This window comes from Peribacillus sp. NPDC046944 (assembly GCF_050272735.1).
GTDB lineage: Bacteria > Bacillota > Bacilli > Bacillales > DSM-1321 > Peribacillus.
This window is the reverse complement of the sequence record NZ_JBNNML010000003.1, coordinates 403,700-461,370: the sequence shown is the minus strand read 5'-3', so window position 1 is coordinate 461,370 and position 57,671 is coordinate 403,700. Positions and strand designations below refer to the sequence as shown.

The 57,671-nt window shown below is 42.0% G+C and carries 56 protein-coding genes and 2 other annotated features (2 of these 58 running past the window's edge); of the genes, 47 read left to right on the top strand and 9 right to left on the bottom strand.

The annotated features are described in order from the left end of the window. Positions 1-756, bottom strand: the 5' portion of a protein-coding gene (gene ytvI / locus ACQKIC_RS07885; RefSeq protein WP_427590628.1) for a sporulation integral membrane protein YtvI. The gene continues 387 nt to the left of window position 1, outside the view; only the first 756 of its 1,143 coding nucleotides appear in the window; it begins with the start codon at positions 754-756; its stop codon lies beyond the left edge, outside the window. A gap of 188 nt (positions 757-944) precedes the next feature. On the opposite strand from ytvI, the gene ACQKIC_RS07880 reads away from it, so the two are divergent. The 25 genes from ACQKIC_RS07880 (at position 945) to ACQKIC_RS07760 (ending at position 26,613) form a co-directional block, all read left to right on the top strand. Beyond that, on the top strand, positions 945-1,406 hold the full coding sequence (locus tag ACQKIC_RS07880; protein WP_402874391.1) for a DUF441 domain-containing protein: 462 nt from the start codon (positions 945-947) through the stop codon (positions 1,404-1,406). A 543-nt stretch (positions 1,407-1,949) separates the two neighbouring features. After that, a complete protein-coding gene (gene citZ / locus ACQKIC_RS07875) occupies positions 1,950-3,065 on the top strand; it encodes a citrate synthase (RefSeq protein WP_402874394.1) in 1,116 nt (371 codons plus the stop codon). A 155-nt stretch (positions 3,066-3,220) separates the two neighbouring features. Next, the gene (icd, locus tag ACQKIC_RS07870; RefSeq protein WP_402874397.1) at positions 3,221-4,489 is read left to right on the top strand and encodes an NADP-dependent isocitrate dehydrogenase; all 1,269 of its coding nucleotides are present in this window, start codon (positions 3,221-3,223) and stop codon (positions 4,487-4,489) included. A 123-nt stretch (positions 4,490-4,612) separates the two neighbouring features. Further along, positions 4,613-5,548: a malate dehydrogenase gene (mdh, locus tag ACQKIC_RS07865; protein ID WP_427590627.1), complete on the top strand. Its 936-nt coding sequence runs from the start codon at positions 4,613-4,615 to the stop codon at positions 5,546-5,548. 252 nt (positions 5,549-5,800) lie between these two features. Continuing rightward, positions 5,801-6,517 (top strand): response regulator transcription factor, encoded by a 717-nt coding sequence (locus tag ACQKIC_RS07860; protein ID WP_402874401.1) that lies wholly within the window; start codon positions 5,801-5,803, stop codon positions 6,515-6,517. Further along, the gene (gene pnpS, locus ACQKIC_RS07855; protein ID WP_427590625.1) at positions 6,514-8,292 is read left to right on the top strand and encodes a two-component system histidine kinase PnpS; all 1,779 of its coding nucleotides are present in this window, start codon (positions 6,514-6,516) and stop codon (positions 8,290-8,292) included. Before ACQKIC_RS07860 ends, pnpS begins: the two co-directional genes overlap by 4 nt. Positions 8,293-8,524: 232 nt before the next feature. Continuing rightward, a complete protein-coding gene (hflK, locus tag ACQKIC_RS07850; RefSeq protein ID WP_427590979.1) occupies positions 8,525-9,538 on the top strand; it encodes an FtsH protease activity modulator HflK in 1,014 nt (337 codons plus the stop codon). Further along, on the top strand, positions 9,535-10,464 hold the full coding sequence (hflC, locus tag ACQKIC_RS07845; RefSeq protein ID WP_407408203.1) for a protease modulator HflC: 930 nt from the start codon (positions 9,535-9,537) through the stop codon (positions 10,462-10,464). Before hflK ends, hflC begins: the two co-directional genes overlap by 4 nt. A gap of 128 nt (positions 10,465-10,592) precedes the next feature. Further along, positions 10,593-13,220, top strand: coding sequence for a DNA polymerase I (gene polA / locus ACQKIC_RS07840; RefSeq protein ID WP_427590624.1), 2,628 nt, complete (start codon positions 10,593-10,595; stop codon positions 13,218-13,220). Between the two features lie 19 nt (positions 13,221-13,239). Next, positions 13,240-14,070: a DNA-formamidopyrimidine glycosylase gene (mutM, locus tag ACQKIC_RS07835; RefSeq protein ID WP_402874411.1), complete on the top strand. Its 831-nt coding sequence runs from the start codon at positions 13,240-13,242 to the stop codon at positions 14,068-14,070. 77 nt (positions 14,071-14,147) lie between these two features. Further along, positions 14,148-14,780 carry a sporulation membrane protein YtaF gene (gene ytaF, locus ACQKIC_RS07830; RefSeq protein ID WP_402874414.1) on the top strand — a complete coding sequence of 211 codons (633 nt, stop codon included), beginning with the start codon at positions 14,148-14,150 and terminating at the stop codon, positions 14,778-14,780. A 24-nt stretch (positions 14,781-14,804) separates the two neighbouring features. Further along, the gene (gene coaE, locus ACQKIC_RS07825) at positions 14,805-15,404 is read left to right on the top strand and encodes a dephospho-CoA kinase (protein WP_427590622.1); all 600 of its coding nucleotides are present in this window, start codon (positions 14,805-14,807) and stop codon (positions 15,402-15,404) included. 157 nt (positions 15,405-15,561) lie between these two features. Further along, positions 15,562-16,599, top strand: coding sequence for a glyceraldehyde-3-phosphate dehydrogenase (locus ACQKIC_RS07820; RefSeq protein WP_427590621.1), 1,038 nt, complete (start codon positions 15,562-15,564; stop codon positions 16,597-16,599). A 316-nt stretch (positions 16,600-16,915) separates the two neighbouring features. Further along, entirely contained in the window at positions 16,916-17,296 is a 381-nt protein-coding gene (gene speD, locus ACQKIC_RS07815) for an adenosylmethionine decarboxylase (protein WP_402874640.1), read from the top strand. Positions 17,297-17,535: 239 nt separating this feature from the next. Beyond that, positions 17,536-17,997: a transcriptional regulator NrdR gene (nrdR, locus tag ACQKIC_RS07810; RefSeq protein ID WP_402874421.1), complete on the top strand. Its 462-nt coding sequence runs from the start codon at positions 17,536-17,538 to the stop codon at positions 17,995-17,997. 64 nt (positions 17,998-18,061) lie between these two features. Then, complete coding sequence (locus ACQKIC_RS07805) at positions 18,062-19,474, top strand: replication initiation and membrane attachment family protein (RefSeq protein ID WP_427668592.1); 1,413 nt, start codon at positions 18,062-18,064, stop codon at positions 19,472-19,474. Further along, positions 19,461-20,399: a primosomal protein DnaI gene (dnaI, locus tag ACQKIC_RS07800; RefSeq protein ID WP_427590620.1), complete on the top strand. Its 939-nt coding sequence runs from the start codon at positions 19,461-19,463 to the stop codon at positions 20,397-20,399. The genes ACQKIC_RS07805 and dnaI overlap by 14 nt, the downstream gene beginning before the upstream one ends. A gap of 123 nt (positions 20,400-20,522) precedes the next feature. Then, positions 20,523-21,359: a sporulation protein YtxC gene (gene ytxC / locus ACQKIC_RS07795; RefSeq protein ID WP_427590619.1), complete on the top strand. Its 837-nt coding sequence runs from the start codon at positions 20,523-20,525 to the stop codon at positions 21,357-21,359. A 438-nt stretch (positions 21,360-21,797) separates the two neighbouring features. Then, positions 21,798-23,729 (top strand): threonine--tRNA ligase, encoded by a 1,932-nt coding sequence (gene thrS / locus ACQKIC_RS07790; RefSeq protein ID WP_402874433.1) that lies wholly within the window; start codon positions 21,798-21,800, stop codon positions 23,727-23,729. A gap of 81 nt (positions 23,730-23,810) precedes the next feature. Beyond that, positions 23,811-23,987, top strand: coding sequence for a hypothetical protein (locus tag ACQKIC_RS07785; RefSeq protein ID WP_402874436.1), 177 nt, complete (start codon positions 23,811-23,813; stop codon positions 23,985-23,987). A 284-nt stretch (positions 23,988-24,271) separates the two neighbouring features. Continuing rightward, positions 24,272-24,408: a sequence feature (ribosomal protein L20 leader region), on the top strand. Between the two features lie 98 nt (positions 24,409-24,506). Continuing rightward, entirely contained in the window at positions 24,507-25,007 is a 501-nt protein-coding gene (gene infC, locus ACQKIC_RS07780) for a translation initiation factor IF-3 (RefSeq protein WP_402874439.1), read from the top strand. 34 nt (positions 25,008-25,041) lie between these two features. After that, positions 25,042-25,242 carry a 50S ribosomal protein L35 gene (gene rpmI / locus ACQKIC_RS07775; RefSeq protein ID WP_034309070.1) on the top strand — a complete coding sequence of 67 codons (201 nt, stop codon included), beginning with the start codon at positions 25,042-25,044 and terminating at the stop codon, positions 25,240-25,242. Positions 25,243-25,277: 35 nt separating this feature from the next. Continuing rightward, the gene (gene rplT, locus ACQKIC_RS07770) at positions 25,278-25,637 is read left to right on the top strand and encodes a 50S ribosomal protein L20 (RefSeq protein WP_402874442.1); all 360 of its coding nucleotides are present in this window, start codon (positions 25,278-25,280) and stop codon (positions 25,635-25,637) included. 67 nt (positions 25,638-25,704) lie between these two features. After that, positions 25,705-25,977: a DUF1294 domain-containing protein gene (locus tag ACQKIC_RS07765; protein WP_427590618.1), complete on the top strand. Its 273-nt coding sequence runs from the start codon at positions 25,705-25,707 to the stop codon at positions 25,975-25,977. 63 nt (positions 25,978-26,040) lie between these two features. Further along, positions 26,041-26,613: a TVP38/TMEM64 family protein gene (locus ACQKIC_RS07760; protein ID WP_402874448.1), complete on the top strand. Its 573-nt coding sequence runs from the start codon at positions 26,041-26,043 to the stop codon at positions 26,611-26,613. Between the two features lie 37 nt (positions 26,614-26,650). Here the strand turns inward: ACQKIC_RS07760 and ACQKIC_RS07755 are convergent, their stop codons facing one another. Then, positions 26,651-27,031, bottom strand: coding sequence for a sigma-w pathway protein ysdB (locus ACQKIC_RS07755; RefSeq protein ID WP_402874451.1), 381 nt, complete (start codon positions 27,029-27,031; stop codon positions 26,651-26,653). 106 nt (positions 27,032-27,137) lie between these two features. On the opposite strand from ACQKIC_RS07755, the gene ACQKIC_RS07750 reads away from it, so the two are divergent. Together ACQKIC_RS07750 and ACQKIC_RS07745 are read left to right on the top strand one after the other, a co-directional pair. After that, positions 27,138-27,626: a dUTP diphosphatase gene (locus ACQKIC_RS07750; RefSeq protein ID WP_402874643.1), complete on the top strand. Its 489-nt coding sequence runs from the start codon at positions 27,138-27,140 to the stop codon at positions 27,624-27,626. 63 nt (positions 27,627-27,689) lie between these two features. Then, positions 27,690-28,775, top strand: coding sequence for a M42 family metallopeptidase (locus ACQKIC_RS07745; protein ID WP_402874454.1), 1,086 nt, complete (start codon positions 27,690-27,692; stop codon positions 28,773-28,775). Positions 28,776-28,829: 54 nt separating this feature from the next. On the opposite strand, the gene ACQKIC_RS07740 is transcribed toward ACQKIC_RS07745, so the two are convergent. The 4 genes from ACQKIC_RS07740 to ACQKIC_RS07725 all read right to left on the bottom strand — a co-directional run bounded on the left by ACQKIC_RS07740 (position 28,830) and on the right by ACQKIC_RS07725 (position 32,595). After that, a complete protein-coding gene (locus tag ACQKIC_RS07740) occupies positions 28,830-29,531 on the bottom strand; it encodes a LutC/YkgG family protein (RefSeq protein ID WP_427590617.1) in 702 nt (233 codons plus the stop codon). After that, positions 29,528-30,958 carry a LutB/LldF family L-lactate oxidation iron-sulfur protein gene (locus tag ACQKIC_RS07735; protein ID WP_402874459.1) on the bottom strand — a complete coding sequence of 477 codons (1,431 nt, stop codon included), beginning with the start codon at positions 30,956-30,958 and terminating at the stop codon, positions 29,528-29,530. Before ACQKIC_RS07735 ends, ACQKIC_RS07740 begins: the two co-directional genes overlap by 4 nt. Before the next feature lie 21 nt (positions 30,959-30,979). Further along, positions 30,980-31,696, bottom strand: a complete 717-nt coding sequence (locus tag ACQKIC_RS07730; protein ID WP_402874462.1) for a (Fe-S)-binding protein — start codon at positions 31,694-31,696, stop codon at positions 30,980-30,982. 167 nt (positions 31,697-31,863) lie between these two features. After that, positions 31,864-32,595, bottom strand: a complete 732-nt coding sequence (locus ACQKIC_RS07725; protein WP_427590616.1) for a FadR/GntR family transcriptional regulator — start codon at positions 32,593-32,595, stop codon at positions 31,864-31,866. 261 nt (positions 32,596-32,856) lie between these two features. Here ACQKIC_RS07725 and ACQKIC_RS07720 point away from each other — a divergent pair, with 261 nt between their 5' ends. The 3 genes from ACQKIC_RS07720 to ACQKIC_RS07710 all read left to right on the top strand — a co-directional run bounded on the left by ACQKIC_RS07720 (position 32,857) and on the right by ACQKIC_RS07710 (position 36,976). Next, positions 32,857-34,548, top strand: coding sequence for an L-lactate permease (locus tag ACQKIC_RS07720; protein WP_427590615.1), 1,692 nt, complete (start codon positions 32,857-32,859; stop codon positions 34,546-34,548). Between the two features lie 374 nt (positions 34,549-34,922). Then, positions 34,923-36,002, top strand: a complete 1,080-nt coding sequence (locus ACQKIC_RS07715; protein WP_427590614.1) for a YsnF/AvaK domain-containing protein — start codon at positions 34,923-34,925, stop codon at positions 36,000-36,002. A gap of 170 nt (positions 36,003-36,172) precedes the next feature. Beyond that, positions 36,173-36,976, top strand: coding sequence for a general stress protein (locus ACQKIC_RS07710; RefSeq protein WP_427590613.1), 804 nt, complete (start codon positions 36,173-36,175; stop codon positions 36,974-36,976). A 29-nt stretch (positions 36,977-37,005) separates the two neighbouring features. Here ACQKIC_RS07710 and sspI read toward each other — a convergent pair whose 3' ends face one another. Then, positions 37,006-37,215: a small acid-soluble spore protein SspI gene (sspI, locus tag ACQKIC_RS07705; RefSeq protein WP_427590612.1), complete on the bottom strand. Its 210-nt coding sequence runs from the start codon at positions 37,213-37,215 to the stop codon at positions 37,006-37,008. A 123-nt stretch (positions 37,216-37,338) separates the two neighbouring features. Here sspI and ACQKIC_RS07700 point away from each other — a divergent pair, with 123 nt between their 5' ends. The 3 genes from ACQKIC_RS07700 (at position 37,339) to pheT (ending at position 41,928) form a co-directional block, all read left to right on the top strand. Beyond that, entirely contained in the window at positions 37,339-38,097 is a 759-nt protein-coding gene (locus ACQKIC_RS07700) for a TrmH family RNA methyltransferase (protein WP_427590611.1), read from the top strand. Between the two features lie 44 nt (positions 38,098-38,141). After that, positions 38,142-38,384 (top strand) — a binding site (T-box leader). A gap of 60 nt (positions 38,385-38,444) precedes the next feature. After that, complete coding sequence (gene pheS / locus ACQKIC_RS07695; RefSeq protein WP_427590978.1) at positions 38,445-39,485, top strand: phenylalanine--tRNA ligase subunit alpha; 1,041 nt, start codon at positions 38,445-38,447, stop codon at positions 39,483-39,485. A 28-nt stretch (positions 39,486-39,513) separates the two neighbouring features. Beyond that, a complete protein-coding gene (gene pheT / locus ACQKIC_RS07690) occupies positions 39,514-41,928 on the top strand; it encodes a phenylalanine--tRNA ligase subunit beta (protein ID WP_427590610.1) in 2,415 nt (804 codons plus the stop codon). Positions 41,929-42,085: 157 nt separating this feature from the next. Here pheT and ACQKIC_RS07685 read toward each other — a convergent pair whose 3' ends face one another. Both ACQKIC_RS07685 and rnhC read right to left on the bottom strand, forming a co-directional pair. Next, the gene (locus ACQKIC_RS07685; RefSeq protein WP_427590609.1) at positions 42,086-42,289 is read right to left on the bottom strand and encodes a TOBE domain-containing protein; all 204 of its coding nucleotides are present in this window, start codon (positions 42,287-42,289) and stop codon (positions 42,086-42,088) included. A gap of 116 nt (positions 42,290-42,405) precedes the next feature. Then, complete coding sequence (gene rnhC / locus ACQKIC_RS07680; RefSeq protein WP_427590608.1) at positions 42,406-43,365, bottom strand: ribonuclease HIII; 960 nt, start codon at positions 43,363-43,365, stop codon at positions 42,406-42,408. Between the two features lie 173 nt (positions 43,366-43,538). Here rnhC and zapA point away from each other — a divergent pair, with 173 nt between their 5' ends. From zapA to ACQKIC_RS07610, 14 genes are all read left to right on the top strand, one after another. Beyond that, complete coding sequence (gene zapA / locus ACQKIC_RS07675; RefSeq protein ID WP_402874495.1) at positions 43,539-43,799, top strand: cell division protein ZapA; 261 nt, start codon at positions 43,539-43,541, stop codon at positions 43,797-43,799. A gap of 4 nt (positions 43,800-43,803) precedes the next feature. Continuing rightward, a complete protein-coding gene (locus ACQKIC_RS07670; protein WP_427590606.1) occupies positions 43,804-44,337 on the top strand; it encodes a CvpA family protein in 534 nt (177 codons plus the stop codon). A gap of 213 nt (positions 44,338-44,550) precedes the next feature. Further along, a complete protein-coding gene (gene polX / locus ACQKIC_RS07665) occupies positions 44,551-46,269 on the top strand; it encodes a DNA polymerase/3'-5' exonuclease PolX (RefSeq protein ID WP_427590605.1) in 1,719 nt (572 codons plus the stop codon). Between the two features lie 32 nt (positions 46,270-46,301). Then, the gene (locus ACQKIC_RS07660) at positions 46,302-48,656 is read left to right on the top strand and encodes an endonuclease MutS2 (RefSeq protein ID WP_402874504.1); all 2,355 of its coding nucleotides are present in this window, start codon (positions 46,302-46,304) and stop codon (positions 48,654-48,656) included. A 65-nt stretch (positions 48,657-48,721) separates the two neighbouring features. Beyond that, a complete protein-coding gene (locus ACQKIC_RS07655) occupies positions 48,722-49,129 on the top strand; it encodes a DUF350 domain-containing protein (protein ID WP_402874507.1) in 408 nt (135 codons plus the stop codon). Positions 49,130-49,324: 195 nt separating this feature from the next. Continuing rightward, a complete protein-coding gene (locus tag ACQKIC_RS07650) occupies positions 49,325-50,077 on the top strand; it encodes a GNAT family N-acetyltransferase (RefSeq protein ID WP_427590604.1) in 753 nt (250 codons plus the stop codon). A 362-nt stretch (positions 50,078-50,439) separates the two neighbouring features. Continuing rightward, complete coding sequence (locus ACQKIC_RS07645; protein WP_402986547.1) at positions 50,440-52,107, top strand: propanediol/glycerol family dehydratase large subunit; 1,668 nt, start codon at positions 50,440-50,442, stop codon at positions 52,105-52,107. A 13-nt stretch (positions 52,108-52,120) separates the two neighbouring features. After that, complete coding sequence (locus ACQKIC_RS07640; protein ID WP_427590602.1) at positions 52,121-52,696, top strand: propanediol/glycerol family dehydratase medium subunit; 576 nt, start codon at positions 52,121-52,123, stop codon at positions 52,694-52,696. Between the two features lie 10 nt (positions 52,697-52,706). Continuing rightward, positions 52,707-53,153 (top strand): diol dehydratase small subunit, encoded by a 447-nt coding sequence (locus ACQKIC_RS07635; protein WP_402986541.1) that lies wholly within the window; start codon positions 52,707-52,709, stop codon positions 53,151-53,153. A 6-nt stretch (positions 53,154-53,159) separates the two neighbouring features. Beyond that, entirely contained in the window at positions 53,160-54,995 is a 1,836-nt protein-coding gene (locus ACQKIC_RS07630) for a diol dehydratase reactivase subunit alpha (RefSeq protein ID WP_427590601.1), read from the top strand. After that, positions 54,992-55,324 carry a glycerol dehydratase reactivase beta/small subunit family protein gene (locus tag ACQKIC_RS07625; protein ID WP_427590600.1) on the top strand — a complete coding sequence of 111 codons (333 nt, stop codon included), beginning with the start codon at positions 54,992-54,994 and terminating at the stop codon, positions 55,322-55,324. Before ACQKIC_RS07630 ends, ACQKIC_RS07625 begins: the two co-directional genes overlap by 4 nt. 9 nt (positions 55,325-55,333) lie before the next feature. After that, on the top strand, positions 55,334-55,777 hold the full coding sequence (locus ACQKIC_RS07620) for a GlcG/HbpS family heme-binding protein (protein WP_427590599.1): 444 nt from the start codon (positions 55,334-55,336) through the stop codon (positions 55,775-55,777). Positions 55,778-56,140: 363 nt separating this feature from the next. Next, positions 56,141-57,376: a sensor histidine kinase gene (locus tag ACQKIC_RS07615; RefSeq protein ID WP_427590977.1), complete on the top strand. Its 1,236-nt coding sequence runs from the start codon at positions 56,141-56,143 to the stop codon at positions 57,374-57,376. A gap of 5 nt (positions 57,377-57,381) precedes the next feature. Next, positions 57,382-57,671, top strand: partial view of a response regulator transcription factor gene (locus ACQKIC_RS07610; RefSeq protein ID WP_407408235.1) — the 5' portion only. Its footprint extends 469 nt past the window's final position; the window shows 290 of its 759 coding nt (coding positions 1-290); its start codon is at positions 57,382-57,384; the stop codon falls past the right edge of the window.

Here is a 57,671-nt window from a genome sequence, read left to right as displayed (position 1 = left end):
ATACTTGACCCCTAATATAAGAAATCCGATTAAAATGGTAACGGTCGTTAATGAAACTAGAGTGAATTGAGCGCGAATGAATCCGAATAATGCTCGTTTTAAATCACGGAATAAACGTTTGGCCCCGGAAAATAGTTTATTTGGCAATACATTTCCCGTCATTCGTCCGAAACGGTCATAGTCTTTGCTGATGAAGAAAGTGCCCAGTAGGGTAAAGAGTAGTGCTGTCACCGTCGTTGGAAACCAGCCGATGATGGCGGGGATATTTTTCAGGAATGCCTGAATGAAACCGCTGACCCCGGTAGTGATGGATTCACCAATATTTTGGATGTTCTTTAGGATGGTGTCCTGCTGATCTTGATCTAATGTATTGAACATGGCTGTGGTTTGGTTATATAGGGGAATGATCTTGGTGGCAATGAGCGTTTCTATGTAATCTACGATGGTTTCGATATGTTCCGGTATCACACCCGCAAGGTAATTAGTACCTGATATGATTTCGGTAACTAATAGGGTGATGAGTCCGGCAAAAATAAGGAAAATGAGTAATAGGGAGACAAATACAGCAAGTCCTCGTGGCAAGTGAGCTTTCTTTTCGAAGAAAGTCACAAGGGGGTTCATCAAGAAAGCAATGATCATGGCAATAATGAATGGATACGTATACTTAGATAAATAAAATAAGGCGATCCCGCCCAAAATGATGATTCCGATGACTGATATGAAACGAATGAAACGGTAGATGTAAACAGGATTCAAGACATTCCCTCCTTCTAACGGCTGCATTGTATTATAATTGTAACGACAATGGTAAAGAAAGGAAAGTTCCTTTTGGATCCAATATGAACTATTTCTATTGGTAGCCAAATAAATACCATGGATTTTGACAAAGGTAAACAGGCGGTTTGTTATGTTAAAATAACAAAAAGGAAAGAGGAGGAGGAGAAGTGATAAACGGCCCGGTCGTGTTTTTAATTTTACTTGCGGCAATCGGTTGGTTTGGGAAAAACACATCCCTTATTGCCGCAGCAGGTTTTCTTTTACTCATGAAAATCATTGGTCTTGATGCCAAAGTGTTCCCTTATTTAGAAGCAAAGGGAATCAACCTAGGCGTTACGATCATTACGATTGCAGTGCTCATCCCTATTGCTAATGGAGCGATTGGCTTCAAGGAACTGGGGGATGCGATTAAATCGCCCTATGCATGGATTGCGCTGGCTTCTGGTATAGCTGTTGCCTTGATTGCGAAAAATGGAATTACCTTGCTTTCTCACGATCCACATATTACAACCGCATTGGTTTTTGGGACGATTCTAGCCGTCGCATTATTCAAAGGTGTGGCTGTAGGTCCGTTGATTGGTGCTGGAATCGCTTATTTATGCATGCAGATTTTTGATTTTTTTAAATAATTGACACAGGGAATGAATAGTAATTGTTTAATTTTTCTGGAATCTTTTTTTCTTTTCTATGTTAGATTTATTCTGCTTCATTTCATTTTTTTGTAAGAATGTGGTGGAAAAAGCTGAAAAAAAAGGTGGATTAGGAATAGAGATTTTTCTAATGAAATAATAATTTTTTCATATTTTAAGCGCTTTTCATTCCCAAAAAAGTGATTATTGTTTATAATAATGTTGTAACTACTCCGAGTCATTATATTAGGATTTAGAAATAGTAGTTTCTGATGATCTAAAAAAAGAGTGTAGTTATTTGAGCAAGCGCTCACTAGGAAGCGAAGCTACAAGCATTAATTTTTAGAATTCGTATAAGCGATTGTAAAAGGTCGTGCATGCTCCTTTGATTGGCATTCACATCAGTGAATACTTATCGATGGGTGACGCATGTCTTCAGCTAAAAAATAGATGGTTGGGTAGGATAGCTTACTCTTGGAAGCGCTATATTTATACGTAATGAGCAAGGATATAGGGGAATTTTAGAAAAAGGAGAGATTTTATATGACAGCAACAAAAGGTCTAGAAGGTGTGGTAGCAACCACTTCATCCGTAAGCTCGATTATCGACGATACACTAACTTACGTTGGTTACGATATCGATGATTTAGCTACAAATGCCACTTTTGAGGAAGTAATCTATCTTTTATGGCATGGAGCTCTTCCAAACAAAAGCCAATTAGCTGAATTAACTAAACAACTAGCTGAAAACGCAGAACTTCCTGCAGAAGTTGTTAATCATTTCAAAACATACCCAATTGATAAAGTACATCCAATGGGTGCTCTTCGCACAGCGGTATCACTTCTTGGTCTATATGATGAAGAAGCTGACGTAATGAGTGAAGAAGCTAACTATCGTAAAGCCATTCGCATCCAAGCTAAAATCCCAACGTTGGTAACAACTTTCGCCCGTACCCGTCAAGGTAAGGAAGCGGTTGCACCACGTAAAGATCTAAGCTTCGCTGCTAACTTCTTATATATGTTAAGTGGTAACGAGCCAACTGCAATCGAAGAAGAAGCATTCAACAAAGCATTGGTTCTACATGCTGACCATGAATTAAACGCTTCTACTTTCACTGCACGCGTTTGCGTTGCTACTCTTTCTGATATCTATTCTGGCGTTACATCTGCCATTGGCGCATTAAAAGGCCCACTTCATGGCGGAGCTAACGAACAAGTTATGAAAATGCTTACAGAAATCGGTTCAGTAGAAAACGTTGAGCCTTATATCAACGAAAAACTAGCTAACAAAGAAAAAATCATGGGCTTTGGCCACCGTGTATACCGTAAAGGTGACCCACGTGCTAAACACCTTAAAGAAATGTCTAAAAAATTGACTGAGCTTACTGGTCAGCCTCAATATTATGAAATGTCGACTAAAATTCACGAAATCGTGACTGGTCAAAAAAATCTTCCGCCAAACGTAGATTTCTATTCAGCTTCTGTATACCACAGCCTAGGTATCGAGCATGACCTATTCACACCAGTCTTTGCTGTTAGCCGTGCATCAGGTTGGATCGCTCATATCCTTGAGCAATATTCAAACAACCGCCTTATCCGTCCACGTGCAGAGTATGTTGGACCAGGTATGCAAAAGTACATTCCAATTGAAAATCGATAAAAATTTTGAATAAATAAAAGTTTTTTCAAAATTTATATTTAATTTCATCGGATTTGTAGTAAATTAAAAGATGTGAGTAAACGAGGTTAGTGGTTCTGCCAAGAATTATAAGGCAGACCAACTAGCCTTTGAATTTGAATCGGAGGTAAAGAGACATGACACAAAGCCAAAAAATCACAGTTACTAACGGTGTTCTTAACGTACCAAACAATCCAATCGTTCCTTTCATTGAAGGTGACGGAATCGGTCCTGATATCTGGGCAGCAGCAGTACGCGTTTTAGACGCAGCTGTAGAAAAAGCTTACAATGGCGAAAAGAAAATTGAATGGAAAGAAGTTTTAGCTGGACAAAAAGCATTTGACCAAACAGGCGAATGGCTTCCACAAGAAACTCTTGATGTCATCAACGAATATCTAATCGCTATTAAAGGACCGCTTACAACTCCAATCGGTGGCGGTATCCGTTCATTGAACGTAGCATTACGCCAAGTATTAGACTTATTCGTATGTCTACGCCCAGTACGTTACTTCGAAGGTGTACCTTCTCCAGTAAAACGTCCTGAAGACACTGACATGGTTATCTTCCGTGAAAATACTGAAGACATCTATGCTGGTATCGAATATGCTAAAGGTTCTGACCAAGCGAAAAAACTTATCGACTTCTTGCAAACTGAGTTCGGTGTTAAAAACATCCGTTTCCCTGAAACTTCTGGTATTGGTATCAAGCCAATTTCTGAAGAAGGTACAAAACGTCTTGTTCGCGCTGCACTTAACTATGCAATCAAAGAAGGCCGTAAATCATTAACACTTGTTCATAAAGGTAATATCATGAAGTTCACGGAAGGCGCATTCAAAACTTGGGGTTATGAAGTTGCAGAAACTGAATTCGCTGACAAAGTGTTCACTTGGAACCAATATGATCAAATCAAAGAAGCTGAAGGAACAGAAGCTGCTAACAAAGCACAATCTGCTGCAGAAGCTGAAGGCAAAATCATCGTTAAAGATTCTATTGCCGATATCTTCTTACAACAAATCCTAACTCGTCCAAGAGAGTTTGACGTTGTTGCAACAATGAACTTAAACGGAGATTACATCTCTGATGCACTAGCTGCTCAAGTTGGCGGAATTGGTATTGCTCCAGGAGCTAACATCAACTACGAAACTGGACATGCTATTTTCGAAGCAACTCACGGTACTGCTCCTAAATATGCTGGTCTTGACAAAGTTAACCCATCTTCAGTTCTTCTTTCAGGCGTTCTTTTACTTGAACACCTTGGATGGAATGAAGCTGCGGACAGCATCACTAAATCAGTAGAACAAACAATCGCTTCTAAAGTTGTTACATACGACTTTGCCCGCCTAATGGAAGGTGCAAAAGAAGTTAAATGTTCTGAGTTCGCTGACGAGCTAATCAAAAACCTTTAATTTTTACTAATGACGCCTTCAGGAAAAGAGCTGACTTCAGCTCCTTTTCCGGGAGGCGTATAATTATGTATACAGATGTTAAAAGTATTCCGAAATATTTGCATATTTTAAGGAGGAATTAACATGTCTACACGTAAAAAGATTACAGTAGTTGGTGCAGGATTCACTGGAGCTACCGCAGCATTCCTTGCCGCTCAAAAAGAACTCGGTGACATCGTTTTAGTTGATATTCCACAATCAGAAAACCCTACAAAAGGTAAGGCACTTGATATGGCTGAAGCAGGTCCTGTCCTAGGATTTGACGCCTCTATCATCGGCACTTCTGACTACTCAGATACAGCAGACTCAGACGTCGTCATCATCTCTGCCGGGATCGCCCGCAAACCAGGCATGAGCCGTGATGATTTAGTTCAGACGAACCAAAAAGTCATGAAAGCTGTAACGAAAGAAGTGGTCAAATACTCTCCACATACAACCATCATCGTTTTAACCAATCCAGTAGATGCAATGACTTATACGGTTTACAAAGAATCGGGTTTTCCAAAAGAACGAGTAATCGGACAATCGGGCGTGCTTGATACTGCCCGTTTCCGTACGTTCGTCGCTCAAGAATTGAATATGTCGGTTAAGGACGTAACCGGTTTCGTCCTGGGTGGGCATGGTGACGACATGGTGCCTTTAGTACGTTACTCATACGCCGGAGGCATTCCTTTGGAAACATTAATACCAAAAGACCGTCTAGACGCAATCGTTGCCCGTACTCGTACTGGCGGCGGGGAAATCGTCAACTTACTTGGCAATGGTAGCGCTTATTACGCACCTGCGGCATCCCTTGTGGAAATGGCGGAAGCAATCCTGAAAGACCAACATCGCGTTCTTCCATCAATCGCCTACCTTGAAGGTGAATATGGATTCGAAGGAATCTACCTTGGTGTGCCTACGGTCTTAGGTGCCAATGGAATTGAACGAATCATCGAACTTAAATTGACGGAATCTGAAAAAGCTGCCCTTTCGAAATCAGTCGATTCTGTTAAAGCAGTCATGAAAATCTTACAATAACTCATCCGTTTCATAACAAGACTGCCCGAAACGTGACAGGAATGCTTGTGTTCCTTTCACCTATCAGGTGGTCTTTTTATGTATCGGCCCGGATTTTTCGTCCTTACCTTACTTGAGGCAGTAAAAGGAATTGGTGATTTTGGGAGGACGAGAGAATTTTAAGTGTGAATTACAGATAATATTCTTTATAATAGAATTGGATGAGTAGACAAAAGCATGTCTTAGGGGTAATACATAATTCAGGAGGATCTAATGTCAAAGAAAATTCTCGTAGTGGATGATGAACAATCAATTGTTACCTTACTTCAATACAATTTAGAGCAGGCTGGTTACTCTGTAATTACAGCATTGGACGGGGAAGAAGGTTTACAGGCAGCTGTTGAGCTTTGTCCTGATTTGGTCGTATTGGATTTAATGCTACCCAAATTGGATGGGCTCGAAGTGTGTAAACAGCTTCGCCAACAGAAAATCAATATCCCGATTTTGATGTTAACAGCTAAAGATGATGAATTTGATAAGGTGCTTGGCCTGGAATTAGGAGCAGATGATTACTTAACGAAGCCCTTTAGCCCACGTGAGGTAGTTGCCCGGATTAAAGCGATACTAAGAAGATCACAGCATTCTAATAGTACTGAAAATAATGATGATCCAGAGAATGATTCACTGAAAATAGGCGACTTGAAGATCTTTCCTGAACGCTATGAAGCCTATTTCGAGGAGAATCAACTAGAATTGACTCCAAAGGAATTTGAATTACTATTATACCTCGTGAAGAATAAAGGAAGAGTGTTAACGAGGGATCAATTATTGAGCACGGTGTGGAATTATGATTTTGCCGGAGATTCTCGTATCGTGGATGTCCATATCAGCCATCTGAGGGAGAAAATTGAATCAGACACAAAGAAACCTCTGTATATCAAAACGATAAGGGGCTTGGGTTACAAGTTCGAGGAGCCTAAAAGAGAATGACGACCTACCGTAAGAAACTGCTATTTACCCTCATCACGCTGGTGATGGTGGTACTGATGGCCGTTGGTTTTTTGTTGGGCCATCTTTTCAAAAGCTATTATATTAAAACATTCAACGAACGAATTCAAAATGAAACGTTTTTCATTTCTACATATATTAAAGAGCATGGCGGTATCACCTCCTTTTTGGAAAAAGGTAAAACGTCGAAACTAACGCCGTTGCTTGAATCCAACTTAACCATTCTTTCGACAGATGGAGAGGTTTTATATGATTCGTCCTCTTCAAATGAGTTGCTTGATAGCCATGCAGAAGTCCTTCGGAAAATCACCCTTGAAAAAACGGGGGAGCAGCGTGAAGGCTATGAAGTGGTGGAGGGGGATTCGGACCTTCATTATTACTGGAACGCCGTTGAAAAGGATGGCGAGATTGAAGGATTTGTCATCCATAGTAATGAAATCGAGGCAATTCAACAAGTCAACCGGCAAATGTGGAGCATATTGGTCATTTGCTTGGGCGCAGCCTTGATCATCATCCTGATGCTGGCAAGTAAAATCACTTCCTATTACACCCGGCCGATTGAAGAGGCCACAATGGCAGCGATTGACCTGGCAAAAGGAAATTACCGTACCCGAAAATTCGAGCAACATTCAGATGAAACGGGGATGTTGACGAACTCGTTGAATATCCTGGCAAGGAACCTCCAAGAAACCGAAATGGCGAGGGAAATGAACCAGGATCGTTTGGAAACGCTCGTCGAAAATATGGGGAGTGGTGTGCTGTTAATTGACAGCAAAGGATATACAACGCTAATCAACCGGGAATTCAAGAAAACCTTTGATGTAGATTCGCATACATTCCTATATCAAGACTATTATTCTGTGATAAAGGATGAAGAAGTCATAGCTCTAATAGAAGAGATTTTCAGGACGGAAAAAACGATAAAACGTCAGGTGAAAATTCCGCTTGCCCTTAAACGAAAGCATTTCGAAATCTATGGAGCTCCCATTATCGGTGATTATGATGAATGGAAGGGAATCCTGCTTATTTTCCATGACATCACTGAACTGAAAAGACTGGAACAAATGCGGAAGGATTTTGTGGCCAATGTCTCTCATGAATTGAGGACACCGATTACTTCTATTAAAGGCTTTTCGGAAACATTGCTGGATGGGGCCTGGAAGGATGAGAAAACCTTAAAGCACTTTTTATCGATCATTTTAAACGAAAGCGATCGGCTTCAAGAGCTCATTCAGGAACTTCTTAATTTATCCAAAATGGAACAGCAGGAATTTGTCCTGAAAACGGACAAGGTAGATATGACTACCATCCTTAAAGAAATTCAGGAAATGCTCATGGGTAAACTACGAAAAAAAGAAATCTCACTCGAAGTCAAAGTGCCTTCGCATTCAGTGGTTATTGAAGGGGAATCAGATCGGATCAAACAAGTGTTCATCAATTTGATTACCAATGCCTTAGCTTATACACCAAATGGTGGGATTGTGACTGTAACGGTTGCGGAGAAGGAACAAACCGTGGATGTGATCGTGCAGGACAATGGAATCGGGATTGAGGAGAAAGAGCTTCCGAGGATCTTCGAACGATTTTATCGAATCGACAAGGCAAGGAGCCGAGATTCAGGTGGAACCGGGATTGGACTTGCCATCGTCAAACATATCGTGGAAGTTCACAAAGGCAAAATTAACGTAGAGAGTAAACCGGGAACCGGTACGACGTTCACCGTCACGTTGAATAAAAAATTGAAAGGGAATAGGTAGAGTTTACACAGGCTTTACACTTCCTTTAAACAAGCTTCATAATGGAGGGGTACAATGATTGTACAACCCCTCATCCAAGGAGTTAAGTAAGGCAGGGACATTTTAGTCCCTGCCTTTTTCTGTCTGAAAATGGGGAGTCATTGCTTACTTGTTAAAAATTTTAAATTTTACGAAACTTTGGTCCCTTCTTTGCGTAAATAAGATATAACACCAAATAGAAGGGGTGATACATATCGTAAGCTTAAAAAGGATTTATACGGTAACGGGACTTGTTTTACTTATTATAATACTTGGAGTGGTCGCCATTTCCACCTGGTATACGGTGGATGAATCAGATCAATCCGTCATTATGACGTTTGGTAAGGTGGAGGAGACGATAACAGAGCCAGGTCTTCATTTTAAATTACCTTGGCCGATTCAATCGGTCCATAAACTATCCAAGGAAACATTCAGCCTCCAATTCGGGTATAAGGAAGAAGGAGGAAAAGTAACGGAGTATCCGAGAGAGACCAAGATGATAACAGGTGATGAGAATATTGTACTGGCTGACTTGGTGGTACAATGGAAAATTACCGACCCTCCTAAATATCTCTTCAATTCGGATGATCCACAGAAGATTTTATATGATACGACTTCCGCGTCTTTAAGGAGCATCATCGGAAGTACGAAAATCGACGATGCCCTCACTTCCGGTAAGGCGAAAATTGAAGCGGATGTTCGTGAATTGCTGTCGGAATTAATGAAGAAATATGACGTGGGCATTTCCATCTCCGCGGTTAAATTGCAGGATGTCGAGCTGCCCAACGAAGAAGTGCGTAAAGCTTTCACGAATGTAACGGATGCCAGGGAGACGGCGAATACGAAAATCAATGAAGCCAATAAATACGAGAACAAAAGGATTAATGAAGCGGAAGGGGAGAAAGATGCCCTTATTTCAAAAGCGAACGGCGATAAAGCAGCCCGTACGGAAGCGGCCCGCGGTGATGTGGCAGTATTTGAAAAACTATATAGTGAATATAAAGGCAATAAGGATATCACCCGGGACCGTCTGATTATTGAGACGCTTGAACAGGTATTGCCGAATGCGGATATTTATATCATGAACGATGACGGAAATACAATGAAGTATCTACCGCTCCGCCCATTAGAAAAAGAAGAGACGAAAACGGTGCCTGTCCCTGAGGAAGAAGAAGCGAAAGTACCGGATAACGAAGGGTCGGCAGTGAAAGGGGGCACCCAGCCATGAGTGGAAAAGTGATTGATTTCAATGAGCTAAAAAAGGGCGATTTTCATTGGAGAGGTTATGTGAAAGTAGGGATATTCTTCATCATCTTTATCATCCTCATGCTGATCATCTTCACTAATGTGTATATTGTCAAAGAAGGGGAATACAAAGTCGTCCGCCAATTTGGAGAAGTGGTTAGGATTGATAAAACACCAGGACTGAAAGCCAAGGTGCCATTCATTCAAAGCGTTGTGACCTTGCCCAAGTATCAAATGAGCTCCGATGTATCCGAGGCAGAAATCAATACAAGAGATAAAAAAAGGATGTTGATCGATAATTATGCGGTCTGGCGGATTGAAGACCCGAAAAAATTGATCACCAATGCGAGGACACTGGAAAACGCCGAAACAAGGATGGAAGAATTCATCTATTCTGCGGTCCGTTCAGAGTTGGGGCAGCTGAACTATGATGAAATCATTAACGAGAAGTCATCGAGGGGAAGCTTGAATGACCGCATCACAGATAAGGTAAATGAACTGTTAGTGAAGGACAACTATGGAATCAGTCTTACTGATGTTCGTATCAAACGGACGGATTTACCTGCTGAAAATGAGGAGTCGGTCTATAAGCGGATGATATCCGAGCGGGAAAGTAAAGCGCAGGAATATCTATCAAAAGGGGATGCGAAGAAAAACCGGACCATCGCAAACACTGACCGAAAAGTGAAGGAAATGCTTTCATCGGCGGAAGCCGATGCAGAAGTCATCCGTGCTGAAGGAGAAGGAGAATCAGCTAAGATATATAATAAATCATTCTCCAAGGATCCTGAGTTTTATAAACTATACCGGACGCTGGAGTCTTACAAAAAAACGGTCGGTAATCAAACGGTTATCATTTTACCATCCGACTCGCCGTACGCAAGCTTGTTAATGGGAAATACTAAATAACAGCATAGCCGTTCATTTTTCTTTCCACTTCCACTCATGGTAGAATGGAAAGAGACGATGAACGGTTTTTTTGTGTGATTAATAGAAGCCGACCTACATAAAACGGGTGTGACTGGAGGAAGACAATTTTGAATAAAAAGTTAGTACTTATAGATGGAAATAGCATAGCTTACCGCGCATTTTTTGCGCTTCCGCTATTGAATAATGACAAAGGGGTCCATACGAATTCTGTTTATGGCTTCACCATGATGCTCAATCGCATTCTGGAGGAAGAAAAGCCGACCCATATACTCGTGGCCTTTGATGCCGGCAAAACGACGTTTAGACATGCGTCCTTTAAGGAATACAAGGGTGGCCGTCAGAAAACGCCACCGGAACTATCTGAACAGTTCCCCTTCATAAGGGAGCTGCTTGATTGCTTTCAAATAAAACGGTATGAACTGGAAAATTATGAAGCGGACGATATTATCGGAACGCTTTCCCTTCAGGCCGAGAAAGATGGGTTCGAGGTGAAGGTCATTTCCGGGGATAAGGATTTAACCCAATTAGCTTCGCCAAACACGACCGTCTCGATTACGAAGAAGGGCATCACTGAAATCGAGGAGTATACACCGAAGCATATCCATGAAAAATATGGCCTTTCCCCCGTGCAAATCATTGATCTTAAAGGATTGATGGGCGATGCATCCGATAATATCCCAGGCATCCCTGGTGTGGGCGAGAAAACGGCGCTTAAATTGCTGCATCAATTCGAAACGGTCGAAAACCTGCTGCAATCGATTGATGAGGTTAGCGGCCAGAAGTTAAAAGAAAAGATCGAGGAGCATAAAGACCTTGCGCTACTAAGTAAGGAGCTTGCGACAATCATACGAGAAGCTCCCATTGAAGTGGGTGTGGACGAAACGGAATATAACGGAATGGATCAGGAAAAGGTCATTGACTTTTATAAAGAGTTAGGTTTCTCGACTCTTCTGGAAAAACTGGACGTATCAGGAGGGGAACCGCTAGAACAGGAAGACATCCATGTTCAGACGGGTTCAGAATTGACAATGGATATGCTTGCCGATGAGAATGCCCTATACATTGAAATTCTTGAGGATAACTACCATCGTGCAGAAATCCTGGGTATCTCCATCAGCAATGAACATGGACATTTTTATTTCCCGGGTGAAACCGTACTGACATCTGAAGTATTCAAAACATGGGCGGAGGATGATACCAAAAAGAAAACGGTCTTTGATGCGAAGCGTACGGTTGTACTTCTGCGCCACCGTGGAATCGATATAAAAGGCATTGATTTTGATGTATTTCTAGCTTCCTATATCTTGGATCCCGGAGAGTCTGTAGATGAAGTGGCGGAAATCACGAAAACGCAAGGGCTTGTGCGGCTAGAGAGCGATGATGTCTTTTATGGAAAAGGGGCAAAGAGGAAGATACCTGGAGATGCAGAACTTAGTGAGCATATTGCCAGAAAAGCGAAGGGCATTTTTGCATTGAAAGACCCGATGATCGAAAAGTTGCGTGAGTTCGAACAATACGATTTGTTAACGGACCTTGAGCTGCCATTGTCCATCATCCTAGCAAATATGGAGTGGCAGGGCGTAAAGGTGGACATCGGAAGGCTGAAAAAGATGGGACAGGAATTGGCTGTCCGCTTAAGAAGCATTGAGGAACGAATTTTCGATTTGGCCGGGGAGGCCTTCAATATCAATTCCCCGAAACAGCTCGGGGTGATCTTATTTGAAAAATTGGAGCTCCCCGTGTACAAAAAGACGAAAACGGGCTACTCCACGTCAGCGGATGTACTGGAAAAGCTGGAAAGCCAGCATGATATCGTAAAGGAAATCCTGTTGTACCGGCAATTGGGCAAGTTGCAATCGACTTATATCGAGGGCTTGCTCAAAGTGGTGAACCAGGAAACGGATAAGGTGCATACCCGATTCAATCAGGCGTTGACCCAAACGGGCCGCCTTAGTTCAACGGACCCTAACCTGCAAAATATCCCGATTCGTCTAGAGGAAGGTCGGAAAATCAGACAGGCGTTCATTCCTTCCGAAAAGGATTGGATTATCTTCGCAGCCGACTATTCGCAAATCGAGCTCCGCGTATTGGCGCATATCGCCAATGACAGTGGATTGGTTGAAGCGTTCAGGGCCGGGATGGATATTCATACAAGGACGGCAATGGATGTATTCCATGTGCCTTCTGAGGAAGTCACATCAAATATGCGTAGACACGCTAAAGCCGTAAACTTCGGAATCGTTTATGGAATAAGTGACTATGGACTTTCTCAAAGTCTTGGGATAACACGTAAGGAAGCTGGGGAGTTCATCGAGAGGTACTTCAAAAGCTTCCCTGGTGTGCAGGATTATATGGAAGAAAGCATTCATGAAGCACGTAAGAACGGATACAGTACAACATTACTGCAAAGAAGGCGCTACATTCCCGAAATCACGAGCCGTAATTTCAATATCAGAAGTTTTGCTGAAAGGACAGCGATGAATACCCCAATTCAGGGAAGTGCCGCAGATGTCATTAAACTAGCGATGATCAATATGAACGAACGCCTGAAAAAAGAAGGGCTTAAAACGAGGATGCTTCTGCAGGTTCATGATGAATTGATTTTCGAAACACCACCGGAGGAGCTCGAGATCCTGATGAAAATCGTACCGGAAGAAATGGAAAATGCGATTGAATTAAACGTTCCACTCAAAGTGGATTATGCATATGGACCAACATGGTTCGATGCTAAATAAATGAAGATAGGTGATTATAATGCCAGAACTTCCTGAAGTGGAAACCGTCAGAAGAACATTGGAACAGCTTGTTTTAGGAAAGGAAATCCTGGAGGTTTCCGTCTTCTGGCCCAAAATCATAAAGGCACCTGAGCCAGTTGAACAGTTTCAAGATGCATTAAGGGGCCAGACGATCCACAGCATTGGCCGTCGGGGCAAGTTCCTCATTTTCAACATGGACGACTATGCGATGGTCTCCCATTTAAGGATGGAAGGGAAATACGGGGTCCATTCGAAAGAGGAACCTTACGATAAGCATACCCATGTCATCTTCACCTTCACGGATGGCAGTGAGCTTAGGTATCGGGATGTCCGCAAATTTGGAACGATGCATTTATTTCGTAAAGGAGAAGAAATGGTGCAAATGCCTCTGTTGCATTTAGGTCCTGAACCACTATCGGAAGAGTTTACCGTCGAGGGACTTCGTGCAAAACTTGCGAAAACGAGCAGGAAGATCAAGCCTGTTCTACTCGACCAAACCGTCGTGGTCGGGATTGGTAATATATATGTGGACGAATCCTTATTTCGTTCAGGCATTCATCCGGAACGAGTGGCTTCCACCCTCACACTGGAAGAAATTCAAAAACTGCATGCCGAAATCATCGCCACTTTGAGCGAAGCGGTGGAAAAAGGCGGGAGCACGATACGTTCATACGTCAACTCACAAGGTCAAATCGGCATGTTTCAGTTGGAACTTAATGTATACGGACGCAAAGGGGAAAACTGCAAAATTTGCGGTACCCCGCTAGAAAAGCTAGTCGTCGCAGGACGGGGCACGCATATATGCCCGACTTGCCAGCCGAATAAGTAATCATTTGATAAAACACATCGGATGGGCTCTTTCCATATACTGGGGTAGCAACTAGATGGGAAGGAGCATTCATTCCGATGTGGCTACAAATTATTTTTCTTGCTTTTGCAGTAAGTATTGACGGTTTCGGTGTGGGCATGACGTTCGGTATGCGCAAGGTGAAAATACCCTTGAAATCCATTGCTGTCGTATCGGTCTGTTCGGCAATGAGCTTGGGTATTGCGATGGTCATCGGTGAATTCATCAGTCAGCTTATCTCTGTCGGGGCCGCAGAAAAAACAGGGGGCATTATCCTCGTACTTTTGGGGTCGTGGATGGTGTACCAATATTTTAGGCCCGAGAAGGAAACGAATGATGAACGATATCACGAAAAAATCATCTTCAATTTTGAAATTAAATCACTTGGAGTGGCTATCAATATCTTACAAAAACCAATGAATGCCGATTTTGATAGATCAGGGACGATTACTGGTATCGAGGCGCTTGTACTGGGCTTCGCGTTATCGCTAGATGCCTTCGGTGCTGGAGTTGGAGCTGCCATGATGGGGATTTCCCCAATCATTCTTGCACTTTGTATTGCCGTGATGAGCTTCATCTTTATCGGGAGCGGACTTCAATCCGGCAAATTGCTTTCCAATAATAAAATCGTGCAGCATCTGACCTTTCTTCCGGGGGTATTACTGATTTTAATCGGATTATTCAAGTTATAAAGAACGGAGAAAAGGGGGGAGCTTATGGGACAAATCATCGGAATCACTGGTGGAATTGCCAGTGGGAAAAGTAGTGTCAGTCAGTATTTAAGAGAATTGGGTTTCGTGATAGTGGATGCGGATGTGGCTTCCCGTGCAGTCGTGGAACCTGGGGAAGAGGCCTACCTACAAGTGGTGAAGGCTTTCGGGGAAGATCTTTTATTATCTGATGGAACGATCGACCGGGCAAAGTTAGGCTCGATCATATTTCACGATCAAGAAAAAAGGTTGCTTTTAAATCGTATCGTACATCCTGCCGTGAGAAATCGGATGCGCCAAGAAACGGAAAAGGCCCTTGCTGCTGGAGCGGAAACGGTATTCATGGATATTCCACTCCTGTTCGAAAGCAAGCTGACGTTCATGGTGGAAAGGACACTTTTGGTATACGTGGATGAATCGGTTCAACTAGAGCGATTAATGAACCGGAATGCGTTGACGGAAACCGACGCTTTAGCGAGAATCCATTCGCAAATGCCCTTGAAAGATAAAAAGGAACTAGCGGATGCCATCGTCGATAATAATGGCGATATAGAAGAAACCAAAAAGCAGGTTGTTGAAATACTTAAGAAATGGGAGATCCTATAGAGTGGAAAAGGAAGGGACTTTAACGGTTTCTTCCTTTTTGTTTTGAAAAAGGAAGAAATCCGCTTTTTTATTAACACATTTCAAGAGTAATGTGTTATACTAATTACATATGAAGGGTATTAAGTATAACATTAATATATTCAGGAGGGTCCGATAAATGAATTCAAGAATAGCGATTAACGGATTTGGAAGAATTGGAAGAATGGTTTTCCGTAAGGCAATAGTAGATGAGAGTCTGGACATCGTTGCTATTAATGCAAGCTATCCCGCTGAAACGTTAGCCCATTTATTGAAGTATGATACAATTCATGGGAAGTTTGACGGCATAATCGTTGCCGAAAATGATTCTCTTGTAGTGAATGGACGACGTGTACAACTGATAAATAATCGCGATCCAAAGCTATTGCCTTGGAAAGAGATGGATATAGATATTGTAATCGAAGCTACGGGTAAATTCAATGAGCGTTCTAAAGCCGCCATGCACTTAGAAGCAGGGGCAAAAAGGGTCATCCTTTCCGCGCCGGGTAAAAATGAAGACGTTACCATTGTGATGGGCGTAAATCAGGAAGCGTTAGAAATCGACAAGCATTTCGTCATTTCGAACGCGTCGTGTACGACTAATTGCCTTGGACCGGTTGCCAAAGTACTTGATCAAAAGTTCGGCATAGACAATGGTTTGATGACAACCATCCATTCTTATACGAATGACCAAAATAACATCGATAACCCGCACAAGGATTTAAGGCGTGCCCGTGCGGCTGCAGAAAGCATCATCCCTACGACTACAGGGGCGGCTAAAGCTCTTTCATTGGTGTTGCCTCAATTGAAGGGCAAACTTCATGGTATGGCCATACGTGTACCGACTCCGAACGTCTCTTTAGTCGACCTTGTTGTGGATTTAAACCGTGATGTTACGATTGATGAAGTGAATCAGGCTTTCATAGATGCCTCAGAAAATGAGCTTAAAGGAATTATGGAATATACAACAGAACCGCTTGTTTCAAGTGATTTCAAGACCAATCCGCATTCAGCCATCATCGATGGTCTGTCGACGATGATGATTGGTGATAGAAAAGTGAAAATTCTGGCTTGGTACGATAACGAGTGGGGTTACTCCAATCGAGTAGTCGATCTTGTAAAATTGGTGGCTTCGGAGTTGACAAAGGCTTCTGAAGTTCAAATGTCAGTTAAATAAGAGTAAAGGCCCGTTATATGTTTAACGGGCTATTTTTATGGATACGTTTAGGACAGGTACGGAACCTTGGGTATTAATTCCTTGGTCCTGTCAGATTAACAATTAATGATTAAATTTCCAAAAATGCAAAATGCAGTTGCAAAAGAAATCCATACATTATATACTATGAATCGTGAACTTCCTAAAAAGGGAGTTTGCGTAATGGCTACTTAAAGGGTTAGGACCTCTTTGGACTAACTTTCCCCCGTGGTAGTTATTAAGGATTCAGAATTTTTAATTATGTAAGGGGGAACAGAATATGGAAACAGCTTACACGATGGAAACGATGGGAAGACATGTCATTTCTGAACTTTGGGGTTGTGACTTTGAAAAACTGAACAATATTGATTTAATTGAGAGAATCTTCGTCGATGCTGCACTGAAATCGGGTGCTGAGGTTCGCGAGGTGGCATTCCATAAATTTGCTCCACAAGGGGTGAGCGGGGTCGTCATTATCTCTGAATCACATCTGACCATTCATAGCTTTCCGGAACATGGATATGCCAGCATTGATGTTTATACATGCGGCAACTTAGATCCTAATATTGCAGCCGATTATATTGCGGAGGCTTTGAATGCACAAACGCGCGAGAATATTGAACTTCCACGTGGACTTGGTCCCGTGCAAATGAAAAAAACTAAAATGGGTGCTTTATAATAAACGGGTTAACAAGAGATGCTATATATGCATCTCTTTTTTGATGCCATGAAATGGCCATTCTTCACTCATGGAAAAGCTCCATTAACAGGCATTTACATATTAAGTACACACATCCTTTACTTGAAGTTTCACTTTTTACTTGTACTGGTTGCCCCTTTTATATAAGATTAAGATAAAATAGTATTCCTTAGGGAAGTTTGATTAGGAGTATCACTTAAAATACGGAGCTGGTAATGATGAAATGTCCATCATGTCAATATAACGGAACGAGAGTGCTCGATTCCAGGCCTGTCGATGAAAGTAAATCGATTCGACGACGCCGGGAATGCGAGGCATGCGGGTTTCGATTCACTACTTTTGAAAAGGTCGAGGAGACGCCGTTGATCGTCGTGAAAAAGGGCGGGACTCGGGAAGAGTTTAGCCGTGATAAAATCCTGCGTGGACTAATCAGGGCTTGTGAAAAGCGTCCGGTTCCATTGAAGGAACTAGAACAAATCACGAGTTATGTAGAAAAGGAATTGCGCAATCAGGGTATTTCGGAAGTGAAAAGTGACAGTGTCGGTGAAATGGTGATGGACCAACTGGCTGAAGTTGATGAAGTGGCTTATGTAAGATTTGCCTCCGTATACCGACAATTTAAAGATATTAATGTATTTATCGATGAACTGAAAGATTTAATAAATAAAGAAAGAAAGTAGAGCTGAAGATTTACTTTGGCTCTTTTTTCACTATATCTTTTGAAAGGTTTGAATGAAGATGTCAATGCATTGGCAGGAACTGCTCCCCGCGGATTCGTACATGGTGTCCTCTGCGGGGCTGCTTCATGATTATGATCGGAAAATACTGACACGGCTGTACCAACCTCTTATTGGACCGATCTGTATTAGCCTATACATGACGTTATGGAGCGAATTGGAGGAGAACCGGCTTTGGTCGGAGGCTTCCTCCCATTATCAATTGATGAATACCATGGGCCTGAAATTAGGCGATATATATGAAGCACGTCTTTTACTTGAAGGAATCGGATTGCTGAATGTGTACAAGAAATCGAAAGGGGATACGAAGGAATTCATCTATGAATTGAATCCGCCCCTATCCCCGCAGCAGTTTTTCACGGATGGCATGCTGAATATCTATTTATATAAAAAAATAGGAAAAGTCCAATTCAACCGGCTGAAGAGATTCTTTTGTGTGGACACGATTGCAACGGACCAGTTTGAATATGTGACGAAATCCTTTGCAGAGGTTTTTTCATCAGATCATCTAGATTCCCTCTATGTTACGGATGAAGCCAAAAACGAATGGAACCCATTGCCTAAACAGCAATTTATCGATCAATCTGACGGTGTCGAGCCTTCGGGGTTCGATGGCTTGTTTGATTTTGATCTTTTGTTCGCTGGGATGAAGAGCTCGATTGTACCCAAGAAGGCCTTTACGCCTAAAATTAGAAATACCATCGCCAAACTAGCTTTTTTATATGGCATCAATCCGCTTGAAATGCAAAAACTAGTAATGGATGCCGTAACGCTGGACGATGAGATCGATGAAGAGCTGCTTCGGAAAGCGGCAAGGGACTGGTACCAAATTGAACGCCAGGCCGACATGCCTTCCTTGATTAATCGTGTACAGCCTATACGGGAACGGACGCAAAAAGATGAACCGAAAACACAGGAGCAAGAGCTTATTCGCCATTTGGAGACTACTTCCCCGCGTGATCGGCTCATGCAATTATCCGGAGGAGCGGAACCGACCAGTGGTGATTTAAAAGTGGTGGAAGGTGTAATGATCAATCAGAAGCTGAATCCTGGAGTCGTGAATGTTTTAATCGAATACGTTATGCTTAAGACAGACATGAAATTCACAAAGGGATATGTGGAAAAACTGGCAGGTCATTGGGCACGATTGAAGGTTTCCACAGTCATAGAAGCGATGGAACTGGCTAAAAATGAACACCGGAAATACCAAGAGTGGGCACAAGGAAGCAAGAATGTTGCCAAAGGCGGCCGGAAAAAATCGATCAGAGAAGAAGTGGTTCCGGACTGGCTTGAACAGGACGAGGAGAAACAGCCTGAACAGAAAGCGGAACAGCCTGAACTGAGTGAACAAAAACGTGAGCTTCAAGAGAAGTGGAAGCAGTGGAAAGCTGGAGGTGAAATAAACGATGGAAAAGATTAACAGATCGCTTAATAAACTGGCCAATACGGGTGATTTCCAGAAACGGTATGAACAGTTGAAGCAGGAAATCTTTGAAAATGAACAGGTACGTCTTTTTCTGAATGCCAATAGCTCAACGGTCACAGAGGAAATGATCGATAAGAATTTAGGTAAGCTTTACGAATTCATTTCTCAGAGCAACAAGTGTGATAGATGTCCAAGCCTGGATGGGTGCATCAATATGATGCATGGGTATTATCCAAAGCTCGTTGTTCAAGGGAAGGCCCTTAATTTGAATTATGAAATCTGTCCGAGGAAATTGGCAGAGGATGAGAAGCGGAAACGGGAGAGGCTCATTCGCAGTCTATATGTTCCCAAGGATATATTGAAGGCAACGATTGAAGACTTTTCACAAACGGACGATGAAAATAAACGGTTAGGCGTCCTAGGAAAAGCGATATCGTTCATCATGGAATATGAGCCTGGCAAACGTCAAAAGGGATTGTATATATACGGAAAGTTTGGCGTTGGTAAGACGTATTTATTGGGTGCGATCGCCAATGAACTTGCGCAAAGGCAAATCTCTTCGATGATCGTCTATGTCCCGGATTATTTACGGGAGCTGAAAGGTTCAATCGGTGATAATACCGTCAACGAGAAAATAGAGATGGTCAAAATGGCTCCTATCCTGATGCTCGATGATATTGGGGCGGAATCGATGACAAGCTGGGGACGGGATGAAGTCATAGGGCCCATCCTGCAATTTAGAATGCTTGAAAATTTACCGACGTTTTTCACTTCCAATTTTGATATGAAAGGTCTGGAGAATCACTTGACTTATTCCCAACGCGGTGAGAAAGAAGAAGTGAAAGCGGCAAGGGTATTGGAGAGGATTCAATATTTAGCGGAACCTGTAAAGCTTGATGGTATCAATCGCAGAAGGTAAAGGAAGGTGGTCTCTACAAAGAGGCTGCTTTTTTTTGCCCTTTCACACCATCTTACTTCTAAATAAGCCCCTATTCCCATATACATGAAAAAAGTAAAGCAAGGGGGAAGGGGGGATGTCGTAGTGCAAATTACGTTCCAAAATGATTCGGAAGCTTTAAAACTGCTGAATTTCGTTTCTGTCCATCCTTTGGGGACAGAAGTTCAACCATATATTGAATTTTTCCCACAACAAGGTCTCGTTATCGATATGTCCAAACTAAAAACCGATAAATGGCTGACACTGCTCAGTGAAACATTTCATTCCTTTTTACTTGAAGAAAAAACGCTTCCTGTTCTTAAACAAATCATCATCGGAAAATTTTTCTATCGAGAACAAGAAGAAATCGATGCCATCATCGAGATAGCTTCTTCCATCATTGAAGCGGAAAACACCGAATGTGGAGGCAGTTTATTCAGTAGGGAAAAGCAATTGATCGAAGAAGGCCTTCAGAGTATATTGGCGGGAAAGGTGTCTTTTTCATTCGATTCGTTCACTACCTTTCGGTTAAGGTCTTTTCAGCATGCGTTGGAAAAGTATGCAGTTCGGGCCATCGATGAATATAAGCTCGAGCAGGATTACCAAAATTTCATTGCGATGCTCAGGGATTGCCTGCATGAACAGGAATCGAAGGTACCAAGGCTTCACCTTGTCAATCATGACGGGTTTCAATTCTATGATCATGAGCTCGGCAGGATGGATCGCCGAAAACTGACAAGCATGATTGACAGGAAGTTGCTGGCCGATATTTCATTCTTTCTTGATACGGTCCTTTGGGCACCACTCTTATCCATCGCACCGGCTAGCTTATATATTTATACGGATAATAAGGAGGAAGGCCTGATTCAAACGATGACACGAATCTTCGAGGAAAGGGCGACCGTCCTGCCGCTTTCAGCCTTTAAGCAGGCCACTGAATGATTATCTTGGGGATTTTGGGTAAAACCTAATTTTAACCTTGATTTTCAATGCATAACGAATTATAATTTCCTACATACTATTAAAAACAAAAAGTTATGATGAGGACACGGGTATTCTAGTCGCCAATTTACAGAGAGGGAAGCCAGCAGGCTGTAAGCTTCCTATTAGCATAGAACACTTACCACCTTTAAACTTCGGTTCGGAAAGCAATTTTTTTGCGACTATGAGCTGACGGGAAGCTGCCGTTATCTAGTTACAAGTGTCACTTTGCCGTGAAAAGCAGAGTGGAACGAGGGTGGAACCGCGGGTTAATTTAATTACTAAGCTCGTCCCTGTTTTATACAGGGGCGGGCTTTTTTGTGTTTTAATCCGCGCAATTGCTTGGTATCCCCCTGAAACTTGAAACGGATGGTAACTAAAAGAAGGAGTGAAGCTACAATGTCAGAACAACTGAAAATATCTTTTCCTGATGGAGCGGTGAAGGAGTTTGCTAAAGGCACAACAACTGAAGACATCGCAGCATCCATCAGCCCAGGACTAAGAAAAAAATCCATTGCAGGTAAATTCAATGGTGAACTATATGATTTGAAACGTCCAATCGAAGAAGACGGTACCATTGAAATCGTTACACAAGATGCTGCGGAAGCACTTGAAGTTCTTCGCCACAGTACCGCCCATTTAATGGCACAAGCCATCAAACGTCTCTATAAAAACGCTAAATTCGGTGTCGGTCCAGTCATCGAAGGCGGTTTTTATTACGATATCGATCTTGAGGAATCATTGACTCCTGATGACCTTTCAGCGATTGAAAAAGAAATGAAGAAAATCGTCAATGAAAACCTGGAAATCTCACGTATTGAAGTAACCCGTGATGAAGCCATTTCCCGTTTTAAAGAGATTGGCGACGAATATAAATTGGAATTGATCGATGCGATTCCAGCTGAACAGCAAGTAACGATTTATGAACAAGGTGAGTTTTTTGACCTTTGCCGGGGAATTCATGTACCTTCCACTGGAAAGATCAAAGAATTCAAGCTGTTAAGCATTGCAGGGGCCTATTGGAGAGGCGATAGCAAGAACAAAATGTTGCAACGTATTTATGGTACGGCTTTCTTCAAAAAAGAAGACCTGGCTGACCACCTACGTTTCTTAGAGGAAGCAAAAGAGCGTGATCACCGTAAAATCGGTAAAGAATTGGATCTGTTCATGACTTCACAAAAAGTCGGCCAAGGGCTGCCTATGTGGCTGCCAAAAGGTGCAACAATCCGCCGTACGATTGAGCGTTATATTGTGGACAAGGAAGAACGCCTGGGATATGACCACGTATACACACCTGTTATGGGTAGTGTCGACCTTTACAAAACATCTGGACACTGGGACCACTATCAAGACGGAATGTTCCCAGCGATGGACATGGATAATGAACAGCTTGTTCTTCGTCCGATGAACTGCCCACATCATATGATGGTGTATAAAAACAGCATCCATAGCTACCGGGAACTTCCGATCAGGATTGCTGAACTTGGCATGATGCACCGCTATGAAATGTCAGGCGCATTGTCAGGATTGCAGCGCGTACGTGGAATGACATTGAATGATGCTCATATTTTCGTCCGTCCGGATCAAATCAAAGACGAATTAAAACGTGTCGTGAACCTGATTTTAGAAGTCTATAAGGATTTCGATATCAAGGATTATTCATTCCGTTTATCTTACCGCGATCCAAACAATACTGAGAAATACTTCGACGATGATGCAATGTGGGAAAAAGCGCAAAGCATGTTAAAAGGCGCGATGGACGAGCTTGGCCTTGATTACTTCGAAGCGGAAGACGAAGCGGCATTTTACGGTCCGAAACTGGACGTCCAAGTGCGGACGGCTTTAGGAAAAGACGAAACATTATCGACTGTTCAGCTTGATTTCTTGCTTCCTGAACGTTTTGACTTAAACTATGTCGGTGAAGATGGTAAACATCACCGTCCGGTCGTTATCCACCGTGGCGTAGTTTCTACCATGGAACGCTTTGTCGCTTACTTGATCGAAGAATACAAAGGGGCTTTCCCAACTTGGTTATCCCCAATCCAAGCACAAGTGATTCCAGTCTCACCTGAAGTGCATCTTGAATATGCAAAAGAAATCCAAGATAAACTGAAGGCAGCAGGCATCCGTGTTAATTTGGACACTCGTGATGAGAAAATCGGGTACAAAATCCGTGAAGCACAAATGCAAAAAATCCCTTACATGCTTGTCGTTGGTGATAATGAAGTCAACGAAGGCAGTGTGAACGTCCGTAAATACGGCGAACAAAAATCCGAAACGGTATCTTTCGAAGACTTCGTTTCAGCCATTAAAGCAGAAGTGAGTCGTTAACAAAAAAAGGGAGGCACATATTGTTGTGTCTCCCTTTTAATTAAGGCATGATAAAGACAACGAAGAATAAGGAGTGACATCATGAAAAAGAAATTTTCCTATTTATTTGCACCGGCTTTTTTGTTAGTCATCGTTTTATTGATGTTGGATGATTACCGACAATATGCCATTTTCCCAGTCCTGCTGTTTTGGATCGCTCTATTTTCGTGGGATTCGATTGAGAAAAAGAAAAAGGCAAAAGAAAATCCTAACAGGTGATGATCATGCAGGAAATGGAGTGACAGGCCATGGTAGGCCTGAGCATCGGTGAATCAAAAGATGGGTTTATGAATTCGAGGATGTAGTGAAGCACTCCCATTTTGACGTGGTCGCATGATGGTGAATGTTATTTATTCTAAATACTTTAGGAAAATGTATTGTCAAATCTCCTAATGTTTGATAAGATTAATTCTGTTGTGAAAAACGAACGAATTAAAACGAATTAAGTATTTGACAAGTCATCAGTGTTTATGATATATTTCTAAAGTGAATTGAATACGGTTTGAGGAAAGAAGAGGCACCCGCTTCTCACCTGGTTGACGCAAGCAATGCAGTTAACAGGTCATGATTTGATTATTTGGATTTTTCTAAATTAGTCTATCAGTGTGGGTGCTGCATGCATCCACACTTTTTTTATTTTATTATATCCTGTAAGCGAGTTGTGAGCGTGACCTAATTGATTCAAACGTTCGTATTCGCCAATATCTTTGGAGGTGGCTAACTATTAGTAAAGACGCGATGGTAAACGAGGGCATCCGAGCCCGTGAAGTTCGTCTTATTGACCAAAACGGAGAACAACTTGGAATTAAAACGAAATTCGAGGCAATGGAAATAGCCGCTCGTGTAAATCTTGATCTAGTTTTAGTTGCTGCAAATGCAAAGCCTCCGGTAGCCCGGATTATGGACTACGGAAAACACCGCTTCGAGCAGCAAAAGAAAGACAAGGAAGCTCGTAAGAATCAAAAGGTCATCAGTCTGAAAGAGGTTCGCTTGAGCCCGACGATTGAAGAACATGATTTCAATACGAAACTTCGCAACGGAATCAAATTCCTTGAAAAAGGCGATAAAGTAAAAGCTTCTATCCGATTCAAAGGTCGTGCTATCACGCATAAGGAAATCGGTCAACGCGTATTGGTTCGTTTTGCAGATGCATGTAAAGAAGTGGCTACAATCGAGCAACATCCAAAAATGGATGGACGCAGCATGTTCATTATTTTAGCACCAAAAGCCGAAAAGTAATTATTAAGTATTTTGTAATGAGGAGGAATACCTTATGCCTAAAATGAAAACTCACCGCGGTTCAGCTAAACGTTTCAAAAAAACTGGATCCGGTAAACTTAAGCGTTCTAACGCTTACACAAGCCATTTATTTGCTAACAAATCTACTAAGCAAAAGCGTAAGCTTCGCAAAGCTAGCCTTGTAAGCAAAGGTGACTTCAAACGTATTCGTCATATGTTAGATAACATTAAATAAGTTCGATTTATCGAGTTAAATAGGAGGGAAATAACATGCCACGTGTAAAAGGCGGTACTGTTACTCGCAAACGTCGTAAAAAGGTTATAAAATTAGCTAAAGGTTACTATGGCTCGAAACATATTCTTTTCAAAGTAGCTAACCAACAAGTAATGAAGTCAGGAAACTATGCTTTCCGTGACCGTCGTCAGAAAAAACGTGATTTCCGCAAACTTTGGATCACTCGTATCAACGCAGCTGCTCGCATCAACGGACTATCTTATAGCCGTTTAATGCATGGCTTAAAGCTTGCTGGTATCGAAGTGAACCGTAAGATGCTTGCTGATCTTGCTGTAGCTGACGAACAAGCTTTTGCTCAATTAGCAACTGCTGCTAAACAACAATTAGACAAATAAGTCTGACTGATATAAGTCGCTCTCTTTTTTAAGAGGGCGGCTTTTTATATGCAAGGAGGGAAAGAAGATGGAAACGATATGGTTCGTTCTTGTCTATTTCATCATGGTCAACATCATCGGGTTTGTGTTGATGGGCATCGATAAAAAGAAGGCACGGAAGAGGGAATACCGGATCAGTGAAAAGACACTCTGGACCTGGGCCATCATTGGCGGGGGAACGGGAGCATTCATGGGGATGCGTCATTTCCGCCATAAAACGAAGCACTTCACTTTTAAATGGGGCCTACCTGCTTTAATGGTTATCCAGATTGTGCTATTACTCACCAACATCATTCGTTAGTCATATGTTACTGAAATTGCGTATATGCTTGTAGAAGCAGCAAGAATTAGCTGGAGGGAGAACATGGATGAAAAACTGACACTTTTAATGGGTTACGTTCAATCCGGCAGTGTGTTTGCACCATTAATTTTCATCACTTTCCATTTGTTACGACAGTTTTTATTCATACCTGTGATAGTCGTTTGCATTTCAGGGGGCATTTTATTCGGGGCAGCTTTTGGAACCATCTACTCCATCATCGGTCTGACCCTTGCTAATATGATTTTTTATTTCGTCATTGAAAAGTTTCCTAAAATGCAGGAAAAACTGTTTCGTCTTAAAAATAAGCTATTCGGAAATCGGAAACTTAACAGCCGTCAAATTGCGGTATTGCGGCTCATTCCGTTCATCCATTACTATTTATTATCCCTCTGTCTTTTGGAATCCAATAAAGGATTAAAGAACTACTTTTATTTATCCTTCATGACAAATATCCCCGTTGCCTTCGTCTATACGGTTTTCGGTCATTATATTGCGGATTTCAGCCCGACACTCATCATCATCATTTTATTATCGCTTACCTTATTGCTGTACTTATTGAGGGAAAAGCAGACGGTCGTGCCATGGAAAGAATTTTTTCAATCGCATGAAAAATAAAAGCCTTGAGTGGAAGTCACTCAAGGCCATTGCCATTTTAGTCGGTCAAAAACTCCTTAACCGGACTTTTCCAGTCAATCATGGCATCTGGATATTGTTTTTTTATGGCTCTTTCAATCTTTAAGAAATCATCACGCTTTAAGCCTTTCAAAGCGGAAGTTTTCTTCGGCCAGATGAAAATGGAGATCACCTCAAAGGAACGTTCGGTCGTACCTAAATATTTTTCCCCTTCAAACATCACCCCGTTGTAGGTCAATAAAAAATTCTTGCGGATATTCGATGTATCATCGAGCAAAAAGAACTTTTTCTGTTCGTGTGCAAGTTCCAATTTTCGTTTCGGATTAAATAAATATTTGATTGTCGTGTATATGAAAAAGATGATAAGAGCCAAAAGCAAGATCCGTAGTATTAATACCATCAAGTTTCCTCCTAAACAGAGTGATTCCTTTCTTTTACGTATAGGTTTTTAATAAGTTTCATTTATTTGATATAATTTAAGCATGACTGATGAAAGTAGTGATGAAATGAATATCGAAAAATTGATGGACATGCAGGCTGCCTTGGATGAACATATTGAGAAGAAACATGCATTACATAATGAGGATCTTGTTGAGAGAAAAATTCTGGCTCTATTAGTAGAGCTTGGCGAGCTGGCGAACGAAACAAGATGTTTTAAGTTTTGGAGTCTTAAAGGCGCTTCGGATAAGGATACGGTTTTAGCTGAATATGTGGATGGCATACATTTTATTCTGTCACTTGGCATTGAAAAAGGGTTTATGCCCAAAGTGGAATCAGCTTCCCATCTGAAAGGGGAGGATGTAACTGCGCAATTTATAAAGATTTATGGATCCATCAATGAGTTTCGTGTACAGCAGGAGGAGCCTGCCTTTCAAGCGGTATTTACCGAGTACTTACGCTTAGGGGAGATGCTTGGCTTTTCTGCGGTGGATGTAGAGGCCGCGTATGTCAGTAAGAATGAAGTGAATTATGAACGGCAGAAGAATGGCTATTAATTGTGGGTTATACCCATATTTTGTATAATGAAAGTTGAAGTGTATGAATGAGGAGGAACGGGAATGGTTCAATTAGATGGAACGCTTAAGATGTTGAAAGACTTAACGGATGCAAAAGGGATTGCCGGGAATGAAAGTGAAGTAAGAAAGGTCATGACTGAATACATAACTCCATATGCGGATGAAATTTCCACGGATGGATTGGGTAGTTTGATTGCTAAGAAAACAGGTGAGGAAAATGGGCCGAAGATTGTCGTGACGGGCCATTTGGATGAGGTCGGTTTCATGATTACACGAATCGACGATAAAGGATTTTTACGTTTCCAGCCGGTAGGGGGATGGTGGTCACAGGTCATGCTTGCACAGCGTGTGACGATCGTGACGAGCAAAGGCGATGTGACAGGCATCATCGGGTCAAAACCGCCGCATATCTTAACGGCAGAAGCGAGGAAGAAGCCGGTTGAGATAAAGGATATGTTCATTGATATCGGAGCGACCAGTAAGGAAGAAGCACAGGGGTGGGGAATCAAGCCAGGAGACATGGTGGTGCCTTATTTCGAATTCACGGTCATGAATAATGATAAGATGCTTCTTGCCAAAGCTTGGGACAACCGAATTGGTTGCGCCATCGCGATCGATGTTCTGAAACAATTGAAAGATAGTGAACATCCGAATGTAGTGTATGGAATTGGAGCAGTCCAAGAAGAAGTGGGCCTGCGTGGATCTAAAACATCGACATTCAAGATCCAGCCGGATATCGGTTTTGCCGTTGATGTAGGGATTGCAGGGGATACACCTGGTGTAAGTGATAAAGAAGCGATGAGTAAAATGGGGAATGGCCCGCAAATCGTCATTTATGATGCATCGATGGTGGCCCATAAAGGATTACGGGATTTCGTTACGAATACAGCTGATGAAATGAACATTCCTTATCAATATGAATCGATTCCAGGCGGTGGAACGGATGCCGGTTCCATTCACCTAACCGCAAATGGTGTACCCGCATTAGCCATTACGATTGCGACGCGGTATATTCATTCCCATGCTGCGATGTTACACCGTGACGATTATGAGAATGCCGTCAAACTCATAGTTGAAGTGATCAAACGCCTCGACCGGGAAACGGTGGACCGGATTATCTATGAATAATCAATGAGATGAAAATGGAGAGCTTCCTACTAAAAGGAGCTCTCCATTTTTTCTTTATTTATCCTCAACGATGATATAGACTGCTTTGATTGGGCCATGAACGCCTACGACCAAATCCATTTCGATGTCAGCGGAATTGCTTGGCCCTGTAATGAAGTTAATACAGGATGGAACAAGCTCACCTTGCTGAACCTTGGACCGGAGTGCCATAGCGGCCTGGGTCATCCTCGGAACGATGCTGCTCTTTGGAATGATGGAAACATGGCAAGCGGGCAAGAAGCTAATCGAGCGGCCATGGTCCTTATCACTATACAGAACGACTGTAGCAGATTCGGCCAGCGTGATTTCACTGAACGTTATGCCGATGTTGGCACGTTCCGCCATTTCAATATTCTTTCTCCCGATTTGATGATCCCAAACATGGACGCCTGTATCATTCAATACATCCATTAATTGATAGTCTGTGAATCTTTGGTCTTTCGGGATGATGATAGGCCCATTTCCAAGTTCTTCCATTACCTGTTGCAAAACATGTGCAGTCTGACTTGAATCCGTAAGATGGACCTGAGTATGAATCCGGGTGCACTGTTCTCGTAATTCCTCGACGAGCTCTTCTTGTGTTGCATGTTTCAAGACTTCCATCTGTGGGGCATGTTTCCATACGGGGCGGGATATGCCTTCCGTAATGGGGGACCTCCCCAAGTTCTTGGCTATCTTCGCTAAAAATGTATCCTCGTTTTGAATGGTTCCGGTCATGATGATTGCCCTCCTTTGTCACGGTTCTTGAACCAATCTCGGAAGCTTTCCTTATTAGGGGCAGGAAATTCACGGCTTTCCGTCCAAGACTTAAGTGGTCCTGGTCCTTTTGAAATAATATCCCCAGTCTTGAAAGGAGACATGGCGGAAGGAGCCATTTTGGATCCGAATTTATAAAGCATCGGGGAGGCAGCGCCAATTCCGAATGCCTTCATCGCCATTTTTTCAGAAAAAGGAGCCATTTTTTCTTTTTCGACAATGACTTCACGATGCTTCCTCAATAGATCATGAAGCGGGATCTTTACTGGACAGGCATCTGTACAGGCTGCACAAAGCGTCGATGCATAAGGCAATTCCTTATAATCTTCATATCCACCAAGAAGAGGGGAAAGTACCGCCCCGATTGGGCCTGGATAAATCGAACCGTAGGAATGACCGCCAACCTGACGATAGACCGGACAAACATTAATACATGCGGCACAGCGAATGCATTGGAGTACCGATTGGAATTCAGTCCCTAAAATCTTGGAACGTCCATTATCCACGATGACAAGGTGAAATTCCTCGGGGCCATCAATATCGCCTTCATCTCTTGGTCCGGTAAGGGCGGTAATGTAACTGGTCAATCTTTGGCCGACCGCACTCCTCGTCAATAAACTGACAAGGATTTCAAATTCATCGAACGTCGGCACGAGACGTTCCATCCCCATCACCGTAATCTGGGTTTTTGGAAGGGCCGTCACTAAATCTGCGTTGCCTTCGTTCGTTACCAAACCGATGGAGCCCGTTTCAGCAACCGCAAAGTTACAGCCAGTAATTCCAATATCGGCACTCAGGAACTCTTTCCGCAGGATTCCCCGGACATGGTCCGTCAGCTCTTCAGGCTTTTCAGTTTTCGTATAGGCGAGCTTTTCTTTGAAAACGTCTCTAATTTGTTCTTTGTTCTTATGAAGCGCTGGTGCCACGATATGTGACGGAGGGTCATTGTTATCAAGCTGCAGGATATATTCGCCTAGGTCCGTTTCGATGACATCGACTCCCGCTGATTCTAGTGTTGCGTTCAGGTTAATTTCTTCCGTGACCATGGATTTCGACTTCACGACTTTTTTTGCGTTCTTTTTTTCGATGACGTCCTTAACATACCCACTAGCTTCTTCCGCCGTTTCCGCAAAAAAGACATGACCGCCCCTTTTGGATACATTTTCGGCAAGCTGATGTAAATAAAAATCAAGGTTACTTAGTACATGTTGGCGGATTTCTTCCCCAAGGGAGCGCCATTCCTCCCAGTTTCCCAATTCATCAACGGCCGTTAGGCGGCGTCCATGTAAACGTTCTTGGGCACTCGAAACGGCCAATCGCATAAAGTCATTCTGTATTCCTTCGTCCACCCGGTCTTTAAACTTGGCAGAACTCGTTTTCATAGACATCGTTTTGCCTCCTCGGTTTCTTTAAATGCTATTTAATACTTCCGCAATATGTAAAACCTTGATGGGTTGCCCTTTACGTTGGATACGGCCCCCGATATTCATTAAGCAACCAGCGTCTCCGCCGATAAGAAAGTCGGCTCCGGTATCTTCCACATTACAAGCCTTTTCCTCTACCATTTGTCCGGAAATGTCTCCCATCTTGACTGAAAAGGTCCCCCCAAAGCCACAACAGTTTTGGGCGTCCGGAAGCGGTGTCATTTCCAGTCCCTTAACATGGCTCAATAAAATGGCAGGAGCTTCTTTCACTTTGAGCAATCGAGTCATATGGCAGGATGTATGATAGGTCGCTTTACCTTCAAGCTTAGCACCGACATCCGTCACCTTTAGTACATCCACGATGAATTGAGTCAGTTCATACGTTTTTTCTGCCAATGCAACAGCTTTCTTTTCCCAAACCGGATCTCCTTTAAAAAGAACAGGGTACTCTTTGAACATAGCTGCACAGGAACCAGAAGGGGTGACAATATATTGTGCATCCTCAAATGTATGGATCATCTTTTTCATTGCTTCTTTTGAATCCTTTGTATAGCCGCTATTATAAGCCGGTTGTCCACAGCAAATCTGTGATTCCGGAAAGTCAATTTCACAACCAAGCCGCTCAAGCAGTTCCACCGTCGCTTTTCCGACATTGGATTGAAATAAATCCACTAAACATGTGGCGAATAAAGTCACTTTCATAATTTTTCCTCCTTTTTCAAATGAGTTAACAGGTCATCTGATGACTAAAACAGAAAAAGGAAATGGTTGAATAACTTGCCATTTTCCCTAGAAACATGGAATCTTTTTCAGAATAATATATCAAATTCTGTATAATTTGTATAGTTCATTTTTAGTAATCGTGCGTATTATTGATTTTTCTCACTGGTTTGGAGGATGAATTTATCAAAAGATTCCTCGACATTTTGCAAATGGAAAAGCATGGCATGGCGGGCGCCGGCTTCGTCCTTGTCGACGATTGCTTGGTAAATTTGGGTATGTTGCTGATAAAGCCGTTTAAGGGACATTTCTTCAGAATAGAGAGCAAGACGTCGAATGTCACGCATCTTTTCGGTCATCATCACTGACACCTGGCTCATCAATGTAATGAGCAACTCATTTTTAGAAGCGTTCGCAATGGTCACGTGAAACCCTATATCAGCTCTATCACTCAATGCTTCATCGTCGGCTACCTTTAGCATTTCCGCAAGCTTCGTCTCCATTTCGGCAATGTCCTCAGCGGTCCGCTTTTTAGCGGCTAACTCGGCAGTTCCAGATTCAAGTATTTTTCGGACTTCCAGTAAATCTTTAATATTTTCTTTATCCATCAACAGAGCTGTAGTCAATGGGTAGTTCATGATGCTAGGGTCGAAAGTTTTCACGAATGTTCCTTCGCCCTGCTTAATTTCAATGAGCCCCATCGAGCTAAGAGCACTTAATGCTTCACGAATGGCCGGGCGGCCGACCTGGAAATTTTCCGCAAGCTGTTGAATGGAATCTAATTTATCGCCCGGTTTCAAAGTACCGGAACGGATCATTTCATACAGTTCATCACTGACTTCTTCATAAATTTTCTTTGGTTTGATTTTTTTGTAGGCCAAGTAGGAACACCCCGATTTTCTTTGCTTTTTCTAGTTATCTTTATTATATAACACATTGTTGGTTTCTCATCTGTCGATAAGGAAATATGATCAAAAAATAAAAAAACCTTGATTTTCCATTTCTAATCATTTACCTTAAATAAATAATCATCAAGTCATCTGATGACTTCCAGCAATATGAAGAAATATAAATATGAAAGGGTTTTCACTGAATATAAATATCTGAAAGTTTGAAAAATATAGTGAATGGAGTCGAAACGAATGACATGGACACAGAACTTTACACCGATTCTTGATAATCTGGTACTATCATCTCTAGTAGCGCTTATACCCATTTTGTACTTTTTCTGGGCTCTTACCATCAAACGGATGAAAGGATACCTAGCGGGTTTGACAACCTTGCTTGTTGCTTTTGTAACTGCCGTTTTCGCGTATGGGATGCCGGCAGGAAAAGTCGTGATGTCTGCTTCTCAAGGGGCCGTTTACGGACTGTTGCCTATCGGATGGATCATCATCACATCCGTATTCTTGTACAAGATGACTGTGAAAAGTGGGCAATTTGACATTATCCGATCTTCTGTCCTGTCCTTGACGGAAGATCGCCGCCTTCAAGCTTTATTGGTGGCATTCTCATTCGGGGCCTTTTTAGAAGGGGCGGCTGGATTTGGTGCACCAGTGGCCATTTCTGCAGCTCTTCTGGTGGGACTTGGATTTAATCCGCTTTATGCAGCGGGAATCTGTTTAATCGCCAATACGGCACCTGTTGCATTCGGTGCGGTCGGGATTCCGATTATTGCGATGGAAGGACCTACTGGTATTGCGGCTATGGAAATATCCAAAATGGTCGGTCGCCAGTTACCTTTCTTGTCGGCTTTCATCCCACTATATCTCATCATGATCATGTCTGGATGGAAACGGACGATTGAAGTGTTGCCGGCTGTCATCGTTTCCGGTCTATCTTTTGCCATTACCCAATATGTAAGTTCGAATTTCCTTGGACCTGAATTACCGGATATTCTTTCTGCATTAGTATCATTATTTGCCTTAGCCATCTTCCTGAAATTCTGGAAGCCAAAAACGATTTTTCGATTCAAGTCGGAAGAAACGGCAGCAGCTGTTGAAGAATTCGCTTCCGAACAAGAAACAGAGAAAAAGTATACGAAATGGCAGATATTCCATGCGTGGTCTCCATTCCTTCTGTTGACGGGTTTTATTTCCATTTGGGGATTGAATCCAATAAAGCCGGCATTATCCGGTCATTATGAGGGAACGAATGCCATTTTAAAAGGAATCAATGAAATTGGTAAACTATTAACTTTCCAAATTGAAGTGCCTGGTTTGCATAATGAAATTATTGGTAGCAATGGCCTGCCCATTGCAGCTTTTTATAAAATCGAACTGCTCGGTACAGCAGGAACGGCCATTTTACTGGCGGCCATTGTGACAAAGTTCATCGTACATATGTCTTCAAAAGTATTCTTGGATACATTTGTGGAAGCCATGAAAGAATTAGCCAAGCCAATCTTGATGATCTCCTCTGTCGTTGCTTTCGCTTTTGTGACGAATTCTTCGGGGATGTCGACGACCTTGGGAATGACACTTGCAAAGACCGGAGACTTCTTCCCGTTTTTCGCACCGGTCCTTGGCTGGTTAGGTGTGTTCATTACAGGTTCGGATACATCTGCCAATCTATTATTTGGCGGTCTGCAAAAAGTTACCGCTTTAAAGATTGGAATGGAGCCGGTATTGGCGCTCGCGGCGAATTCCTCCGGGGGTGTAACCGGAAAGATGATTTCCCCTCAGTCGATTGCCATCGCTTGTGCGGCTGTCGGACTGGCTGGTAGGGAGTCCGAATTATTGAGATTCACCCTCAAGCATAGTTTGTTCTTATTGCTTCTTGTATGTATTATCACGTTCTTGCAAAATGGCATCCTTTCTTGGATGATTCCATAATGAGAGTAAAACCCCCTCCTGCTTTAAGGATAACCTTAAACAGGAGGGGGTTTTTTGTTTCTAAAATTCTAGTTGGTGAGATTTGGAGACACTTCTTTAGTAGGTAGGACGCCTATATATAGAAGAAAGCGAATCTATTGAGTTTATGCAAACTAGTAAAATGGGGGTATTGATTCTAAACATTACATTTATATAATGCTTGCATCCCTAGTCCAGATGGGGTCTGGAGGGAAAAGGCATTCGTTTTTGAGAACGTAATGTAATGTTATAACACAAATGTAATATGGCTTATTCGTTTAGTTCGCATACTAACGGGTACATTCTAAATATACCAACTACCAAATACATCGATAAAATACGAGGAGGAATTTAATATGAATAAGACAGTTTATGGAGTATATGAATCTAATGCAGAAGTGATCCAAGCAATCAATGCACTTAAAGCGAAAGGCTATGAAGGGGAAGATATAACGGTTGTAGCAGACAAAGAAGAAACACTGGACTTTACGAATCAACAAAGGGAAACGGATGTCCATACCATTACGAATGCATCACATGATGATAGCTTTATGGACAAGGTGGCACGCTTCTTCATGCCAGATGAGCATGCGAACCTTTCAACGAAACTAGCGGATGCCGGGCTTTCTAATAGTGAAGCAGCTGAATACGTGTATGATGTAGAACGAGGAAAAGTGTTGGTTTTAGTTGAAGAAGGCAAAGGTCATCTAACTGCACCAAGAGATTCATTCAAGGCTGGAACAGAAGGAAACACCCGTCCGGTTGGAAAGACGTTGGATAGCAACTCGGAAAACCCACGTTTCAACGGAGCTGAACAGAATGGTTTGTTGAACGATAAGGATACTTCTGTCATGAATGGCCGTGGTCGTGGAACGACAGAAGATGAAAAAACGATTCGACTACGTGAAGAACAGTTGAATATTGATAAAGAAAGAGTTCAGGCAGGCGAAGTCGTCATCGATAAAGAAGTGAAGGAACAGCAAAAAACCATTAATGTTCCGGTTGAGCACGAAGAAGTAACGATTGAACGTCGGCCTGTTACAGGTAGAGAAAGCGGACTGGAAGCAGGAAGCATTAAAGATGGGGAAACTGTAAGAATTCCCGTTGTTGAGGAAAAATTGGAAGTGACCAAAAAACCGGTGGTCACTGATGAAATTGTCATCAAGAAACAAGTGGTACAAGACACTGAACAAGTTCAGGATACTCTTAAAAAAGAAGATATCCAGCTTGATAGTAGTGATCCATCCATCGTACGTGAAAAAAATCTAGGTGAAACGACCAAGAGAGATGCTTTAAATAAAACGGATTCAGTGAAGAATCGCGATTCTCTCAATACAGGAAGAGTCAATACTGGGGTCAATACCGGAGTAGGGCATGACCCATTGGAAGAAAAGAGAAATGTGAAAACCCTTGAAGAACAACAAAAACTTCGTTAAGGGATTAATAGAAAGGACCTGCCGTTTACGAGACGGCAGGTCTTTTTTTTAGGTGCATGACGAGTGGAATTAAATCCTTATCGACTGGCTAGAGCTTGATTTTTGTTTAATTTTGGGTGGTAAGGGTATAACAAGATTAAATAGTAATGCTACAAAAGGAGGAATAATTCATGGGAAAAACATTGCATGGTGTTTATGATTCTAGTTCCGAAGCAAACAAGGAAATCCAGGCGCTTCATTTAAAAGGATGGGATAGTGAGAAAATCACCGTAATCGCGAATAAAAAAGAAGATGTGGCTTTTGTGAACAATAGCCAGAATGAGGACGTCGATATTATCACGAACCAGGATGATGATTCATTCGTAGAAAAAGTGAAACACTTCTTCTTGAATGAAGGATCCGGTGATATCAGAAATCGTTTAGGGAATCTGGGTTTAGCCGATAGTGAAGCCACGGCTTATATAAATGAAGTGGAAGCCGGGAAGTTCTTGATTCTTCTTGACGACGAGACCCCAATAGAGACCGAAGATCATATTACCTCCCAAGAGAATAACCCACTTAAAACCGGTATCGTGAATAATCCGGATCCGAATCTTTTCCCGGAAACGACGGCGAATGCCTATCAAGCAAGTGAAGTAGAGGCACAGCCAGGTAAAGGTGAAGAACTTCATGGGAATTCAACCAACATCTATGATAATCAAGAGATGGGATCGAAACGGGCACAGGAGAAAGAGATGAAGTCGAATTCCACGGAGCAGTATAAGAAACCAAGACCAGAGGATTATGAGGGAACGATAGCGAGCGATCCCCATGTGGATCCCTTTTCCGCTGATACCAAAAATTCTCTGAATGTAGGTGACACACTAAATCAAAACACCGCTCCCCGTGACGGAAAGGTGCCTCAAGATAGTGATGAGAACCCTGACTTAACGGACCCATACATCAAAAATCGCATTAATACGGATCACTTATGAGCCGAAAAAATAACAGCCGTGGATGGCTGTTATTTTTTTAATCCATTTTCAAGAGCCGTAATCATTTCCTGCTTTTCCTGTTCGGATGAATTTTCCCAGATGACTTCGAATAATACGCCAAGACCTGGTAGCATTTTTTCCTCACCATTTTGAATCGCATCGACTATCGTATCCTCTAGCTGTTCTTGCGTATTTCCGGATACATTCTGAATAATGGCATTGCGTAAATTTAAATTCATGATTTTTCCTCCTCTAACACATAATGACTCACATAACTAGCATTTCACAAACAGGCATTCAATATGTATACGAATTACGTTATAATAGGATAATTAGCGTGAAATATTAAAGGAGCGTTTACCTTGAAATATATTGAGTCTGTAAAAAACCCTCAGGTGAAGCAGTGGAAAAAATTATTGACCAAAAAAGAACGGGATAAAACCGGTACGTATTTAGTAGAAGGTTTTCATCTTGTTGAAGAAGCATTGAAGGCAGAAATCGTCATGGAAGTAATCGTAAATGAAGAAACAGAAATGCCGGCCCATTTTTCGCTTGAAGGCACGGATGTCATCTATGTGAAAACTGATATCATGAAGGCGATTTGCGATACGGAGAGCCCACAAGGAATAGCCGCTGTCTGTGAACAGAAAACCATGAGCATGTCTTCCATCAATCCGGACAAACTACTGTTGATCGATGCGGTGCAAGATCCAGGCAATATCGGCACGATGATCCGGACAGCTGATGCAGCCGGAATCGATGCTGTCATTCTAGGAGAAGGGTGTGCCGATTTGTATAATCCGAAAGTGGTCCGTTCCACGCAGGGAAGCCTGTTTCATATGCCGGTGGTTAAAGGGAATCTTTCCGAGATCATTGATGAACTGAAGCAACAAGGCATGCCGGTTTATGGCACGGCCTTAGAAGGTGGCTTGCCCTTTGAAGAGGTGGAAAGGTCTTCGCGATTTGCACTGCTCGTCGGTAATGAAGGCCAAGGAGTTTCCAAGGAATTATTGGCGAAAACGACGAAAAACCTTTATATTCCGATTTACGGGAAAAGTGAATCACTGAATGTCGGGATCGCGGCCGGTATTTTAATGTACTATTTAAGAAAATCAATTTGAAACGGCCGTTCATTTATAATATAATGAAACAGAATTTTATAATGAAAACAACAATGACAAAGAGTAGTAACTTAAGACATCCATAACCAGGGAAAAAATGCCGTGACTGAAAGCATTTTTATGGCACTGCTTAAGGGAATTCACCTTTCGAGTTGGCATTGGGAAGACAGAGTGTCTGAAAAATGTTCCGGTGAAGAGCCGTTATTTTTTATGAGTGAGTGCTTCATGCTTTTTAGCAGATAGCACTAATAAGGGTGGTACCGCGATACATAAACCTCGTCCCTTTCTGGGAGTGGGGTTTTTTTGTGTTCATTTTTACAAAAGGAAAACTAAAGGAGGAAGACATGATGCAGGAACGTTTACTAGAACTGCAGGAAGAAGCGTTGCAAAAAGTTGCCGCAGCTTCCGAACTAAAAGAACTGAATGAAGTCCGTGTTGCTTATTTAGGGAAAAAAGGGCCGATTACAGAGGTATTACGCGGAATGGGGAAATTATCAGCTGAGGAACGTCCGAAAATCGGAGCGCTAGCTAATGAGGTCCGTGGAGCCATCGCGTCGAAAATCGAGGAAAAACAAGCGGCATTAGAAACAGCTGCCGTTAATAAGAAGCTTGCAACAGAAACGATTGACGTGACATTACCAGGCCGTCCGGTTAAGAAAGGAAATCTTCATCCGTTAACACGGGTCGTCGAGGAAATTGAAGACCTATTCATCGGTATGGGATACACAGTGGCTGAAGGTCCTGAAGTCGAAACGGACTATTACAACTTTGAGGCATTGAACTTGCCGAAGAGCCATCCAGCACGTGATATGCAAGATTCATTCTACATAACGGATGAGATTTTGATGCGTACCCACACGTCTCCAGTACAAGCAAGAACGATGGAAAAACATAAAGGCCAAGGTCCGGTTAAAATCATTTGTCCAGGTAAAGTGTATCGTCGTGATAATGATGACGCAACGCACTCGCATCAATTCCAGCAAATTGAAGGCTTGGTCATCGATGAAAACATCAGCATGAGCGACCTGAAAGGAACACTTGATGTATTTGCTAAGAAAGTATTCGGCCAAGACCGGGAAATCCGTCTTCGTCCAAGTTTCTTCCCTTTCACGGAGCCATCAGTAGAGGTGGATATCTCATGTAAAATCTGTGGCGGTAAAGGTTGTAATGTATGTAAACAAACAGGATGGATCGAAGTGCTGGGTGGAGGAATCGTTCATCCGAATGTCCTTGAAATGGCTGGATTCGATTCGAAGAAATACTCCGGATTCGCTTTTGGAATCGGTGTAGAACGGATCGCGATGCTAAAATACGGCGTGGATGATATCCGTAACTTCTATACAAACGATGTTCGTTTCTTAAAACAATTCCATCATCATGAAGCATAAATTTTAATTTTAAAGAGGAGGACCTACCATGTTTGTATCATATAAATGGTTGCAGGAATATGTAGACCTTTCCGGCATCAATGCAACTGAGCTTGCGGATAAAATCACGAAGAGCGGCATTGAGGTTGAAGGGGTAGAAAAGAAAAGTGAAGGGCTTAAAGGGATTGTCATCGGACACGTACTAGAACGCGAACAGCATCCGAATGCCGATAAACTGAATAAATGCCTGGTTGATATTGGAGCGGAGGCCCCTGTACAAATCGTCTGTGGAGCCCCGAACGTGGATAAAGGCCAAAAAGTAGCCGTAGCGACTGTTGGCGCTGTACTTCCAGGTAACTTTAAAATCAAGAAAGCCAAGCTTCGTGGAGAAGAATCTCACGGAATGATTTGCTCGCTTCAAGAATTAGGTTTCGAATCCAAGATTGTATCCAAAGATTATGCAACAGGCATTTTTGTATTCCCTAATGATGTGGAAGTTGGCAAAGATGCACTAGAAGAGCTTGGTTTAAGCGATGAAGTGCTGGAACTTGGTTTAACGCCAAACCGTTCAGATGCTTTAAGCATGCTGGGTGTTGCTTATGAAGTCGGAGCCATTCTTGGTCGTGATGTGAAATGGCCAGTCATCGAAAAAGAAGAAGCAACGGAAAAAGCCACTGATTATATTAACATCAAAGTGGAAGCAAAAGAAGATAATCCATTATACATCGCTAAAATCATCAAGGACGTAAAAGTAGGTCCATCTCCACTTTGGATGCAGACCCGCCTTATGTCAGCAGGCATTCGTCCGCATAACAACGTGGTCGATATTACGAATTACATTTTACTTGAATATGGTCAGCCACTACATGCCTTTGATTATGATCGTTTGGGTTCAAAGGAAATTGTCATCCGTAAAGCGAACGAAGCAGAAAAGATCGTTACTTTGGATGAAACGGAACGTACATTATCGCCAGATCATCTGGTCATCACGAACGGTACCGAGCCAGTTGCGATTGCAGGAGTAATGGGTGGGGCAAATTCAGAAGTGAAGAATGATACAACGACCGTCATTATCGAAAGTGCTTATTTTGCCGGGACGGTTGTACGTAAAGCTTCGAAAGATCACGGGTTACGTAGTGAAGCAAGTGCCCGTTTTGAAAAGGGTGTCGATCCAGCTCGCGTGCGTGAAGCTGGAGAACGTGCAGCTCAATTGATTGCACAATATGCAGGCGGAACGATTCTACAAGGAACGGCAGAGGTTGATGAACTGACAATGGAGCCGGCTGTCATTAGCATTACCCTTGAAAAAATCAATACGCTTCTTGGCACGGATATGTCTGTCTCTGAAGTGGAATCCATTTTCAAACGTCTTCAATTTGGAGTGGCTCTGGACAATGAAACGTTCACGATCACCGTTCCTACACGCCGTGGAGATATTACGATTGAAGCGGATTTAGTGGAAGAAGCTGCCCGTCTTTACGGATATGACAACATTCCAGCAACATTGCCGGTTGGTGCCGCGACTCCTGGCCAATTGACGGATTATCAAATGAAACGTCGTAAAGTCCGCCGTACCCTTGAAGGAGCAGGACTGTATCAAGCGGTTACGTATTCGTTGACAAGCGAGGACAAAGCGGCTCAATTTGCATTGAACGCCCGTGATTCCATCCGTTTGGCCATGCCGATGAGTGAAGAACGGAGCCAGTTGCGTTTAAGCATCGTTCCACAATTATTAGAAGTCGTGAAATATAATAATGCTCGCCAGCTTGACTCACTTGCTCTATATGAAATTGGTTCTGTCTTCTTCAAAAAAGACAATCAAGAGCTTCCTGAAGAGAAGGAGCATGTAGCTGGAGTTATTACAGGGTTATGGGAATCTCAACCTTGGCAAGGCGAAAAGAAATCGGTTGATTTCTATGTAGCAAAAGGCGTGATCGAAGCAATTTTCGATACGCTGGGGTTAACTGATCAAATCAGCTATCGCCAAGCAGAAATCAAAGATATGCATCCAGGACGGACAGCGGAAGTACTATTACATGGTGAAGTAATCGGCTTCATCGGCCAAGTGCATCCAACCGTTCAGAAGGATTTGGATATAAAGGAAACATACATCTTCGAACTTTCATTCAAAGCTATGGCTGAAGCGGAAGTGGCGCCGATTGCGTATCAAACGATCCCACGCTATCCATCGACCACACGCGATATCGCGTTAGTAGTCGAGCAAGCAGCGAAAGCCGGCGACATCCAAAATATTATTTTGGAAGCGGGTGGCAAGTTATTGAAAGAAGTCAGTATCTTTGACTTATACGAAGGCGAAAAAATGGAAGAAGGCAAGAAATCCATCGCTTTCTCATTGAAATACTTCGATCCGGAACGTACATTGACGGACGAGGATATCACCAAAGCGCATGAAAAAGTGCTTGCAGCGGTTAAAGAAAAAGCCGGAGCAGAATTACGAGGATAAGATCGCATCAAAAAAGGCAGCCTCCTGACATTTCAGGAGGCTGTTTTTCTGGGTGTAACGCCTTCGTTTGATAGCATGCAAATTTAAAAGAAGACTCTCACTTACTTCTCTAGAATTAGAAAGGTGGGTGAGAGTCTTCTATTAGGATATATATCAGTTACTTGGCAATCATGATGGAACTTGCTTTGATGATTGCTGTTGCCTGATCATCCACTTTTAGATCCAATGATTCTGCAGAAGCCGTTGTAATGCTGGATACGATGTCTACACCATTGATACTCATGGTTATTTCCGTTGAAATAGGTCCTGTTTTAACTTCAGTGATTCTTCCACTTAATTGGTTTCTTGCTGATAATTGCATGAAGACCGCCTCCTAATAATATGTACTTTCTTATAGTCGACAAGATCTTCTGAATTCATTCATCTTACTATCATAAGAAGCTAGCCCAAAGGCATTTACGTTTCCGATTCCCGTTCTCATTTCCCGTATTTCTTGTGATATATTTTTTTTGCTTTTTCCGTATTGGCAAAATGTGTTTTCGTAAAGTCATTCAAGGCGTCGATCCCTTTTTCATGGATTAAGCGTGCCGCTGCCTCGTCGACGGCAAAGCCTGCTCCTTTGGGGATTCTAAAACCGGCCTTTTCGCTCAATAGGTCAAAGCGTTTCACAAATGCGTAACGAGCCAGAATCGAAGCGGCGGCAACGGAAAGATGAATGCCTTCCGCTTTCGTGCATAAATAGGTAGCGTTAGCCTGAAAGGGCTCCTGGCCTTTCAAATAATTGAAAAATACATTTGGCTGGGCGAATTGGTCTATCAGGACCGCCTCCGCTTGCTCTGGCTGTATTTTTTGAATAAGGTGCTTGATGGCTTGATTATGGAGGAGTGCTTTAATCTTTCCTTGAGACATCCCTTTTGCCTGAAGCATATTGTATTTCGGATTATCACACGTCAACAGGCTAAATGGGACAACATCCTTGATTTGTTTAGCAATTTCGATGATTTGTGGATCTTTCAGGTTTTTTGAATCTTGAACACCGAGTTCTTTCAATAAAAGTAGCTGTTCTTTTTTTGCATAGGCAGCAACGACGGTAATGGGGCCAAAATAATCGCCGGTCCCGACTTCATCGGAACCAATAACCGACATCGTGGCAATGTTGGCCGGCGGTAAATAACGATGAACTTTGACTGTGGAAGTGGATGAAGAGTTCGGTTTCTTCTTCGGTGCTACTGCATCCTTTTGCCATTTTGCAGCTTCCAATTCTGCATTTTTTCCCTGAAACAGGACCTTTCCGGATTTATAACCGGTTACGGTACAGAGCGGGGGCTTGGCTGAAAATATACTCCCAGGTGGAAGCTTTGCAACTGAGCTATTCATATAATGGGCTTTCATTGCTTGGATTTGGACAGGACTTGTAAGTAATACAACATGGGACATAATTAATGGACTCCTCGCTCAATTTGATTTATTAAGGGATCATTCATACTAAAGGAATTTATAACTGACAAATTATTGCAATTTTTATGCGAGAAATGACGATGTACTCTCTTTCATGACGAAAAAGTTCATGATATGATAGAAATAGGATTGTTTAGATTGGAGGCATCATTTTGTCAGACGATAAACGAAATAAAACGACAGTTGACATATACGGACAACCATATACAATCGTCGGTACGGAAAGCGCGAGTCATATGCGCCTAGTTGCTTCGATGGTCGACGAGAAAATGAGAGAAATCAGTATGAAAAACCCACATTTGGATACGAGTAAGCTTGCGGTACTGACCGCAGTGAACACGATCCACGAATATATTAAATTAAAAGATGAACTGGACCAGCTTCAACTGGAATTAAAGAGAGAGAAGGACTGAGTACATGCTTGATTTAGCAATTCTGGCCATTCTTTTAATCGGTGTATTAATCGGTTTGAAGCGTGGCTTTATTTTACAACTGGTTCATATGACAGGTTTTATCGTAGCCTTCATTATTGCCTATGTCTTCTATGGGGATCTTGCCCCCAACTTGAAAATGTGGATTCCATTCCCTTCCATAGGTGATTCTTCGACGCTTAATATGTTTTTCGAATCGGTTGGGCTTGAGACGGCTTATTACAATGCCATCGCCTTTGCCATCGTGTTCTTTGCCACTAAGATTCTTTGGCAAATGATTGGATCAATGCTCAATTTCATCACCTACCTGCCGATCCTAAAACAGTTGAATCGTTGGGGAGGCGCGATATTGGGATTTGCCGAAGTCTATCTTATCATGTTTATTATATTATACATAGGTGCCTTGCTGCCAATGGATTCCATCCAGGAACCGCTTACCGGCTCCTTCCTGGCAGAATCAATCGTGAAACATACTCCGTTCCTATCCGAACAGGTGGAAGACCTTTGGTTTAATAAGTAAATTCATAAGCGCATTAAATTGGGGTCCATTACCTTTCAAAGTTGTAAACCGTCATCTTTGGAAGGGCGGGCCCTTTTCTGTGGATCAGCCTGGGATTACCTAATCGTTGATTCGTATAAGTAATAATCGAACGGCTTGTACTTTGGCGTTAAGAAAGGTATCTTTAAGAAAGTATCCAAGGGAGTTTCCCTACTAATTTTGGTGGTGAAAAAAATGACAATCAATAAAAAAGATATTATAAAATTATTAGAAAAGATAGCCATATACATGGAACTTAAAGGAGAAAATCCGTTTAAAGTATCGGCTTTCCGCAAGGCGGCTGGTGCATTGGAAACCGATGACCGGAGTCTAACGGCCATCGATGACTTTACGGCGTTGAATGGCATCGGGAAAGGGACGGCATCCGTCATTGAAGAATTTATCAATGAAGGGAAGTCGACCGTTCTTGAAGAGCTTCAGGAGCAGGTGCCGAAGGGCTTGATACCGCTTTTACAACTTCAGGGATTAGGCGGTAAAAAAATCGCCAAGCTACACAAAGAATTACATATTAATGATGTGAATGACCTTAAACTGGCATGTGTGGAGGGGCGTGTCGCGGCTCTGACCGGTTTCGGTAAAAAAACAGAAGAAAAGATCTTATCAGCCATTGCCGAGGCTGGATCAAGGCCTGACCGTCTTCCACTTGCTTTCATGAGACCGATTGCTGACGATATCGAAATGGCGATTGGCAATATGGAGCATATCACGCGCTCATCAAGAGCCGGCAGTATGCGAAGAATGAGGGAAACGGTTAAAGATCTTGATTTCATCATATCCACGGACCACCCCGAAGAGGTGAAGGAACAGCTTCTTTCATTGCCTGGCATTAAGCATGTCATTGCCGCAGGTGATACAAAGGTTTCGGTCGTCCTTGATTATGAATATGATATTTCTGTCGATTTCCGGATCGTTCAGGATAAAGAGTTCACCACGACTCTTCACCATTTCACCGGTTCGAAGGATCATAATGTCCGTATGCGCCAGTTGGCTAAAGAACGGGGAGAAAAGATAAGTGAATATGGCGTGGAGGTAGCTGAAACGGGAGAAATTCTGACCTTCGAAACAGAAGAGCAATTTTACAATCATTTCGGCATACCGCTCATTCCACCCGAATTACGTGAAGATGGGACGGAAGTGGAACAGTACAATGAAAGTGAACCGCTTATAACGGTAGAAGATATTCAGGGTGACCTGCATATGCATACCACTTGGAGCGATGGTGCTTATTCGATTGAAGAAATGGTTGAAGCATGCCGGGCCAAGGGCTATAAATATATGGCCATCACTGACCATTCACAATACTTGAAAGTGGCGAATGGCTTGACTGCAGAGCGGTTGCGCGAACAAAAACAGATCATTCATGACATTAATGAAAAATATGATGATTTTACGGTCCTATCAGGAATCGAAATGGATATCCTTCCAGATGGAACCCTTGATTACGATGATGAATTGCTGGCAGAGATGGACTTGGTCATCGCCTCCATCCACTCGAGCTTTTCTCAGCCCCGGGAAACGATCATGGAACGATTAAAAACGGCATTGAATAACCCGCATGTCGATATTATTGCCCATCCGACAGGAAGAATCATCGGCAGACGAACCGGATATGATGTCGATATGGATATGCTAATTGAACTGGCACGCGAGACGAATACGGCACTTGAGTTGAATGCAAACCCGAACCGTTTGGACTTGGCTCCGCCTCATCTACGTAAAGCGCAAGAAGCGGGCGTGACGGTTGTGATCAATACTGATGCCCATAGTATTGATATGCTTGAACATATGCCGGTTGGCGTATCTTCTGCTAAAAAAGGATGGATTAAAAAAACAACGGTTCTTAACGCGATGGATACGGATGGTTTATTGACGTTTTTAAAGAGAAATGACTAATTATTTACTCACTGAGGAGGAGTCTTAACTCCATGCATAATAAAGCTTTAAAGACATTGGAATTTGATAAAATTAGAGAACAATTGGTTTCCCATGCTTCGTCTGCAATCGGGAAGGAGAAGGCACAGCAATTAATGCCTTCCACCGACTTCGAGGAAGTATCGAGATGGCAGGATGAAACGGATGAGGCGGCTAAAATTGTCCGGTTAAAAGGTAATCTTCCATTGGGAGGGATATTCGATATCCGCCTGCAGGCTAAAAGGGCGCAAATCGGTGGCATGTTATCCCCGATGGAATTGATGGAAACGGCTAGCACCATTCGTGCTGGTCGGATCCTGACTCGATTTTTCGAAGAAATCGCGGAACAGGAGATTGAAGTTCCGCTATTGGCTGAGTTTATCGATTCGCTTCATCCCCTGATTGATTTGCAACAGGAAATTACCTATGCTATTAGCGAACATGGGGAAGTGATGGATTCGGCAAGTGATAAGCTGCGCACGCTTCGTAACCAGATTCGCACGAATGAAAGCAGGGTTCGTGAAAAACTCGAAAGCATGATTCGTTCTTCGAATGCAACGAAAATGTTGTCAGATGCCATCATTACGATTCGAAATGACCGCTTTGTCATTCCTGTAAAACAGGAATACCGTAGTGTGTATGGTGGAATCATCCATGACCAATCTTCATCAGGACAAACCCTGTTCATTGAACCACAGGTGATTGTCCAATTGAATAATGTCCTTCAGGAAACACGTGTGAAGGAAACACAGGAAATCGAACGCATTTTGGTCGAGATTTCCGAAAAAGTAGGCGAGTTCACTCCAGAACTATTCCATAACGTCAAGGTGCTTGCCCATGTGGATTTCCTTGTTGCAAAGGCAAAATACGCCAAAGCGATAAAAGGGTCGAAACCACGTTTGAACAATGAAGGCCGCGTGAAACTATTCAAGGCGAAACACCCGCTTATTCCAGCGGATGTAGTCGTTGCCAATGATATCTTCCTTGGAGAAGATTTTACGACGATTGTCATCACCGGACCGAATACAGGAGGTAAGACGGTAACACTCAAAACAATAGGCATTTGTACGTTAATGGCCCAGGCAGGTCTGCAAATCCCTGCTCTTGATGGTTCTGAAACGGCCGTATTCTCCTCCATCTATGCAGATATCGGGGATGAACAGTCAATCGAACAAAGCTTGAGTACGTTCTCTTCCCATATGGTCAATATTGTCGATATATTAAAGAATGTCGACCATGAAAGCCTTGTATTGTTCGACGAACTTGGAGCGGGAACCGATCCTCAAGAAGGTGCCGCATTGGCGATCTCCATATTGGATGAAGTCTACAAGCGTGGTGCGCGCGTGATTGCCACCACTCACTATCCTGAGCTGAAAGCCTATGGGTATGACCGTGAAGGCGTCATTAATGCAAGCGTCGAATTCAACGTCGAGACTTTGAGCCCAACCTATAAGCTCCTTATCGGTGTTCCTGGTCGGAGTAATGCATTTGAAATTTCCAAGCGTCTTGGTTTGGAAGAGAGCGTCATTAGCAATGCCCGTAGCCATATTGGCGAGGATACGAATAAAGTCGAGAATATGATAGCTTCTCTTGAAGATAGCCGTAAGAAGGCAGAAGAAGAGGAACTAGAAGCAGCCGAGCTTCTAAAACAAGCCGACATTCTGCACAAGGATCTTCAAAAGCAAATGGAACAGTATAATGAAGAACGAGATGCGATGGGTGAAAAAGCGGCCAAAGAAGCAGAGGCAATCGTTGAACAAGCGAAAAAAGAAGCGGAAGCGATTATTGCTGACTTGCGCCAACTCCGTTTTGAAAAGCATGCCGATGTAAAAGAGCACGAACTGATCGATGCGAAAAAACGGCTGGAAGAAGCAGCGCCAAAAGTGAAGAAGTCAACAAAAAAAGCAGCTAAGCCTTTGGATAAAACTCTGAAACCTGGAGATGAAGTGAAGGTTGTAAGCTTTGGACAAAAAGGTAGTCTGATTGAAAAAGTCTCAAATAATGAATGGCAGGTACAAATTGGCATCATGAAAATGAAGGTGAAAGAGTCCGACCTTGAATTCATTAAAACGACAAAGGCGAAAGAAACGAAGCCGTTAACCACGATCAAAGGAAGAGATTATCATGTTAGCCTGGAGCTAGACCTTCGTGGGGAACGATATGAAAGTGCATTGTCGAGGGTCGAAAAGTATGTGGATGATGCATTGTTGGCAGGATATTCCCGTGTGTCCATCATTCATGGTAAGGGGACGGGTGCGCTCCGGTCCGGGGTTCAAGAATATTTGAAGAATCACAGATCAGTCAAGAAAATCCGTTTCGGGGAAGCTGGAGAAGGCGGAACTGGTGTGACGGTCGTAGAATTTAAATAAAGGAAAGTGGCCATTCAGGCACGCTGCTTAGCAGGAATGGCCGAATACCGTTAGGGAGTTGTCTCATGGAGAACATATGGGAAAATGAGTATGTGTATATAGCAGCCAGATATAGTGTCGTTATATTATGCATAATTGTTTTTTTAGCCGTTTTTGAACTTGTCACCAAGTACAAAAACTGGGAGGAAATCAAACAGGGGAATTTATCTGTCGCGATGGCCACCGGGGGCAAGATTTTTGGAATCGCCTATGTGTTTCAACAGTCCATTCTCCATCAGAACTCGCTACTTACAATGATAGGCTGGGGTGTATACGGTTTTATCCTGCTACTCATCGGTTATTTTATTTTTGAATTTATGACCCCGGGATTTAAAATAGATGAAGAGATACAAAAAGATAATCGGGCAGTGGGATTTCTTGCGATGATCATTTCAATCGCCCTATCCTTTGTCATCGGCGCTGGAATATCTTAATGTCCTGCATGAGAGGGAGAAAACTGTGGAGAAGCTTGCAAAAGTTTTAATTATTTGTTGCGGAATTTTTTTTCTGCTCGGAATCATCTATATGGTATTCTTGACCTGAAAAGAAGCGGCCGTTGCGTCGCTTCTTTATTTGGGTTCTTTTTTTATATAATTATTTACGAAGCCTAGTACATGGAGGAAGAAATAATGGTTCAGCCTAAACTGATAAGGAAAATTGAAGAGCTATCAATGAACGCTTTGCCGGCATTGCAAACGCAGTTGTGTGATGGGTGGGTTTTACGCTTTGCCGATGGGTATACCAAAAGGGCAAATTCGGTAAATCCCCTTTATCCTTCTTATGAAGATGTGAATAGAAAAATAGAATCTAGTGAAAAAGCTTTCTTGGAAAGGAACATCCAGGTGTCTTATAAAATCACTCCACTGGCTAGTCCGGACGATTTAGACGATACCCTTGAAGCCTTGAATTATAGTATCGAAAGTAGGACCAGTGTGCAAGCTTTGTCATTAGCACATATGGAAGTACCGAGTGGAACCAATGTGCTCATATATAACGAGATGCCAGAAGCGCGGTTTGCAGATTTTTGTAGATTAAATAACATACACAAAAGAAATCAGCCCATTTTCAGTAAGGTGCTGGAACAAATCATTCCAACTACATGTTTTATCTTTTTGACGGATGAAAAGGAGAAAACGCTAGCATGTGGACTCGGTGTTCTGGAGGATGAATACATAGGTCTATTTAATATCGCCACCGAGGAGGCCTACCGAAACCGGGGCTATGGAACGAAACTCGTTACAAATCTCCTGTATTGGGGAAAGGAGAATGGAGCGAATAACGCCTATCTCCAAGTGGTGTTAATGAATGAACCTGCACGGAAGCTTTATGCAACATTAGGTTTTAAAGAACTCTATCGATATTGGTTTAGAGTTAGAAATTAAATGTGTAGGAGTAGAGATACTCCTTTTTTGTTTACTCAGATATAAAAATGAATGTCAACGTTTCTAAGATACGTTTGTTCTTTCCCCAGAGTATAAGTCTTAGTTGGTAATTGATAAATAGCCAAAAGCATAAAAAATGCTAATGAATGTAAAATGCGTCTAGATACATTTATTATTCTGAAAATTATAATAAATTATATGAAATAAAATTTAGGGGGATGGTGTCAAAAATAAGTTGTTGAATAGTAGATTACTTAAAGTTGCATATTGGAGGCTTTATGATTATCCAAAAAGATTGGCCTTTAGAAGTCTTTCGTTTATGAAAGCATAATATAAATAATCATAGAAAGAGGGTATCGCTTATGCAACGCTCAAAACGATTTGAGATTTTAGAAGAAAGACCGGTCAATAAAGATGGATTCGTAAAAGAATGGCCTGAAATGGGGTTTGTTGCCATGTCAAGTCCTAATGATCCCAAGCCGTCTATTAAGATAAAAAATGGCCAAATAATAGAGTTGGATGGAAAAAAACGAGAAGATTTTGATATGTTAGATCAATTTATTGCAGATTACACAATCGATTCAAGCTTAACTGAACAGGTCATGGCTCTTGATTCTTTGGAGATTGCTAAGAAACTTGTAGATATAAACGTTTCAAGGTCAGAGATTGTCAAATTGTCAAAAGGGCTCACTCCCGCAAAAGTACTAGAAGTACTCAATCATATGAATGTGGTTGAAATGATGATGGCTTTACAAAAAATGAGAGCAAGGAAAACACCGTCTAACCAATGCCATGTGACCAATGTACGCGATAATCCTGTATTAATGGCAGCAGATGCTGCAGAAGCGGGTCTCTACGGATTTGATGAACAAGAGACAACCGTTGGTGTTGCCCGTTACGCACCCTTTAATGCATTAGCCTTACTAGTGGGGTCCCAAACGGCAAGGAATGGAATTTTAACGCAAGATTCCTTAGAAGAAGCAACTGAACTTCGCTTAGCGATGCTGGGAATGACTTCCTATGCGGAAACTGTTTCAATTTATGGTACGGAATCTGTTTTTATGGATGGAGATGACACGCCATGGTCGAAATCATTTTTAGCTTCAGCCTATGCTTCACGTGGGGCTAAAATGCGTTTTACATCAGGTACTGGCTCTGAGGTGCAAATGGCGGGAGCAGAAGGGAAATCCATGCTTTATTTAGAGATTCGATGTGTGATGATGGCAAAAGGGGCAGGCGTTCAAGGGTTGCAAAATGGATCAATCAGCTGTATTGGCATACCAGCCTCCGTACCAAGCGGAATCCGGGCCGTCTTAGCAGAAAACTTAGCTACTACATTATTTGATATGGAAGTAGCTTCGGGAAATGACCAAACCTTTTCTCATTCGGAAATTCGACGTAGTGCTAAAATGCTATGTCAAATGCTTCCTGGTACGGATTTCATTTTTGCTGGATTCTCGGCTGTACCAAATAACGAAGATATGTTTGCAGGATCTAATATGGATTCAAGCGATTTGGACGATTACTTAATTATCCAACGAGATATGATGGTGGACGGTGGATTAAAACCAGTGGATGAAGAAAGCCTTATCAAAGTGCGTTATGAAGCTGCTAAAGCATTACAGGTTATTTTTGAAGAACTGGGCTTCCCAGTGATTACAGATGAAGAGGTAGAGGCAGCCACATATGCTAACAGCAGTGAAGATATGCCACAACGAAATGTAGTCGAAGATTTAAAGGCTGCGGAACGGATTTTAAGAGATGGGATTTCTGGTTTCGATGTGGCTCTCATCCTGGCCAAGCGTGGTTATCGACAAACAGCTGAACGAATTTTCAATATGTTGAAACATAGGGTAGCTGGTGATTATTTGCATACATCTGCCATTATTAATAAAGACAATGTGGTTATAAGTGCGGTGAATGATGAAAACGATTACATGGGACCCGGGACTGGTTATCGACTTAGTCCGGAAAGATGGGATGAAATAAAAGATATTCGTCAAGCCATTAGTCCGCAAGATTTTGATTAAGGAGGAATGGAATATGACCACAGCTTTATCAATTGAGATGAAATTAACGGAAATTGGGTCTGCCCAAAAAGGAACAAATCCAAATGAAGTAATAGTTGCTATCGCTCCGGCCTTTGGGAAAGAAATGAATAAGACCATCGTGAAAGTCGCTCATGCTTCTGTCTTACGTGAAATCCTTTCCGGGATTGAAGAACAAGGGGCTGTACCTCGTGTAATTCGAAGCTTGCGTACTGCTGATTTGGCTTTCATGGCCCATGGAGGAGCCCAATTAAGTGGTTCAGGTATCAGCATCGGCTTACAATCCAGAGGAACTGCAGTGATTCATCAGCGTGATTTAGACCCACTAACTAATCTTGAATTATTTCCTCAATCCCCATTAATAACTTTAGAGATGTATCGGGCGATTGGACGAAATGCAGCAATGTATGCGGTAGGGGAAAGCCCAAATCCTGTGCCGGTATTAAATGATGAAATGACACGACCTAAATATCAAGCAGCAGCAGCTCTGCTCTATTTAAAGGAATGCCAATCCCTTATACCGGATAAGAAACCAATTGAAGTTAAAGTTGAATTCTTAATAAAAGACTAGGAGGGTAAATATGGAGAGAGTAATAAAGAAAGATGGGGCAAATCTAACAAAAAATGACTATCCGCTAGGTATTAAAAGGCCAGATTTATTATACACACGTACAGAAAAGTCTTACAATGATTTGAATCTAGATGCCGCTTTAAAGGGAGACATAGCAGAAGCAGACTTACGTATCAGCCCAAACACGCTTGAAATGCACGCTGATATTAGTGAAACGCTAGGAAGACCACAACTCGCCAAAAACTTCCGTCGAGCAGCTGAAATGATTAATATATCGGATGCACGTATCTTACAAATTTATAATGCCATGCGTCCTAATCGTTCGACTAGAGAACAGCTTTTAGAAATTGCCGATGAATTAGAAGAAGAGTATGGAGCATTAGAGAATGCAAATTTGATTCGTGAAGCTGCAGACGTATATGAAAGAAGAGGAAGGCTGAAGAAGGATGAGGATTAAAGGGGTATGAAAAGGATTTTAGCTGGTGTAGATATCGGTAATTCATCAACGGAAGTAGCAATTGCAAGGTTGGATGGAAACGATATAAAATTTCTTTCACAGTGTTTGGTGAGAACTACGGGTATAAAAGGAACGTCTGAGAATGTTGAAGGTATTCGACGCGCTTTGCAGGAAGCGGTCAAGAAAGCAGATATTGAGTTTGAAGATATTGATCTTATCCGATTGAATGATGCGGTACCGGTTATAGGCGATTTGGCCATGGATCTGATTAGTGAAACCATTATCACAGAATCCTCTATGGTTGGACATAACCCCGATACACCGGGTGGAGCAGGTCTAGGCGTTGGAATAACAGTGTTAATCGATCAAATAAGGAAAGTGGAACAAAAAGAACTAGATTATATTGCGGTAATCCCGAAATATTTCGATTATGCATGGGTTGCTCATTGTTTGAACCAAGCTGAAAGTGAAGGGATTTCTATTACTGGTGCGGTGGTACAAAAAGACGATGGGGTTTTAATACACAACCGTCTAAAGAAAAAGATACCGATTGTGGATGAAGTCGCATTAATTGAAAAAATTCCACTTTGGAAATTAGCGGCAGTTGAGGTTGCTTTACCGGGCCATGTAATCCGAACTTTAAGCAATCCATACGGTCTTTCTACTATTTTTCAGTTGGATCCTGACGAAACGATACAAATTGCGTTAATTGCCAAAGCATTAGTTGGCAACCGCTCAGCTGTGGTTATTCGAACACCAAAAGGAGAAGTCGTCGAACGCAAAATAGAGGCAGGTAAAATCTTCCTAAAAGGAGCGAATACCCAAAAGCTAGAAGTATCCATTAATGATGGTGCTGAGGAGATAATGAATACCTATGGAAAGGTAGAAACATTGATAGACGTATATGGGGAAACAGGCACCAATGTCGGTGGAATGTTTAATGGTCTACGGCAAGATTTAGCCCAACTGACTGGACAATCACCAGATGATATTACAATCTCTGACTTTCTCGCTGTGGATGCTGTAATCCCCAATTCAATTACCGGAGCTATGGCGGGTGAGCTTTCTATGGAAAGCGGTGTCGCTTTAGCCTCAATGGTGAAAACGGATAAGGTTCCTGTGCAAAAAGTTGCTTCTTTATTGGAAAAAGAACTTGGTATCGAGGTGGAAATTGGTGGGGTTGAAGCAGAGATGGCAATTTGTGGTGCCTTAACGACACCCGGAACGAGAAAACCAATTGTGATTCTGGATATGGGAGGCGGGTCTACTGATGCTGCGCTGATGTATGAAAGTGGCAAAATTAACTCGTGTCACTTAGCAGGGGCAGGAGCCATGGTCACGATGCTCATCAATTCTGAATTGGCTTTAGATGACAAGGAATTGGCTGAAAAAATAAAAAGAAATCCTTTAGGAAAAGTACTCAGCTTATTCCATATGCAACTAGAAGACGGAACGATGTTATTTTCAGAAAAACCTTATCCTCCCCATACCTTCGGAAAAGTGGTGGTCCGAGAAGAAGATGAACTTACCCCTTTAGCAACCAAGGCAACTATGGACAAAATTAGAGAAATCCGCAGAAGTGCAAAACGAAGAGTATTTGTGACTAATGCACTCCGAGCCCTGAAGCGAGTCGTTCCAACAGGCAATTTAAAACACCTATCTTTTGTTGTTATGGTAGGTGGCTCGGCTTTGGACTTTGAAATTCCACAAATGTTAACAGAGGAATTAGGAAAGTACGGAATTGTAGCAGGCTTTGCCAATATTCGCGGCACAGAAGGTCCTAGAAATGCAGTTGCAACTGGATTGGTACTAGCTTCTGTCAGGCACGAGGTATTGAAATGAATAATCACGAAGTATATATTGCTATTTTATATCACAGTGTTCTTGATTCTGATTTAATTAAAGAAGTCTGTGCGGGACTAGAAGAAGAAGGAGTTTCGTTCTTATTGGAAGAATGCGATAAAACGAATAGCTTTACTGAACTAGGGAATATCGCAGCAGATATGTCTCCTTTAAATGTAGGTATTGGCATCGACCAGTTTGGGAATTTATGTGTTCATCACGAGAAATTAAATTCGGAAGAACCTTATATACGAGACATCGTTCAAAATGGTCGGAAATCAGGAAAAAATGCAGCTCGATTAGTTAAAGGGTTACCATTATTTTTTTAAGAGGAAAGGATGGGGGAAATGACTCAGCTCAATTTAAAGGTAGCTAAGGAGCTCATTGAAAGTGCTGAAAAGAAAGCAAATGAAATCAATGTTCCAATGGTTATAAGCGTTGTGGATGAAGGTGGGAATTTTATTGCATCTCACCGAATGGACGATGCTTTATTGGTAAGTGTTGAACTTGCACAAAATAAAGCATGGACCTCCGTGGCCATGAAAATGACCACGGAGAGTTTAACGCAAGTAGCTGCAAATGGAAAAGAACTTTATGGAATTAATACAACTAATAACGGACGGGTTGTTGTATTCGGCGGTGGTATTCCATTGTACAATAATAGCAGAATCATTGGAGCAGTTGGTGTAAGTGGTGGTTCGGTTGAAGAAGATATATTGGTAGCCCAGAGTGCAGTTAATGCAATGAAGGATATAAAATTAATCGGGATTCTCTCTGAATAAAGCAAATTAACAATCAGTGAAGATTTTTATCTTCACTGATTTTATTAATTGAATAGAACTAAATGGTCCTTGGTACTCGAACACCTTATTATCCTTCGAATATAGACTTTATTAAAAAACTCCTAGTAATATTACGGAGTTCCTGGTTTCAGGGGTATCAATTATATGAAAGTCGGTAGAGCATCATTGGTTTTAAAAGGTTTATTGAGACTAAAATCAAGTATATTTTTCAATCTACAACAAACTATTTGTAGATTCTGGAACTTTATACTTTTTAATGGACACTAATTAGTTATAATAAAGGATATAAAATTTAGTATTTTTAGAATAGAAAGAAAATTAATGTGGAGGTATAAGGTGACTATGTTGACTTTACGTAATATTGTGAATGTAGAGATGCTTCAGGATATCCAGAAACGCTTTTCAGACGCTACCGGTTTTGGAGTAATAATTGCGGATCAGCAAGGAATACCTGTCACTATACCAACTAATTTTACAAGTTTTTGTAACCACATACGTTCCAACGAAGAAGGATTTAAATGCTGTGTATTATCTGATCAGAAAGTGGGGCTAATTGCAGCTGAACAAGCAAAGCCCATTATGCATTATTGTCATTCGGGTCTAGTTGATGTAGCTGCACCTATTATTCTTAATGGCGAATATCTCGGTTCTGTTCTATGTGGTCAACTGTTGCTAGAAAATAGAGATGAGAAGCGTATTGAACAGAGTAGAGAAAAATTGAGAAGTCTACCAATTAATCAGGGGCTCCTAGAGCTTTATTTAGGTGAGATCGAATTTACCAGTCGAAAGCGGATTAAGGCAGTAATGGAAATGCTCGAACTTGTAGCGAATTATATTATAAAAACGGCAGTTAATTTTCTTGCACAGGAAGAGTTAAATACTATGAATCAAAAGTTGGTAGAGGAAATGAATGCCCGTGCATCACTAGAAAAACTACTGGAGGAAGCACAGTTGAAAATCCTTCAATCACAGATAAATCCTCATTTTTTGTTTAACACTTTAAATACCATTTCCCGACTTGCTTATTTAGAAAATGCAGAACAAACACAAAAAGTCACATATTCATTGGCTAAAATCATGAGGTACAGTCTACGTAATATAGATCAGCCTGTAACGTTGAAGGAAGAATTAGATTATGTGAAAAATTACATAAATATTCAACAATCTCGTTTTCGTAGCTTAATTCAATATGAAGAAATAGTGGACGTAGAAGCTGAGTCAGTAAAGTTACCTATATTTTCAATTCAACCTATTATTGAAAACGCTATCATTCATGGATTTGAACCAGATAATAGTACAGTTACGGTAAAAACCCACGTGTTTTTAGATAAAGGGAATATAGTAATTGAAGTCTCTGATACGGGAGTTGGAATGACGAAAGAAAAGTTATCATCGATATTTTTACCATCCAGTAAAAAAAAGAACGGTCATACAACAGGAATTGGGATAGATAATGTAAAGAAACGACTTCAATTTCATTTTGGGGAAGAGTACGGTATAACAACTATCGAAAGTAAACCTGGAATTGGCACAATGGTTCGAATAATCATTCCAGTATCAGGAGGTGTTCTATCGTGAAGGTAATGATTGTAGATGATGAACCATTGGAACGGGAAGTCCTTATAATGATAATTAAAAAAGAGTATCTGGGCATAAGCCAATTATTCGAGGCCACAAATGGAGCAGAAGCCTTGGAACTTGCAAAGCAAAATCAAATGGATGTTGTTCTTATGGATGTTAAAATGCCCATTATGGATGGCTTGGTTGCAGCGGAGATGATAAAAGATGAGGTGCCAGATTGCCAAATCATCTTTCTGACGGCGTATGATGATTGTAACTTCACTCGAAAAGTTATTGATACAGGTACAAGTGA

Excerpts from the sequence above, each read along its gene's own strand:
- ACQKIC_RS07740 (WP_427590617.1), bottom strand. The coding sequence starts at position 29,531 with ATGACCGGAACCATTCAAAACGAGGATACATTTTTAGCGAAGATAGCC.
- ACQKIC_RS07730 (WP_402874462.1), bottom strand. The coding sequence starts at position 31,696 with ATGAAAGTGACTTTATTCGCCACATGTTTAGTGGATTTATTTCAATCC.
- rnhC (WP_427590608.1), bottom strand. The coding sequence starts at position 43,365 with ATGTCCCATGTTGTATTACTTACAAGTCCTGTCCAAATCCAAGCAATG.
- ACQKIC_RS07685 (WP_427590609.1), bottom strand. The coding sequence starts at position 42,289 with ATGCAATTATCAGCAAGAAACCAATTAAGTGGAAGAATCACTGAAGTT.
- ACQKIC_RS07635 (WP_402986541.1), top strand. The coding sequence starts at position 52,707 with ATGGAGAGAGTAATAAAGAAAGATGGGGCAAATCTAACAAAAAATGAC.
- ACQKIC_RS07820 (WP_427590621.1), top strand. The coding sequence starts at position 15,562 with ATGAATTCAAGAATAGCGATTAACGGATTTGGAAGAATTGGAAGAATG.
- ACQKIC_RS07710 (WP_427590613.1), top strand. The coding sequence starts at position 36,173 with ATGGGAAAAACATTGCATGGTGTTTATGATTCTAGTTCCGAAGCAAAC.
- hflC (WP_407408203.1), top strand. The coding sequence starts at position 9,535 with ATGAGTGGAAAAGTGATTGATTTCAATGAGCTAAAAAAGGGCGATTTT.
- polX (WP_427590605.1), top strand. The coding sequence starts at position 44,551 with ATGACAATCAATAAAAAAGATATTATAAAATTATTAGAAAAGATAGCC.
- citZ (WP_402874394.1), top strand. The coding sequence starts at position 1,950 with ATGACAGCAACAAAAGGTCTAGAAGGTGTGGTAGCAACCACTTCATCC.
- ACQKIC_RS07660 (WP_402874504.1), top strand. The coding sequence starts at position 46,302 with ATGCATAATAAAGCTTTAAAGACATTGGAATTTGATAAAATTAGAGAA.
- ACQKIC_RS07625 (WP_427590600.1), top strand. The coding sequence starts at position 54,992 with ATGAATAATCACGAAGTATATATTGCTATTTTATATCACAGTGTTCTT.
- pheS (WP_427590978.1), top strand. The coding sequence starts at position 38,445 with ATGCAGGAACGTTTACTAGAACTGCAGGAAGAAGCGTTGCAAAAAGTT.
- ACQKIC_RS07640 (WP_427590602.1), top strand. The coding sequence starts at position 52,121 with ATGACCACAGCTTTATCAATTGAGATGAAATTAACGGAAATTGGGTCT.
- ACQKIC_RS07645 (WP_402986547.1), top strand. The coding sequence starts at position 50,440 with ATGCAACGCTCAAAACGATTTGAGATTTTAGAAGAAAGACCGGTCAAT.
- ACQKIC_RS07750 (WP_402874643.1), top strand. The coding sequence starts at position 27,138 with ATGAATATCGAAAAATTGATGGACATGCAGGCTGCCTTGGATGAACAT.
- pheT (WP_427590610.1), top strand. The coding sequence starts at position 39,514 with ATGTTTGTATCATATAAATGGTTGCAGGAATATGTAGACCTTTCCGGC.
- pnpS (WP_427590625.1), top strand. The coding sequence starts at position 6,514 with ATGACGACCTACCGTAAGAAACTGCTATTTACCCTCATCACGCTGGTG.
- infC (WP_402874439.1), top strand. The coding sequence starts at position 24,507 with ATGGTAAACGAGGGCATCCGAGCCCGTGAAGTTCGTCTTATTGACCAA.
- mutM (WP_402874411.1), top strand. The coding sequence starts at position 13,240 with ATGCCAGAACTTCCTGAAGTGGAAACCGTCAGAAGAACATTGGAACAG.
- ACQKIC_RS07655 (WP_402874507.1), top strand. The coding sequence starts at position 48,722 with ATGGAGAACATATGGGAAAATGAGTATGTGTATATAGCAGCCAGATAT.
- ACQKIC_RS07715 (WP_427590614.1), top strand. The coding sequence starts at position 34,923 with ATGAATAAGACAGTTTATGGAGTATATGAATCTAATGCAGAAGTGATC.
- dnaI (WP_427590620.1), top strand. The coding sequence starts at position 19,461 with ATGGAAAAGATTAACAGATCGCTTAATAAACTGGCCAATACGGGTGAT.
- ACQKIC_RS07650 (WP_427590604.1), top strand. The coding sequence starts at position 49,325 with ATGGTTCAGCCTAAACTGATAAGGAAAATTGAAGAGCTATCAATGAAC.
- speD (WP_402874640.1), top strand. The coding sequence starts at position 16,916 with ATGGAAACGATGGGAAGACATGTCATTTCTGAACTTTGGGGTTGTGAC.
- icd (WP_402874397.1), top strand. The coding sequence starts at position 3,221 with ATGACACAAAGCCAAAAAATCACAGTTACTAACGGTGTTCTTAACGTA.
- rpmI (WP_034309070.1), top strand. The coding sequence starts at position 25,042 with ATGCCTAAAATGAAAACTCACCGCGGTTCAGCTAAACGTTTCAAAAAA.
- rplT (WP_402874442.1), top strand. The coding sequence starts at position 25,278 with ATGCCACGTGTAAAAGGCGGTACTGTTACTCGCAAACGTCGTAAAAAG.
- ACQKIC_RS07735 (WP_402874459.1), bottom strand. The coding sequence starts at position 30,958 with ATGTCTATGAAAACGAGTTCTGCCAAGTTTAAAGACCGGGTGGACGAA.
- ACQKIC_RS07720 (WP_427590615.1), top strand. The coding sequence starts at position 32,857 with ATGACATGGACACAGAACTTTACACCGATTCTTGATAATCTGGTACTA.
- sspI (WP_427590612.1), bottom strand. The coding sequence starts at position 37,215 with ATGAATTTAAATTTACGCAATGCCATTATTCAGAATGTATCCGGAAAT.
- ACQKIC_RS07860 (WP_402874401.1), top strand. The coding sequence starts at position 5,801 with ATGTCAAAGAAAATTCTCGTAGTGGATGATGAACAATCAATTGTTACC.
- ACQKIC_RS07760 (WP_402874448.1), top strand. The coding sequence starts at position 26,041 with ATGGATGAAAAACTGACACTTTTAATGGGTTACGTTCAATCCGGCAGT.
- ACQKIC_RS07765 (WP_427590618.1), top strand. The coding sequence starts at position 25,705 with ATGGAAACGATATGGTTCGTTCTTGTCTATTTCATCATGGTCAACATC.
- mdh (WP_427590627.1), top strand. The coding sequence starts at position 4,613 with ATGTCTACACGTAAAAAGATTACAGTAGTTGGTGCAGGATTCACTGGA.
- ACQKIC_RS07670 (WP_427590606.1), top strand. The coding sequence starts at position 43,804 with ATGCTTGATTTAGCAATTCTGGCCATTCTTTTAATCGGTGTATTAATC.
- ytaF (WP_402874414.1), top strand. The coding sequence starts at position 14,148 with ATGTGGCTACAAATTATTTTTCTTGCTTTTGCAGTAAGTATTGACGGT.
- coaE (WP_427590622.1), top strand. The coding sequence starts at position 14,805 with ATGGGACAAATCATCGGAATCACTGGTGGAATTGCCAGTGGGAAAAGT.
- nrdR (WP_402874421.1), top strand. The coding sequence starts at position 17,536 with ATGAAATGTCCATCATGTCAATATAACGGAACGAGAGTGCTCGATTCC.
- ACQKIC_RS07630 (WP_427590601.1), top strand. The coding sequence starts at position 53,160 with ATGAAAAGGATTTTAGCTGGTGTAGATATCGGTAATTCATCAACGGAA.
- thrS (WP_402874433.1), top strand. The coding sequence starts at position 21,798 with ATGTCAGAACAACTGAAAATATCTTTTCCTGATGGAGCGGTGAAGGAG.
- ACQKIC_RS07620 (WP_427590599.1), top strand. The coding sequence starts at position 55,334 with ATGGGGGAAATGACTCAGCTCAATTTAAAGGTAGCTAAGGAGCTCATT.
- ACQKIC_RS07805 (WP_427668592.1), top strand. The coding sequence starts at position 18,062 with ATGCATTGGCAGGAACTGCTCCCCGCGGATTCGTACATGGTGTCCTCT.
- ACQKIC_RS07755 (WP_402874451.1), bottom strand. The coding sequence starts at position 27,031 with ATGGTATTAATACTACGGATCTTGCTTTTGGCTCTTATCATCTTTTTC.
- ACQKIC_RS07785 (WP_402874436.1), top strand. The coding sequence starts at position 23,811 with ATGAAAAAGAAATTTTCCTATTTATTTGCACCGGCTTTTTTGTTAGTC.
- ACQKIC_RS07745 (WP_402874454.1), top strand. The coding sequence starts at position 27,690 with ATGGTTCAATTAGATGGAACGCTTAAGATGTTGAAAGACTTAACGGAT.
- ACQKIC_RS07615 (WP_427590977.1), top strand. The coding sequence starts at position 56,141 with ATGTTGACTTTACGTAATATTGTGAATGTAGAGATGCTTCAGGATATC.